The organism is Ancylothrix sp. D3o, assembly GCF_025370775.1.
In the GTDB taxonomy this organism is placed as follows: Bacteria; Cyanobacteriota; Cyanobacteriia; order Cyanobacteriales; family Oscillatoriaceae; genus Ancylothrix.
This window is the reverse complement of sequence record NZ_JAMXEX010000013.1, coordinates 1-57671: the sequence shown is the minus strand read 5'-3', so window position 1 is coordinate 57671 and position 57671 is coordinate 1. Positions and strand designations below refer to the sequence as shown.

The window sequence follows — 57671 nt, the reverse complement described above, 5'->3', positions numbered from 1 at the left end:
TTAATTCGGTTTGTTTAAAAACTTTTGTTGCATGGTTACAAGACTGGCTGAGAGAAGAGAAAACAGCTATTAAGCCTTTAGTTTTGCCGAGTCTTAAAAGTTTAATAACGCTTTGGGAAGTGCTTAATGGGACAGCAATTAATGTAGGAGAAATGCGTTTAATTTTAATTCCCAGCGATGATTTAGATATTTTTGAATTAAGAGTGCCTCAAGAATGGGTAGATAACCCAAACTGGGTAGGAGACTATTATTTGGCAGTGGGAGTTAATTTAGATAGCGATGAGCAAGATTGCTGGTTGAAGATTGCCGGTTTTGCTACCCACAGAAAGTTAAAAAATGATGGGGTTTATAATCCTCTGGATCGCAGTTATAGCTTGCCAGTGGCGGCTTTAAACCAAAGTTTAATGGTGATGGAATTACTAACAGGTTTGGATGTGCGGGAAGAACTAGAAGAATTGGAAATTGTTAGCGAAAATGAGGCGGAATTTTTGCTGAAGAAGTTAGGGAATAATGCAATTTATTCGCCGCGCTTAGTACCAGAGGTAGCGGTGGAAAAATGGGTGGCTTTGATTAGTAATGAAGCTTGGAGAGAAAAGCTTTATCAAAAGCGAATGGGGATGGAAAATGTGATAAAGCCGGTGGTGAATTTGGGCCGGTGGTTGGAGGGAGTTTTGGAGGCCGGTTGGCAGAGTTTAGAGGAGACATATTGGGCTGCCAAAGAATCAATTACCGCCCAAAAAGTATATGCAACCGATTGGCGAAATGAAGTGTTACCGACAGTCCGGTTAGTAATGACAGTCACTCCTAAAGAAGAAGGAAAAACTGACATTTGTTTGCAACTACAACCGGCACCGGGGGAACTTTGCTTGCAACCAAATGTGAAACTCATTGTGCAAAATGAACAACAAGAAACTATGCAAGAAGAAGAAGCCGGTAGAGAAACATTATTTATCGAAATAAATTTAACAACGGATCAACCAGGCGATCAATTCTGTGTTATTATAACTGCGGGAGATCAAAGCATCACCGAAACTTTTGAAGTTTAATTACGTTGGGGCTTGGGGGATACAACAATGGCGAAAGTGTGCATTTTATCTATAGACTATGCCGATTTTGATAAAGAATTCGCTGTTTCGCTGCGAATCAAAGGAGTAAGCCGCCTTAAAACAAACTCTGATGATGATGATGATGATGGCACAACAATAGCTGCAAACGGCAAACTTCGCGCTGCACCAGAACTACGAGAAAACTATAATAAATGGCAAGAAAGATACCGCAGTTTAGAAGGACGCCACCGAGGCATTATAGTAGGCGGAACACGGACTAAAACCATTAGCCAAATTCAAGAAGAATGCAAAGAATCATTTGATGAGTTGGTTATGAGTTTCCGAGAGTGGTTAAATTGTGACCAATTTCGGGAACTTCAGTATGAATTGAGAACTAACTTACAGCCCGATGAAGAAGTGAGGGTCATGGTTTTAACTGATAACGATTTGCTGCGAAAAATGCCTTGGGATACCTGGGATCTTTTGTCGCGCTATAAAAAAGCAGGAGTGACAATTGGGCCACGCCGCTACCAACGTCCTGCCAAAACTGTCACCACAGAAAAACTCAAAATTTTAGCAATTTTGGGCAACCGTAAAAATATTGATATAAACCACGATCTGGAAATTTTAAACCAATTACCGGGTGCTGAAGTGAAATTTTGCCCGGAACCCAAACGCAAAGAATTTGAAAAACTGTGGCATGAAAAATGGGATATTTTATTTTTTGCCGGTCACAGTTGGAGCAAAAAAGCCGGAGAAACTGGCTACCTTTATATCAACCAAGAAGAACGCATAGAAATTAGCGAAATAGAAGAATCCTTAAAAGAAGCAGCAGAAAAAGGTTTAAAACTAGCAATATTTAACTCTTGTGATGGTTTGGGATTAGCAAAAAAACTCGAACAAATGAACATCCCCCAGGTGATAGTTTGGCGAGAACCCGTTCCAGATATGGTAGCCCAGAAATTTTTAAAAAAGTTTTTACAAGAATTTTCACAAGGAAATTCCTTAGACCGCGCCATGACAAAAGCTAAAGCAAAATTGCGAGAAGCGTCCAACTTAGAAAAAAACTATCCTGGGGCAAGTTGGTTGCCATTTATTTCGGCAAATCCCCTAGCAGAACCCTTGCAGTGGCCGGTGATTTCTTCTCCTCCCGAAACTCCCCCCGAAACAAACAGCGAATCTAGCTTAATTCCGCCCCCACCAAAACAAAATAAAACCTTATTTTTCACGATGGGAGGAATAGTGATAGGTGCTATTTTGCTGTTTTTTGCCTACCAAACTTTGCTCAACAAACCCACCCCACAAACCAAACCAAAACCCCAAAAAGTAGGGTGGGTTATGCCAACAATAACCCCAAACTATCCTCAGCGTTGAGCAACTTCAGGCATTCTTCCTAACAGGCCGGTCATTAAACGTAGGGCTAAAACTTTCACCGGCCCCACCTTTCTCAACACCCACAAACCCAACTGACGAAGCAAAACCAACGGCATAAACTTATTAGAAAACATCCGATCCAACAAATCAGTAAACCCTAAAATCACCAAATTTTCAAACTTTCGCCAACCCTCATATTTTTTTAACACCTTCAACGCCCCAATATCCTCACCCTTTTGATGCGCTTTTCTCAAAACCTCAGCCAACGCCGCCGCATCTCTAATACCCATATTTAAACCCTGACCCCCCACAGGATGACAACAATGCGCCGCATCTCCAATTAACGCCAACCTCGGCAAAACATAACATTCAGACTGCATTAATTGCACATTAAAAATACGTCGTTCTCCCTCCAATTCAATATTCCCCATTTGCTCACCATAACGCTGTTTTAGCTCAGCCAAAAACCCCTCATCGCTAAGTTCCATCATCGCCTTTGCTTCCGCATGAGGTGCAGTCCAAACAATATTACAACGATTATTTGGTAAAGGCAAAATTGCAAAGGGCCCACTCGGCCAAAACCGCTCATAAGCAACATTTTTATGCGCTTTTTCCGGTTTAATTCTCGTCGTAATACAAGATTGCCAATACTTCCAACCGTTAGTACGAATACCCGCCGCCTCGCGGATGGGAGAACGCGCACCATCAGCAGCCACAACAAGACGAGTTTTAATGCGTTTAGATTGGGAATTTTCTAACAGTTCAATTTCCGCAAAATCGCCATAATAAGAAACACCGGCCACCTGTGCCGGACAAAACCAACTAACATTAGAACAAGTGTTTATAAACTCCTGCAAAACCGGCAAAATCGCCGAATGTTCACCGGCATAGCCAACTTCTTCTCGCTTTAAATCACCAGGATAAAAAAGCGCCCCAACTTTGCCGGTATCCGATAAATTAATTTCCGAAAAGCCGGCAATTTTCTCCCTAATTTTCTCCCAAATTCCTATGCCTTTAAAAATCTCTCCCGACAGTAAAGTAATAGCATAAACCTGTTGTTTTGAGGCTGCTGCTTCTTGAGATTGCGCTTCAATCAAAGCAACTTTTAGGCCAGAATTGTTCAAGCAGGCGGCCAGAGTGGCACCGGCAATCCCCCCACCCACAATAGCGATATCATAATCAAAGGCCGGTGTTTGGTTTTGCGCGTTCATTACCATATTTAAGCAGTTTTGTCAAGTTAAGGGTTATTTACATTTCTTAATTAATATTGTGCCGCAAGTTGGGATGTGGGGGTAGGGGGATGAAATGGCCGGTGACATCAAAATTCTGCCTAAAACCGCTTTTCTTAGTCGGGGAAGGCGGGTTTCGTGTGTGTAGGTGGGAGTTCACTCGTTTTTCTGGTTCTTATTGCCATGCTTATTCAGCCATTTTTTTTGCTAAGATAAAACAGTGATTGAGGTGAGATATGAAAGTAAAAAATATTGACCTCCCAATGGATAAAATAGCAGATTTTTGTCAACGGTGGAAAGTCATAGAATTTTCCTTATTTGGGTCAGTTTTGCGGGATGATTTTCGGCCTGATAGCGATATAGACATCTTGGTGAAATGGGCCCCTGATGCCGGTACTACTTTCAGCGATTTAGATGAAATGGAAGAAGAATTAAAATCCCTATTTGGGCGTGATGTAGACTTAGTGAGCAAGAGAGCAATTGAAAACAGCTTAAATTATTTACGACGCAAAGCAATTTTAAATTCTGCGGAGCTCATTTATGTTAGAGCGTGATTTACATTCACTTGTGGATATTTTAATGTCTGCAAAACAAGCTTTAATGTATGTGTCCGGAAAAACGAAAACAGAGTTTTTTGAAAACCGATTAGTGCAAGATGCAGTAATTCGCAGAATAGAAATTGTCGGGGAAGCTGGACGACGAATTTCTGAACAAACGCGGCTGTCACTTAGTCAAATTCCCTGGACTCAAATCATTGGAATGCGTAACTTTATCGTCCACGAATATGATAAAGTTGATTTAGAAGTAGTGTGGCAAGTCGTGCAAAATAATTTACCCGCCTTAATTGCGGAAATTGAAAAAGTGGTGCCGGCGGAAGATGAAGAATAATCCATATTTTTTCACCGGCACACCCACACAGCCTCAATCATTACCTAAACGAAAAAACTAACCCACCGGCGCAAACACCAAATCATCAGCCATATCAAAATTAGCCGTCACATTCTGCACATCATCCAAATCATCCAAAGCATCCATCAAACGCAACAACAAACGCGACTGATCCGCCTCATTAACCTCAACATAATTATTAGAAATCCAGCGAAACTCAGCCCCCTTAACCTTAAAACCGGCAGCCTTCAAAACCTGACTACATCCTTCCAAATTCGTCACATCCGTAAACACCTCAGCATCAAGAGGATCATCCTCCTCATTGCCCTCAATTAACTCATAAGAATCAGCCCCAGCCTCCAAACAAACCTCCAATAACTTATCCTCATCCACCGGCCCACAAACCGTCACCACACCCTTTTGAGTAAACATCCAACTCACACAACCAGTCTCCCCCAAATTCCCACCATTCTTACTAAAAGCCACCCGTAAATCAGCCGCAGTGCGATTACGATTATCCGTCAAAGCCTCAACAATAACCGCCACACCCCCAGCACCATAACCCTCATAACGAATCGCCTCCAAACTATTACCATCCGCACCAAACTTACCCGCACCCTTAGCAATAGCCCGCTCAATATTCTCATTAGGAATTCCCGCAGCCTTCGCCTTTTCAATAGCCGTTCGCAACTGAAAATTACCCGCCGGATCTGGAATACCCGAACGCGCCGCAACAATAATTTCCCGCGAAATCTTCGTAAAAACCTTACCCTTCACCGCATCAACTCTCGCCTTTTGACGCTTAATATTTGCCCACTTACTATGACCGGCCATAAAACATCCAAAAAACAACTAAACGAAACAACATTTCGCTCCAAACCAGAGCAACTACTTAAATTAGCACGTCTCCCCCCAAACCTTCAACACAAACCTGTCCCCTTACCCCCATCCCAAAAATCTCCCCTCCCCAGCGCATCTGTGCTCCCTCTTCCGAAACATCAACCGAAATATACCTAAAGATAGTTACCTCCCACCTTGCCAAAATATATCCTAATAAATAGGAAATAAACCAGACTCTATTCGCCCGTAATCATAAAAATAAACACACCCAAGGAGCCAAAAAAACGTGAAACTTGGCGCATATTATACTGGCAACGAAACCTGTGAATTTACAGTTTGGGCGCCCTTATTAAAAGAAGTAGCCCTCAAAATAATCACCCCCGAAGAACGTCTAATCCCCATGAAAAAAGAAGACGAAATCGAGGGATTTTGGAAAGCAACAGTCCAAGGAATAAAACCAGGCACACAATATTATTATCAACTAGAAGCAAACAAAAACCTCCCTGATCCCGCCTCCTATTATCAACCCGAAGGCGTACATGGCCCCTCCCAAATCATCGATCCCAACAGCTATGAATGGAAAGAGCAAAACTGGGCCGGTGTCCCCATTCAAGAAATGATCATCTATGAGCTGCACATAGGAACATTCACAAAAGAAGGAACCTTTGAAGCAGCAATCCCGCATCTAAAAAACCTAAAAGAGCTTGGAATAAACGCCATAGAAATCATGCCAGTAGCCCAATTTCCTGGGAACAGAAATTGGGGCTACGACGGCGTATTTCCCTACGCAGTTCAAAACACTTATGGCGGGCCAGACGGCCTCAAAAAATTCGTAGATGCCTGCCATCAACACGGCATATCAGTTATTTTAGACGTCGTATATAACCACCTTGGGCCCGAAGGAAACTATCTGCCAGAATACGGCCCCTACTTTACAAACAAATACCGGCCAATTTGGGGAGAAGCCCTCAACTTTGACGACCATTATAGCGATGGAGTCCGCGAATATTTCCTAGAAAACGCCTTATATTGGCTCAGAGACTTTCACATCGACGGACTGCGACTAGATGCCATCCAAGCCATCTTTGAAGTAGGCGCTAGACCATTCCTTCAAGAACTCTCAGATCACGTTGCCATCTTAGGAGAAGAACTAGGAAGAAAACTGTACTTAATAGCAGAAAGCGACCTAAACGACGTCAAAATTTTGCGCCCCAAAGAACTCGGAGGTTTCGGCTTAGATGCCCAATGGTGCGATGACTTTCACCACGCATTACACGCCCTATTAACCGGCGAAAACGACCGCTACTATCAAGACTATGGCAAATGCGAACACCTCGAAAAATCCTTTCGAGAAAGCTTCGTATTCACCGGCCAATATGCCCCCCACCGGCACAGAAAACACGGCAACGCCTCCAAAGATCAACCGGCCCAACAATTCGTCGTATTTGCCCAAACCCACGACCAAATAGGCAACCGAATAAACGGCGATAGACTATCAACAACAATCAACTTTGAAGCCTTAAAACTCGCAGCCGGTGCCGTCTTCATTTCCCCCTTTCTTCCCTTTATATTCATGGGAGAAGAATACGGAGAACCCGCCCCCTTCTACTACTTCATCAGTCACAGCGACGCCCAACTAATCGAAATGGTACGCCAAGACAAAAAAGAAGAATTCAAACACTTTGAAGGGCGAGGAGAATACCAAGACCCCCAAGGTGAAGAAACCTTCAACAAGTGCAAACTTAACTGGCAACTAAAACAACAAGGAAAACACAAAACCCTCTGGGAATGGCATCAAAAACTCATCGAAATGCGGCGTACCATACCCGCCATCAAAAAACTCGATAAAAACAGTTTAGATGTTTGGAGTCTCGAAGAAGAAAAAATCATCTTCCTGCGCCGGTGGGCAGACAATAACCAAATCTTTGCCATAATGAACTTCAACCAAAACGAAAGCCATTTTACCGCCCAAATTCCCACCGGCAAATGGCAAAAAATCCTCGATTCCAGCGAGGAAAAATGGCTAGGTAGCGGTAGTCGTTTACCCGAAACAATAGAAAGCGGAAAACAACTCACCATCAAACCTCAAAGTTTTGCAGTGTACCAACTCAGCTAATCTTAGAAAGAATTATTTAACCGCAGATAAACGCAGATAAACGCGGATAAATAGGATAGGTTAAGAACTTATCCAAAACCCCTTTATCTATGCCAAAACCGATAAGCCATCTGCGTTAATCTGCGTACGCACGAAGTGCCGGCTACGCCTAACATCTGCGGTTCAAAAATCCATCACACCTAAAAAAACCATGAGAATTCCAACATCAACCTATCGCATTCAATTCCACAAAGGCTTCAACTTTAACGAAGCCAAAAAAATCATTTCCTACCTTGAAGAACTCGGAATCACAGACCTTTACGCCTCCCCAATATTCAAAGCAACAGCCGGTAGCACACACGGCTATGATGTTGTAGATCCCAATCAAATAAACCCCGAACTCGGAACCCAAGAAGACTTTGAAGAACTCGTCAGCCAACTGCAAAGTAAAAACATGGGATGGTTACAAGACATCGTGCCAAACCACATGGCTTATAACCCCGACAACCTCCTTTTAATGGACATCCTCGAACACGGTTCCGACTCCGATTATTTTGACTACTTTGATATTACCTGGAACGCACCCTATGGCGAAATCAAAGAAGGATTACTCGCCCCATTATTAGGAAACTTTTATAGCGCAGCCCTCGAAAACGGCGAACTCCAACTGCAATACGACGAAACCGGCCTCAGTGTCAATTACTTCGGTCAACGCTTCCCCATTCGCAGCGAATCTTACACCAAACTTCTCACCCAAAACCTCGGCAAACTCGGCAAAAGTATTGGCAGAAAACACCCAGACTTTGTGAAACTTTTAGGCATTCTGTACATGATTAAAAACATCCCCACAGAATCCAAAGGCCGAGAACGATATGATCAAGTAACCTTCGTGAAATCCTTACTCTGGGATCTCTATCAAAATCAACCAGAAATTCAAAACTTCATCGATGAAAATATTAAACTCTTCAACGGAGAACCAGGAAACCCCGAAAGCTTTAACCTCCTTGATGACTTACTAAGCGATCAATTCTACCGGCTATCATTTTGGAAAGTCGGCGCAGAAGAAATCAACTATCGCCGGTTTTTCACCGTTAACGAACTCATATCAGTACGAGTAGAAAACCCCAAAGTATTCTACAGAAGTCACGCCTTAATTTCCCAACTTGTTGCACACGGAAAATTCACCGGCCTACGAATAGACCACATCGACGGACTATATAACCCCCTACAATATTTGCAACGCCTCCGCGAAAAAAACGGCGACGTCTACACCACCGTTGAAAAAATCCTCGAACCCAACGAAAACCTCCCCTCAGAATGGCCGGTGCAAGGCACAAGCGGCTACGACTATCTCAACATCGTCAACGGCATCTTTTGCCAACAACAAAACGAAGAAAAATTAAGCGAAATTTACAGCCGTTTCACCCGACAATACACCCCCTACGAACAACTTTACCTCGACAAAAAAGGACTAATCCTCGACAAAAACCTGGCCGGTGACGCCGACAACCTTGCAAAAATTCTCAAAGGCATAGCAGAACAATCCCGCTACGGGCGAGACTTCACAGTTTACGGCTTAAAACGCGCCTTAGTCGAAGTTTTAAAAATCTTCCCCGTTTACCGAACCTACATCGACGAAAACGGCATCAAAGACGAAGATCGCAGCTACATCATCGAAACAATCGAAAAAGCCAAAGAACTAATTCCCCAACTCATCAACGAACTAAACTTCATCGAAAAACTACTTCTTCTCGAATACGAAGAAAACCTAACCCAAGAACAAAAAGACCAACGACTATACTTTGCAATGAGGATACAACAACTCACCGGCCCCCTCATGGCAAAAGGCATCGAAGACACCCTTTTATACGTCTATAACCGCTTACTTTCCCTCAACGAAGTAGGTGGTGCCCCCAACCACTTTGGGCTCAGCCTCGAAGAATATCACAACTTTAACATCGACCGCTGCAAAAACTGGCCCCACGCCCAAAACGCCACCGCCACCCACGACACAAAACGAGGCGAAGACGTCCGTGCCCGCATCAACATCCTCTCAGAAATTCCCGAAGAATGGGAAGAACAAATCAAAACCTGGAGTCAAATAAACCGCCAAAACAAAACCAAACTCAAACGACGAATTGTCCCCGAAACCAACGACGAATACTTCTTTTATCAAACCCTTGTCGGTACATTTCCCTTCGACGGCAAAGTAGACGAAGACTACATAGAACGCATGAAAAACTACGTCATCAAAGCCGTCAAAGAAGCGAAAGTACACACCGCCTGGTTACGACCAGACAGCGAATACGAAGATGGCTACATGAAATTTGTAGACACCGCCTTAACCTCCGAAGAATTCATCCAACAATTCCTACCCTTCCAAAAGAAAATCGCCGAATATGGCATTTATAACTCCCTCGCCCAAACCTTATTAAAAGCCACCTCCCCCGGAGTTCCAGACTTTTATCAAGGAACCGAACTATGGGATCTCTCCCACGTTGATCCCGACAACCGTCGGCCCGTCAACTTCCAACAACGCATCGAATATCTAGCAGAAATCAAACAAAAAACCCAAAGCAATAACCTGCAACTGCTAGAAGAACTCCTAGCAGAAAAAGGCAACGCCAAAATCAAAATGTATCTCGTTCACAAACTCCTAGAAACCCGCAAACAAAACCCCGAACTTTTCCTCAACGGAGACTACAAACCCCTCGAAATCACCGGCACCCACAAAGACCACATTATCGCCTACGCCCGACTGCATGAAAACAAAACAGCAATCATCATCGCCCCCCGCTTTTTAACCTCCCTCATCCAACCCACAGAAAACCCCCTCGGAGACATTTGGAAAGACACCCAAATTCAACTTCCCGATGGAATGCCGGCCAGCTTCCAAAACACCCTCACCGGCCAACAAATTCAAGCCAACGGAAACCTCTTAATTAGCCAAACCTTACAACACTTCCCCGTCGCCTTACTACTGAATTAAAACCGTAGGTTGGGTTGAGTGAGCGAAACCCAACGCGGGAATGTTGGGTTTCGCTCACTCAACCCAACCTACGGCTTGTGCCCCCACGCCCCCCCAAAAACCCCTCCGCCCAGAGGGGTAAATTTTTTTTCTCAAAAATAAGAGAGTTTGATAGTATCTTGTTAAGGTTTATAACAAATCGTTAAACTTGTTTAAATTTAAAAAGTAGCCATTGACACCGGCCTGCTCGGTAACAACCGCTACAAGAACTCACCCCCTCACTGGTAAAGTGAACGGCAGAACAAACTCCACCCGTTCCCAGACCAAACCGTATAGCATATTAGGTAAAATATGTCAATGACCATCGCTCCGGATCAAATCAACCGCATCGTATGGAACCAACACCACGACCCCTTCGAGGTACTTGGCCCCCATCTTCTTGAGCAGAATGGCAAAAGCAGCCGGTGGGCCGTGAGAGCCTACCTACCCAACGCCCAAGCCGCCTGGGTCTTACTGCCCCAAGAGCGAAAAGAATACCCGATGCAGTCCGTACAAGATCCCCACTTCTTTGAGTGCATCATCGAAACCCCCGAACTCGCCAACTACCAACTACGCATCAAAGAAGGAGAACACGAGCGCGTCATATACGACCCCTACGCCTTCCGCGATGCCAAACTCACAGAATTTGACTACCACCTCTTCACCGAAGGCAACCACCACCGCATCTACGAAAAACTCGGAGCCCACCTCACCGAAGTCAACGGCGTAAAAGGAGTTTACTTCGCCGTATGGGCACCCAACGCCCGCAACGTCTCACTCCTCGGCGACTTCAACCACTGGGACGGACGCAAACACCAAATGGCAAAACGCTACAACGCCATCTGGGAACTCTTCATCCCCGACATTGGAGCCGGTGAACACTACAAATACGAAATCAAAAACTGGGACGGCCACATCTACGAAAAAAGCGACCCCTACGGCTTCCAGCAAGAAGTCCGGCCCAAAACCGCCAGCATCGTCACCCAACTCGACACCTACACCTGGAACGACGACAACTGGATGGAAACCAGGCGGCACACAGACCCCCTCAAACAACCCATCGCCGTCTACGAATGCCATCTAGGCTCCTGGCTGCACGCAAGCTCCGCCGAACCCTCAAAACTAGGCCCAGACGGCAAAGAAGAACCCGTCGTCATCACCTCCGAACTCCGCCCCGGCGCCCGCTTTCTCACCTACCGAGAACTCGCAGCCAAACTCATCCCCTACGTCAAAGAACTCGGCTTTACCCACATCGAAATGCTGCCGGTAGCCGAACACCCCTTCGACGGTTCCTGGGGCTACCAAGTCACCGGCTTCTACGCTCCCACCTCCCGCTTCGGCACCCCCGAAGACTTCATGTACTTCGTCGATCAATGCCACCTCAACGGCATCGGCGTCATCGTAGACTGGGTACCCGGCCACTTCCCCAAAGACGGACACGGCCTCGCCTTCTTTGACGGCACCCACCTCTACGAACACGCAGACCCCCGCATTGGCGAACACAAAGGCTGGGGAACCCTCGTCTTCAACTACGGACGCAACGAAGTCCGCAACTTCCTCGTAGCCAACGCCCTATTCTGGTTCGACAAATACCACATCGACGGCTTCCGCGTTGATGCCGTCGCCGCCATCATTTACCGCAATTATTGCCGGCCCGACGGCGAATGGATCGCCAACGACTACGGCGGCTGCGAATACATCGAAGGCGCCGACTTCCTCCGCCAAGTTAACCACCTCCTCTTTAGCTACTTCCCCGGCATCCTCTGCATCGCCGAAGAATCAACTTCCTGGCCAATGGTTTCCTGGCCCACCTACGTCGGTGGTCTTGGTTTCAACCTCAAATGGAACATGGGCTGGATGCACGATATGCTCGACTACTTCCACCTCGACCCCTGGTTCCGCCAGTTCCACCAAACCAACATCACCTTTAGTATGTGGTACAACCACAGCGAAAACTTCATGCTGGCCCTCTCCCACGATGAAGTCGTACACGGCAAAAGCCCCCTCATTGGCAAAATGCCTGGTGATGAATGGCAAAAATTCGCCAACGTCCGCGCTTTGCTGAGCTATATGTACGCTCACCCAGGCAAGAAAACCCTCTTTATGAGTATGGAGTTTGGCCAATGGAGCGAGTGGAATGTTTGGTCAGACCTTGAATGGCACCTCTTGCAACACCCGGCTCACCAGTCGCTCAAACTGTTTATGAGCGAACTCAACGGCCTCTATCGCTCAGAACCGGCCCTCTATACCCAAGACTTTGACCAACCTGGTTTTGAGTGGATCGATTGTAGCGATAACCGGCACAGTGTTGTCTCTTTCATCCGCCGCGCTAAAGGCTCTGATGAATACATCGTTACTGTCTGCAATTTCACTCCCCAACCCCACAGCCACTATCGCGTCGGTGTGCCGGATCACGGTTTTTATATCGAACTATTTAACACCGATTCTGGTAAATATGGCGGTAGCAATATGGGCAACTATGGCGGTAAGTGGTCTGATGAATGGTGGAGTCACAACCGGCCCTATTCGCTTGATGTCTGTCTCCCTCCCCTTGGTGTCTTGATGTTTAAGCTTGACCGCCAAAAAACTGCTGGTGCACTCAAAAGTGCCCTACCTCAAGAGTAGAGATTTTTCTTGACTCCCCGGACGCAGAGTTAGGCTATTAGAGTCACAGAGGGGTCTTTCCTCTCTGTATGCCTCTGTGTCCTCCCCTTCAAAACAATACCCCCCATCACAGGTAAGATTAAGGATCGTCTACACCTGCAATGGGGTCATGTTCATGTCCAATAGCACCACAGCCTCTCTGCGCGAACAGCAGCATCCGATGATCCGCGATTTAGCCAACCGCATTGAGGCTGTTTGGCAGCGTTATCTCGACCTTTCCCCTTATCCCCTCCCAGAAGATTTGGGTTATGTTGAGGGCCGGCTGGAAGGCGAAAAATTAACCATTGAAAATCGCTGTTATCAAACTCCTCAATTTCGTAAACTTCATTTGGAACTCGCACGGGTTGGTACAACTTTAGATATTCTCCACTGTGTTATGTTTCCCCGTTCTAATTATGCTTTGCCGATGTTTGGTACCGATTTGGTAGGCGGACGCGGCCAAATTAGTGCGGCAATTGTTGATTTATCTCCTGTTAGTTTCGATGGTTCTTTACCCACCGGCTATGTTAATTCTTTAAACTCTCTTCCTGCTGTTGATTTTTCTCAAGTTCGTGAGTTACCAGCTTGGGGGGATATTTTTTCTTCTTTTTGTCTGTTTATTCGCCCCGCTAATTCTGATGAAGAAAGTCATTTTGTTAACCGGGTTGAATCTTTTTTAGGAGTTCATTGTCAGCAAGCTATTTCTCTTTCTCCTGTGTCTGGCGAACAACATCAAGAGGTTATTGCCGGTCAACTTAACTATTGCACAAAACAACAAAAAAATGATAAAACTCGCCGCGTTCTCGAAAAAGCTTTTGGGGTTGAGTGGGCAAATTATTACATGACCAACGTTTTATTTGATATTCCAGAATAACAATTAAACGCAGGGGATACACCGGCACTATTTGTCATACCTGACAACAAATAGCCTTAAATATCCTCTTTAAATTCTACCCTCCCATCGCCTCACCCCTTTTCTCAAAACCGGCGAAAGTGTCCCTTCCTATCTTTTTTACCAAAAAACCTTAAATATCAGGTTTATTTGCTAACTTTTTTCAAGGTTTCTGATATAATAAATGGCAGAAAAGTTTATCGATCCCCCGCACAGTAAAAATTGATATTTCACCGTTGACTCGCCATCCCCAAAGAATTCTCAACAAAAATCGAAAATCTAAAATACTATGGCTCAAGAATCCCCCATCAAAGATAAACCTTTGATAAAGCCTACCGGCTTGTGGCTAATTGGTGCTGTTACTATAGCTTCAATTATTGCCGCGATTGTGGGTTTTTCTCAACTTTCTGCTACTAAAGCATCTAAAACGGAACAAACACCGGCCACCGTTCCAACAGCACCCCTAGCAGTAACAGCGTTAGGCCGGCTAGAACCATTAGGCGAAGTAATTAAACTTTCTGCGCCTTCTTCGCTGGAAGGCACAAGAATTAAAGAGTTATTGGTGCAACAAGGCGCTACTGTTAAAATTGGTGATATTATTGCAATTCTCGATAGCCGCACCCAGCGAGCCGCTTCTGTTGAACAAGCAGAAAAACAAGTGAAAGTTGCACAGGCAAAATTGTCACAAGTTCAAGCCGGTGCAAAATTAGGTGAAATAGATGCTCAAAAAGCTACTATCGCTCGTTTAGAAGCGCAATTAATTGGCGAAATAGAAAGTCAAAATGCAACAATTGCCCGGTTAAAAGCTCAATTGCAAGGCGAAAAAGATACTCTCCAAGCAACAATTGCTCGTCTGGAAGCCGAAGTTAAAGGCAATACCCAATCTCAAGCAGCCAGAATTAGCCGGTTAGAAGCACAGCTAAAAGGAGAAATAGCAGCGCAAGAAGCAACTATTAACCGCATTCAATCGCAAGTTAATAATGCTGAATCTGAATATAATCGCAACTTGCAACTTTACCGCGATGGGGTGATTTCAATTTCGCTTTTGGATAGTAAGCGTTTAACTTTAGAAACAACTCAACAACAACTGAAAGAAGAACAAGCGAACCTTAATAAAATTATTGCTATCAGTAAAGAGCAATTAATTGAAGAAAAAGCAACACTGCAAAAGCTGGAAAGCACCGGCAATGAACAAATTAACGAAACAACGGCTACTCGTCGCCAAACCGTAGAAACTTTGGAACAGCAAATCAAAGAAGCGGAAGCAAATTTGAGTAAAACAGAATCAACTTTGCAAAGGCAAATAGATGAAGCTAAAGCAACGTTAGCTCGCATTGCCGAAATCAGGCCGGTGGATATAGAAAGCGCTCAAGCCGAGGTTAATAGTGCGGCGGCGACTGTTGAAAAAGCCCAAGCAGATTTAGACCAATCTTATATTAAATCTCCCATTAACGGACAAGTTTTAAAAATTCACAGTCGGCCCGGAGAAGTTATCGGCAATGATGGCATTGCGGAAATTGGAAACACAAATCAAATGTTTGTTGTTGCAGAGATTTATGAAAGCGATATCAGTAAAGTGAAACTCGGTCAACGAGCCACTATTTCCAGCGGAGCAATCAAACAAGAATTGCAAGGAACTGTTGAGGAAGTTGGCTTAAAAATTGGCAAAAAAGATGTCTTAGATACTGACCCCGCTGCTGATGTTGATGCTAGGGTAGTAGAAGTTAAAATTCGCTTAGACGCCGAATCAAGTCAAAAAGTGGCCGGTTTAACTAATATGCAAGTCGAAGTCAAAATTACAATTTAAAATGACATAATTTATGAAAATACCCTTAGCTTGGTTACAACTTTCCCGCGAAAAAATGCGCTTGCTGGTAGCACTTGCCGGCATTGGGTTTGCTGATTTATTGATGTTTATGCAGCTTGGATTTCGGGATGCTTTGTTTGACAGTTCGATTCGTTTGCATAAACAAATTGATGGCGATGTATTTTTAATTAGTCCGCAATCAACCGCTTTAATCGCCATGAAAAGTTTTCCAGAAAGGCGATTATTTCAAGCTTTAAGCTTTCCCCAAGTTCAATCAATAAGCCCCCTTTATTTAGATTTAACGTTGTGGAAAAACCCCACTAACCGGGCAACTCGAAGCATTTTAGTGATTGGGTTTGATCCGCTTGCGCCGATATTTGATTTACCCGGAGTCACCCAAAATATAGATAAAATTAAACTGGCTGATGTGGTGTTATTTGATGAAGCTTCACGCAAAGAATTTGGGCCGGTTCCTGAAATGTTTAAAGCCGGCCAAAACATTCAAACAGAAGTCGGAAGCCGCCGCATAACGGTCAAAGGATTATTTAATTTAGGAGCATCTTTTGGCGCTGACGGCAATCTTGTTACCAGCGAATTGAATTTTTTGCGGATTTTTACCAGAAGAAAAAAAGGCTTAATTGATGTCGGCGTAGTCAAACTTAAACCAGGATACAACGAAGAACAAGTAAAAGAAATTGTCCAAGAAATGCGGGCAAAATTGCCTCAAGATATTAAAGTCTTTTCCAAAGAAGAATTTATTAACTTTGAAAAATCTTATTGGCAAAACAGTACAGCCATTGGTTTTGTATTTACCCTTGGTACAGCAATGGGTTTTATTGTTGGGATTGTCATTGTGTATCAAGTATTGTACACCGATGTCGCCGATCACCTGGCAGAATATGCCACACTTAAAGCAATGGGATATCGAGATATCTATTTTTTTGGAGTTGTTTTACAAGAAGCAATTATCTTAGCAATTTTAGGGTATATGCCGGGGGTAGTTTTATCAATGGGCTTGTATAATTTAACCAGAAACGCCACCAGCTTACCGATGGTAATGACCTTTGCTCGCGCAACAACTGTAATGACATTAAGCATTATCATGTGTGTAATTTCCGGTGCCATAGCTTTAAGAAAACTAAGCGCCGCAGATCCCGCAGATATTTTTTAAATTCTTATTTTTTAAACTCTTATCTTTTTTAAAAAAACTTAGCGCTACGCCGGGAGAAACCATGAACAATGAACAGTTAGACCGTTGGAATGAGCCGGTGATTAACATCCAAAACCTAAACCATTATTTCGGCACCGGCCAACTACGAAAACAAGTTTTATACAACATCAACCTAGAAGTTTACCCCGGAGAAATCGTCATAATGACCGGCCCCTCTGGATCAGGAAAAACCACCTTACTCACCTTGCTAGGAGGCTTAAGATCCGCGCAAGAAGGAAGCATAAAAATAATGGGAATAGAACTGTGTGGAGCCGGTAAAAATAAATTAGTAGAAGTCAGAAGAAACACCGGCTACATTTTCCAAGCACATAACCTACTAAAATGTTTAACAGCAAAACAAAACGTCCAAATGTCCCTAGACTTGCACCCAGAAATTTTACCCCAAGAAGTCAATATTAGAGCCACACAAATGTTAGAAGCCGTCGGCTTAGGAGAACGCATCAACTATTATCCTGAAAATTTATCAGGCGGACAAAAACAAAGAGTAGCCATTGCACGAGCCTTAGTCAGTCACCCCAAATTAGTTTTAGCAGATGAACCAACCGCCGCACTCGATAGTAAATCAGGGCGAGACGTCGTAGAAATCATGCAAAAACTAGCAAAAGAACAAGGATGCACCATCTTACTTGTCACTCACGATAACCGCATTTTAGACGTAGCCGACCGCATCGTACACATGGAAGACGGATGTTTAACAAAAGATGATGCAATTATAGCCACTGCATCCCATTAAACCACTGCATTTGTACTTCCATAAACACCTCTTTAACGCTTGCCGGTTTTAGTAGAACGACCGCTTGTTTTATCGTTAGTTTTGCCCGGTTTTCCAGCCGTTTTTTCAGTTTTTCCACCCGTTAAAGAAGTGCGTCGGCCAGCAGTCAGAGAAGTTTGGGGTTTAGTTTCAGCCATTTGTTCTTGAGTAGAAGCCGGCCCACCGCGACGCTTCGTTGCAAAAGTCACATTAACACCTTCATTTGATTGCTCTAAAACCAAAAGCGGCGTAGGTTTAGCTTTTTGATCCCAATGAATATAAGCCACCCGGCCTTGAATTGTCGGTTGCCAAGTATCATTATCCTCAGTAGTGCTCAAATAAGTTTCAATGCAATCAATAATTTGACCGATAGTAACAGAAGTTGGTTGAGTGGGAATTTTAGTTAACCTAATTTGAATGCGAAACAGTACCCTTTTTTTCAGTTCCGCACCCTCGCCGGTTTCGTATTCCACATCAAAAATCTCATCAACTTGACGCGCCACCCCGCGAGTTTCTTGAGTAGGTCGCAAAGCCAAAGAAATTTTATCTTTCACTTTAACGCGAATTTGATTAACTATCGAAAAGTGGAAAGTTTCCTCAGCCATCCGCATTCTCAGATAATCAAGGTTAAACTCGCGTGAGTGTACCAAATCTGGGTTTTTTTCCATTTTGGTAATAGTGCCAACCGCCAGCTTATATTTCTTTTGAAGTTCGCGGTTTTTGAAATCTTCCATGCGGAGTTTTTTCGCCATTTGGCTGATTTTAACTTGGCTAAAAACTGCTAAACCAATCACAGCTAAAAGTAAAACGCCAGACGCTCCCATCCAAAGCACAGATCCATCTTGAGTGCTTTGTGGTTTGGCAGGAGGTTTTGGAGGGGCTTTTGCTAATAGGGGGTCAACGAGAATAATGGGGGCAGACATAGGCAATCACCGCTAAAATTGATGGTTTTTTTCTAAATTTGAAGCCAAAAGAAAAACTCTCAGGCGAGGGGGTTGTGGGTGGGGTTTAATTTCCTATTTTAATGTAACCATCGCGCTCGATAGTTGCGGGCATCAATGTAAACAAGATAGGGGTAGTTGCCATACCGGCCCAACCCACCCGACCACCAGGGCTCTAAAAACCAGTAAATTTGGTTGCCGGTGAGTCCATCGCAATAAAATTGAATGGCATCTCCGAGCCGGTGTCGATTATAGTTTTCCCCACCGGCAGCTATTTTTTCATCCGAGCAATACCAATTTATAATCTGAAAATTCCGACCAATACGATCTCTTGCAAATTGTGCTTGTTTGGCAATACGCATAATCGCCTCAACAGTGCCTTGATCAACCGGCATTTGAGTCCCTCCCCCTGTAGCATCTGCCCAAGTAAAGGAGCCATCGGCAATGATCGGCGCGTGCATTTGCAACGTTTCCGGTGTCCAGCGTTCAGACCGTTTCGGCAAAATCACCACAGGTACCGGCGGCGCTTCTCCTACGCCACGCCGCGCCACGTTCATTTGTTTGAGGTCTTCATATAACGATGAAATTGCTTGCTCTTTACCCGGAAGTTGTCGCCACATTTTTACTAAGCTGATCAAGGCTTCTCGTTGGTGATCTTCCTCGTTGTAAGCAATGCCAATTCGCCGCACAAAATCAAGTAATTCTCGGTCAAGCTGTGCCGCTGCGGCAACTAAAACTGTGCGTTCTGATTTTCCGCTTTCCAGAATTTCTGCATTAATTCCTAAACTTAATAAAGCAGCTTTGCGCGAGTCAAGTTTTCGCCAAATTCTTACGGCTTCGGTGATGGCGTTGCGGTGGTGGGTTTGTCCTGAATAAAACTGCCGAATTCGCCCCACAAATGCAATTAAAGCCGGGTCTAATGTTGTCAAATCTGCTTCGGCAGAGGTGTTTGTTTTAAGTGAGACAATCGCTGAGTTACGCGAATTTAATTGCCGCCACAGTTGTACGGCTCGCAATAAGGCTTCGCGCTGGTGGGGATAGGCGATGAAGTTATTTCTGAGTTTACTGGCAAAATGCAGCAAAGGCCGGTCGAGGTGTGATTCATCTCCGGTTGCCTCTTCTATTTTTTGGTTAGGCAAGTTAAATGCTGCTATTACTTCTGGAAGCTTTGTAACGGCTTCTGCACGAGTATCTAGCCTACTCCAAATCCGCACAGCTTCTATTAAAGCGTTTCGCTGGTTGGGGATGCCGGTGTAATACATGGAAATGCTATCTACCCATGTTAGCAATGCCGCATCAAGATAGGCGAGCGAGTCCGGGTAATTTTCGATTTCGCAGTCTTTTTTATGGTCTTCCAAATAAGCTTGAATTAAGCTTTTTTCGTCGCAGCTTTCCAGGCGAGCAGCATGGATGTCTGTAGGTTCGGGTGCGTAACCACCGGCTACAGCTTTGAGAAATTTATCACTATAATGTCCTTTTTCTGCCAGCCATAAATCTGAGGCTGTCCATCCATTTTGCAAAAGATTTTCGCTGAGGCTGCGGAGGGTATTGGCTGCATATTGGATTTGTTCGCTTAGGGTGTTAAGCTGCTCTAGGCGGATTCGGTTGGCCGGTGAGATGCCCAGGCCGGTTTGTCCGTCTTTGAGGGCCGGTTGGTTGTGTGCTTTGTAGAGTGCAGCCAAGATGGGTTTGTGAATGCCAGTACGGACGGCTTCACTGAGAAAATAATAGTTTTGCTGGTCGGGTGATTGGGCCATAACAACTCACAATATAGAAATCCATGCCTTTTGCCACTTTGCTTTCCCTCCACTGCTTTTGATAGTCCCGCAGATTCAAGGTAGGAAATTCTTTTGTCCACTGCGTCAGGCCATGTTGTGCCGTTCGCTAGTTGAATTCCGAGTCTCGCAAAACTGCAAAACCTATCACTCATCCGATGATAGCTGTCAAAAAGCCGGTGATTGTAAATATACATCCGTTAGGGAAAATCTGACTGAGATTGCCTAAAGATTTCAATATCCATGTCGATAAAAGTTTGTTCGCCCCCAAGCCTGACAACTTCCCCAACTCAAAAGCTTGTGGGCCGGCCCCTTTCCCCATCTCCAATAATTTCTGGCAACTCTGTTCTCAAAAACCTAAGCAAATCCTCGGCTCAAAATCAATATTAAATGCCGGTTTTGATGGAGTTTATAAGGTAGTACACCTAACTTTTTGATTTCGGAATTTTGATGTCAAAATATTTATTTTCCTGTTAGGGGCCGGTGTTTTAAAAACCCTAAATCATTCTGTCAATTTAGCTTATCAAAACTTAATCTTTTGAAAAATAGGCAGGCAGCCGGCCCAACTTCTGGGATTTGATCAATTAAGATTTGCTGAGGGCTAGGAATTTTTGGCAAAAAAAGGTGATAAAATCCTCAATCAGAGCTAGGGGTGTCCGCACATAGCGGGCTGAGAACAAACCCTTAAAACCTGAGTCCGGGTAATACCGGCGGAGGGAAGCTGTTTATCGAGGTAAAAAAAATATGCGTTCAGAATGGGTTGCCAAACGGCGCGGGCAAAGCAATGTTTCACAAATGCACTATGCCCGAACCGGCATCATCACCGAAGAAATGCACTATGTTGCAAAGCGGGAAAACTTGCCGGTGGAGTTAGTACGAGACGAAGTTGCACGGGGACGAATGATTATTCCCGCCAACATCAACCACACCAACTTAGAACCGATGTGCATTGGCATTGCCTCCAACTGCAAGGTTAATGCAAATATCGGCGCCTCCCCAAATTCTTCTGATATTGAGGAAGAATTGGCAAAACTTCGCCTCTCTGTTAAATATGGCGCAGATACCGTCATGGACTTGTCCACCGGCGGCGGCAACCTAGATGAAATTCGCACCGCCATTATCAACGCTTCACCGGTTCCGATTGGTACTGTACCAATTTATCAAGCCCTAGAAAGCGTACATGGGCGCATGGAAAACTTGACTCCCGATGACTTTTTGCACGTCATTGAAAAACACGCCCAGCAAGGTGTGGATTACATGACTATCCACGCCGGCATCTTAATAGAATACCTGCCCTTGGTGAAAAATCGTCTCACCGGCATTGTGTCTCGCGGCGGCGGCATTATTGCAAGATGGATGTTGCATCACCACAAGCAAAACCCGCTTTACACCCACTTTAACGACATCATCGAAATTTTTAAAAAATATGATGTCTCGTTTAGTTTAGGCGACTCTTTGCGGCCTGGTTGCACTCACGACGCCTCCGATGAAGCCCAACTTGCCGAACTGAAAACCCTCGGTAAATTAACTCGCAAAGCTTGGGAACATAACGTGCAAGTTATGGTAGAAGGGCCGGGTCATGTACCGATGGATCAAATTGAGTTTAATGTCAAAAAACAAATGGAAGAATGCTCAGAAGCACCTTTCTATGTTTTGGGGCCATTGGTAACAGATATTGCTCCCGGTTATGACCATATTACCTCTGCTATTGGTGCAGCAATGGCCGGCTGGTATGGTACCGCCATGCTTTGCTATGTAACACCAAAAGAACACCTGGGTTTACCAAATGCTGAAGATGTCCGCAATGGCTTAATTGCCTATAAAATTGCGGCCCACGCTGCTGATATTGCTCGCCACCGGCAAGGGGCAAGAGATCGCGATGATGAATTGTCTCGCGCTCGTTATAATTTTGACTGGAATCGTCAGTTTGAATTATCTCTTGATCCAGATCGCGCCCGCGAATATCACGACGAAACACTGCCGGCGGATATCTATAAAACGGCAGAATTCTGTTCGATGTGTGGCCCGAAATTCTGCCCAATGCAAACAAAAGTTGATGCGGATGCTTTGGAAGAATTAGAGAAGTTTTTGGCAAAAGAGCCGGTGTTAGGTTAAATTTGGAGGGTGGGCAAAGCCCACCTTTCTAAACCGGCCTCCTGCATATAATATTTAGAAAATAAAAATAAAATTATTTGGAAAAATCCCCTTGTCTTCAAAAACCTTGTGCTAAGGTTGAGAAAATTTGTTGAGGAGTTAAAGACAATGGGAAAATACGATAAAATCATCACAAGTAAAGAACAATACGCAGGCGAACTCAACCCAATTGAAGCCCTGATTGCTCTGGGGACTATCCAAATATTTGCAGACGGTAAACCTTCAGAAGAAGAAATCGAAATGCTCTCTGCTTATATGGAAGGTGCAGAACTTACAGATACGAAAGCAGTGGAGGCTTGCTCAGAAAAAATTTACTCTATTCTTCAAGAAAGCGGAAGTCTTGGTGGTTTGTTTAATACTGCAATTGAAGCACTGCCAGAAGATTTTGCAGAAGATGCCGTTACCCTCGCGGTACTGATGGCGGAAGCAGATGGGGAACTCGCAAAGGAAGAAGTTCAATATGTGGGCGCTTTAGGTAAGCGTTTGGGATATTCCCAGGCGGAACTTAAAGAGATTATTGAGGCAGTTTTAGAGGAAATTTATTCCGAGGAAGAAGAGGAAGAAGAGGAAGTATAAACGGCCTCTTTTTTGTTTTTATATGGGTGGCAAATTTAACCGCATGAGGATGAGGATTTTAATTCGCTGCCCTTTTTTAAATATGACAACTACCCTCGAATCAGCGCGTTTTTAGGATGGCTGAGGGATCGGAAAAACGAGTTCATAATTAATCTTAAGAAATAGAAAATATCACCGTACCAGCTATCACAGCATCCTCTGGTTTATGTCTGGGGATAGATGAAATAAAAACCAAATTTGCTAAAAATAAATATACAGAAGCCGGTTGAAAAAACATTTTTAAGTTGAGCATACCGGCCACAATAAATAAAGAATAAAACCAAATTTATGCCAATAGGAATTATTGTTCACGGCGGAGCAAAAACCATCTCAGAAGAGAAGGTAGACGCCAACAATGTCGGCTGCACGGCAGCCGTCGAGGCTGGTTGGGCCGTGCTGAAAAACGGCGGTACAGCCGCAGAAGCAGTTGAGGCTGCGATCCAGGTTTTGGAAACAGATCAGACGTTTAATGCCGGTTTTGGCTCAGTTCTCAACACCAACGGCGAAGTAGAACTAGACGCGGCGATTATGGACGGCTCTAATTTACGCTGGGGAGCGGTCGCCGCTGTTCAAGGTGTACGCCATCCGATTTCAGCAGCGAAAAAATTGATGGATAAAAGACCAACGCTGCTGGTGTCAAGAAATGCAGAAAAGTTTGCCGTAGAAAATGGCCTTGAGATGTGCAACAAAGACGATTTAGTTGCCGACGAGCTACGGGAAGAATGGGAGGAAGAAGTAGAGGTTAAAGACCGGCCTAATACTGTTGGCTGTGTAGCTTTAGATAGCAACGGCAATTTAGCGGCGGGTACCTCTACCGGCGGTACCATGAATCAGCCAGCCGGTCGTGTTGGAGATACTGCATTGGTCGGTTCTGGTTTGTTTGCAGATAATCAGCTTGGCGCTTGCTCAACGACGGGGGATGGTGAGTCAATTATCCCAGTTGTTTTGGCTAAAACTGCCATTGATTTCCTCAACGATGATAGAGATCCAGACGAAGCAGCAGAAATGGCTATTAATGTTCTAAAATCCAGAGTGAAAGGAGAGGCCGGCTGCATTCTTTTAGACCAGCAAGGACGAGTAGGCTGGGCTCATAATTCATCTGACATGGCAGTAGCTTATAAAACCTCAGACATGGAAGAAATAGCGGCCTTTACCAAGAAAAAATAACCTAACCCTGTAATTAAAATTAACGGCGATTTTTCTATGAATTCCACCTCGAACTTTAATTACTTTGAAGGAGCTTCTTTATCCGAACTCTTCGCTAAAGACATCAGCGATGGCCGGTATGGATTCATCCTCAATTACCCCGCGACTGCCAAATGGGCGGCTTATCCCAACAGAAAAAAATACTTTATTCAAGACGGAAGTAGCGAAGCCACCAAAACTTCCTTCGACAAAATTTGTCAAAAGGAACCTTGGAAAAATTTGGCAGTTTTGGGTGATAAGGTTCCGGGGATTGTGATTATAGATCCGCCCAAGTCGTTAATTAATTACTGGCAGGAATATTTGGGTTTTAGTGATGCCAGTATGGCTATGTTAGACTGCTCAACTTATCTGGAGGATCTCAGCCAAAGTGAGCAGTTTGACAAACTCATTACTTTATTTCCCTTTGATAACCTCGCACCAGAAAAGCACGCAGTTAATCCGGATAGCCACTACCATTTGCTCAGCAAAGCAAGCCTAGCGGAAATGGGGGTGCAATGCCCGAAATACTCAACCTACAATTTGCACGAAGTCAGCCTAGAAAGCATTAATTTACCTGAGCAATTCCCTTATTTAATTAAAACATCGCACGGGCTATCAGGAGAAGGCACTTATATTATTAAAAACCCCAGCGATTTAAACTACTGTTTGGAAGAAGTCAGGAAATATCTTGAGATAAAATTGCTGGATACGATCATTATTTCCGAGTTCGTGGCGGATGTTGAAAAGAATTACTGCGTGCAGTTTTATGTCAGCAAGGAGGGAGAGATAAAGTTGATTGGCACCACAGGTCAACTTGTTACAGAAGATGGCAATTATTTAGGGGGAGTGATTGACTATTCCCAAGATTTGACGCCTTTTTTTGAGATGATTGCTGCTATGGGTGAGTCTGCTAGAAAGCAGGGTTATTTCGGGGTTATTGGTTTCGATGTGCTGGAAGATAAAGATGGGCAATTTTATGTCATTGATGCCAATTTTCGCGTTAATGGTTCCACGCCTCTTTGCTTGCAGCGCCATCGGTTATTAAAAGAGGGAAAACAGGTGGCTAAGTATTCAAGTGATTATCGGATATCTGGGACGCTGGAATCGATTCTCACTACTTTGAAACCTGAACTAGAAAGCAAAGATTTTATCATTTTGTCTGCCCTAGAAAAAGCAAAGTACGGAAATATTTACACCGAAATTTACGGGATTGTTGCAGGAGAAACGATGGAGCAAATGCAGGCGACGGAAGAGAATTTACACAAGAAGGGATTGGATTGGTAATTTTTAACAAAACCGGCTGTTGTTATTTGATAACAAAGCTGTTAAGAGGTTAAGGTTTGAGCAACCACAGCCTCGAAAACCGGCAGCCGATTTACACAGGGTGTTTTTTTGCGAGGTAAATAATATTGCTAATCGGGAGAGGATTTTAAGAATGCAATAAATTCAAGGTTGGTTTTCTTTTGGGGCTTATTCTTATGTGCCGGTGGGGGCAACAATGGCGCCTAGAGAGGCTTTGGCAAAGCCGGTGAGTAACCGGTTATTTTTTGCTGGAGAGGCAACTTCTAGCGATTATCCGGCAACGGTTCATGGTGCTTTTTTGCCGAGGTGGCGGGAAGCAAAAAATATTAAAGCTTTGTTGGGGTAATTGAGAAAGCCGGTTTTTTAAATAAACCGGCCTAAAAAAATTACGCTAAAGTTTTGAGGTGATTTTGAAGGTCGGTTATGGTGAAAACAGCCTCGAATTTTAAACCAACGGATTGATAAAATTCAGCACCGCCTTGTTGCCGGTCGATGAGGGAAATAACTTGATCGGCAGTGTAACCGGCATCGCGCAAACGTTCAACGGCTTTCATGGCAGATGCGCCGGTGGTGACGACATCTTCGAGGACTACAACTTTTGCACCGGCAGGCAAAACCGGCCCTTCAATATAAGCTTGGGTACCGTGTCCTTTGGCTTCTTTGCGGATAATTAAAGCGGGGATAGGCCGGTTTTCATAGGCCGAAACCACACTTACCGCCGTTACCACAGGATCGGCGCCCAAGGTTAAACCGGCCACAGCTTCGGTATCTTGGGGAAGCATGGATAAAATTAAGCGTCCGGTGGCTAAAGCACCTTGGGGATGGAGTGTTACCAGTTTGCCGTTGATGTAGTAGGAACTGCGCTGGCCAGAAGAAAGCAGGAAATCGCCTTCGCGGTAAGCGAGTTTGCAAAATAAATCCAAGAGTTGCCGGCGCAGCGTTGTTAGGTCGGCACTAGCCACGCAAAGATCGTTCATTAATTGGGTACACAATATTAAGACTTTTGTTATTGTGCCACGATAGGCTGAGCTAAGATAGAGGGAAAATTTGAGGAGTTTTTTATGGGCCGGCCTTTTAAATGCTTAATCGGGGTTTTGAGTTTATGTGTTGTAGTGAATGCTGCTGGAATGAGCAAGCCGGCAGTAGCTCAAGACGCGGCTCAATCGGGGAGACTAGCCGAAGAATTCAACCAAGCTTTTTATGACAATGCTAAACCTTTTTGGCAAAATCGTTCACCTTGGGGGCAAATTAAATTTATTTTGGGCCCTGGGGTAATTTTCCGCAATTCGTTTACAGAAAATGAAATTATGCGGGATGGTAGAGCGATTCATAATCTTTATGTTGATGCTATGAATCAGCAAGTGTCGAGCGATCCGGTGATTCGGACTCCTGATTTACCGAATCCTTATAATACTTCAATTTTCTCACAACCGGGTTTTTCTGGCGGTGGCAGTCCGTTGGGAACACAGTTAAATTTTGGGATTCCAATGGTGCCTTAAGATTTGTTGAAATAAAGCCGGCGCTTTATTGAGGAGTGCCGGGGTTTTTTATAAATTTGACAATGTAATGAGGGCAAAAAGAGAAAAACCTGTTGAGGTCAAATGCTTGCAATGTGGCGTACTTTTTTTAAAAAAAATTAGCGAAATTCAAAAAAGCCCTAATCATTTTTGTTCGCGGAGTTGTGCCACTTCTTTTCACAATCGGATGTCGGCCAAGAGAGAAATATCGGGAAAATGCCAGCAATGCGGTGTTTCTATCCATCGCAAATATGTTTACTGTGCTGAATGTCGCCAAGCCAGAGAATTTGGAAATAGAACACTCTCCGACGTAATTTGCAAGACTAACAAAGCCAGTAAATATTGTCGAGTCAGAGAACACGCCCGGAAATTATATCAAAACATCGGAACTTGTGAAGTATGCGGTTACAATAAGCACGTTGAAATTTGCCACATTCAAGCACTCAAAGACTTTGATGTGAGCGCTCTGGTGGGGGAGGTTAATCACAGAAGCAATATAGCAGTGCTTTGTCCAAACTGCCATTGGGAGTTAGATAACGGTTTATTGAATTTGTAAAATCGGCAGTGCAGGAGTTGAACCTGCCTATAACGAATTATGAGCTCGCCGCCTAAACCGCTCGGCCAACTGCCGCTGTTTAACTATAACAGTTATTTTTGCTATGAGATAAGCATAGCAGAACTCACCGGCCTTTGACAAGTGCTGTCGAGCGAAAAAATATCCCGACTTGGCCGTTTGCCTTTAGAATTTATAATGAAAGTTAATTTTTGTACAACTGCTGTTTTTGTTTGGTGATCCCATTAAAACCATGAAGTTGAATCCAACTGTGGCGCTTACTTTTGTTCTGCTGATTTTGATGTTTGGTGCCGGTATGGTGAGCGGCAATTGGGGCTATGCTTTGGGGCGTGAAGCGCTTAAAGGCATTACCCAACCTGATGTTCGCCCCACCAATAATATTGGCAGCCGCAAAGGCACTCCAAGCGGTCGAGAAGAAATGGTGATTCTCAAAGAAGCGGATATTCTCAAAAAAGTTGACGCCATCACCAGCGGCAAAGGAGCCAAACCCGAAAAAAATGAGCAAAAGTCAGAGGGAAAAGAAACACCCAAATCAAAAGAGGGCAACGAATCTGCTCAAGAAAACGAAGGCAATTTTCCTTTAACGGCTCAACAAGGTGGCATTACGCTGTCGGTGGCGGAGGTGAAATCTTCTGATGATTCAGTGACGCTGAATCTCAGCCTTAAAAATGAAAGCAGTTCATCGGTTCGCTTTTTGTATTCGTTGCTGGAAGTGAAAGATGAGCAAGGTCAAGTTTTAAATGCAACTACTGAAGGATTACCCGGAGAATTGCCGGCTAATGGGGAAGCGTTTTCTGGCACTGTAAAGATACCAAGCTCTTTAGTACAAAAAGCTAAAAAACTTTCTCTTAAACTCACCGATTATCCAGCCCAACAGTTACAACTCGAAGTTGCTGCCATTCCCATTGGCGACGGCTAAGTTCTTGCAAAAGATGGCAAAATATTGAGGCCAGCATTGCTTGGAGTTTGCTAAAACAAACATCAGGCGATCAAGAAAAACGGTATAAAATCAGTGCGTCGTATAAAGGGTTTTTGTCTTCATTGGATGCTTGCCTCTGCTTTTTTAATAGTAGGGGCAAATGCTTGTTTTGGCAGTTCGGCAACGCCTGGGGATTTTACCGGCACGGATATTTTGCTACGTTTGGTTTCGGTGTTGGTTTTAATTGCCATCAATGCGTTTTTTGTAACGGCGGAATTTTCGATAGTTTCGGTTAGGCGTTCTCGGATTAACCAATTGGCAGATGCCGGCGATCCCTTAGCAAAAACGGTTCAAGATTTACAGCGCAACATTGACCGGCTTCTTTCAACGACCCAATTAGGCATCACTCTTTCAAGTTTGGCCCTGGGTTGGGTGGGCGAAAATACAATGGCGATTGTTGTCACCCGTGTGATTGTTCAACTCCCATTTTCGCGTTCGGCGACAGAAACCTTAGCGCATTCGTTGGCAATTCCCCTGGCTTTTTTATTGGTTGCTTATTTACAAATTGTCTTGGGAGAACTTTGCCCAAAATCGGTAGCTTTGTTATATTCTGAACAACTTGCTAAATTTTTAGGGACGCCGAGTTTAGCTATTGCTCGGTTTTTTAATCCGTTTATTTGGATTCTCAATCAATCAACGCGCTTGTTGTTAAGTTCTGTGGGAATTCGCCCCACCGGCACTGGTTGGTATCATCAAATAACCTCGGAAGAATTACAGCTTATGATTGCCGGTGAGGGGATGTCCATAGGTTTAAAAGCCGAAGAAAGAGAGCTTTTAAATAACATTTTTGAATTTGGTAATATTGCGGCATCGGAAGTGATGATTCCGCGCATTAGTGTTACGGCGCTTCCTTTGGATGGTACGTTTAGAGATTTACTTACGGAAGTTGTCACCACCGGCCATTCTCGTTATCCGGTGATGGGAGATTCTTTAGATGATATTCGCGGGGTGATTGATTTTAAAGAACTGGCTGAACCTTTGGGCTCCGGTGTTTTAACGCTCGATACGCAAATTTTGCGCTGGATTAAACCGGCACGTTTTGTACCAGAATCAACACCTCTGCGCGAATTATTGCAACTCATGCAGCGCTCTCACGCTTATGTTGTGATTGTGGTGGATGAATATGGGGGGACTGTTGGGTTAGTGACAATTAATGATATTCTTGCCAAAATTATTGGCGAACGAATTGAAGTAGATCCGACTCTAAAATCGAGCATCCAAATATTAGATGAACGCACATTTTTGGTACAAGCGCAACTGGAATTAGAAAGAGTTAATGAGCAATTAAAGCTCAATTTACCCCTCAGCAATTACTATCAAACTTTGGGAGGTTTCCTGATTGACCAAATGGAAAAAATTCCCAATGTTGGCGAAATTTATGTTTATAACAATCTCGAATTTACGGTAATTTCCGCTAGAGGGGCCCGGTTAAACCAAATACAAATTCAACGCTTAGGGGAGAAGTAAAAAGGGGTTGGGGATAGTAGCGGCGTGAGGGGGCTGGTACCAAAGAGTGGCACTGCCCCTACACATGAAAATATGCTGTTTTCCTGGTGTCTGACTATTGCCACTTTTAAATTCATCTCCGTGTCCAACGTGGGCAAAAACCGTTGCCGGTGTTAATAGCATCAAACTCAATAGCCAAAAATAAATCGGCTGACAAAAACCGGGTGGTTGAGAACGATAAAAATTAGCCATTGTTGACACTATCCTTTAGTAACAAAGAAGAAGCGGCGGCGGTTCGTGAGGAGGATAACGACTTTAGAAACCCATATCTAACAATAAGTTGTTAAATTATTGTTTATACCAGGTTTGTCGCCATTGTTTCATCTGATCAATTTCTGCCTTTTGTGATGAAATAATCTCGTCAGCCAATTGGCGCATTTCGGGACGTTTCGACTTATTTAAAACATCTTGCGCCATTATAAGAGCACCTTCATGGTGAGGAATCATGGCATTAATAAAACGCAAATCAAACTCAGAATCTGCTGCGCCTAAATTCATCTGCATCATCATCTTATTGTGAATATCATCAGACATCGGCATAGTATGGCCGGTATGATTGTCGTGCATCATGGCTTGGCTGTTGGCTTGGGGATACCATTGTTTGCGCCATTGCTGCATTTGTTGAATTTCTTTTTCTTGGGCTGTGATGATATCAGCAGCAAGTTTTTTCATTTCCGGGCGCGTGGAATTTTTTTGTAGTTGATTTGCCATTTCTACGGCGCCTTGATGGTGGGGAATCATCGCATCAATAAAGCGCAAATCATAGTTATCATCTGCTGGGCCTAAATTCATCATTTCCATGTTATGAGCATTATTCTGCTCGGCTTTTTGGGCAACCACAGGAGCAGAAGCAGGAGAATTTTTGGCGGAGTTTTGTTGAGATGAAACTGTGGAATTTTTTTGAGAATCTTGGGAACAGGAGCTTAGAGATAGGCCGGTTAGTGAAGCCAAAGCAAGCAAACTAAAGGTTAAGAAGCTGGTTTTTAAAGGATTGTGTCGCATAAGTTTTAGCTGCTCCATGAGATGAATAGGGTTATTTTGGGAGTCCAGAAACCTGTTTTTTATTAGTATTAAAGGCTCCAGTATGGGATTTTGATACAAAAAGCCGGTTTCTAAGCTGAGGAGTGCTTAACTCCTGTTTTTTTAGGTTAAACTCTCCTGTGGGGTGGAGAGTCAAGAGGGTGTGGGTTATTTTTTTTGCCGGCACACCTCCGAGGAGAATTTCAGCAGAGAAAACTGCAAAACTCTACAGTAGTTAAGGATTGCACAAACAAATGAAATTAGGATGAAATTTTTGGGGCGCTAAATTTCCTACCGCTATCTGATTGAATTTTATTTAAGCCGGTAACTGAACGATGAAAGTGCTGCCTTTCCCTAGTTTACTTTGCACCGTCAGACTGCCGTGATGACCGTGATCTCTTGGTTGAGGTAAAATTTGTTGCAGCGACTAAAACCGGCATCTACATGAAACAAGTAGGTGCCGGTTAAACCTAGAGTTTGACGTTTTGCCCCATCACCTATTCCCTTTATCCAAACAAGCTTTCAATTTTTTTGCCAAAGTTGCTACTTGCGGTTGTAACACCAAATTATGGTGCCCTTCCACATCGTAAACTTCCACTCCCTCAGTCGCTAAATCACCCCAACCTAGCTCTGGTTCATTCATAAAAAGAATTGCTTGATCGCTGGCCCGAAACAAGGCAATTCGCCCCGGATAAACTTCGGGCACATAGATAGATTCGGCATAATTAATGGCATCTTCTATGCGGAAATTTCGCAACAATTGTGGTAAAGAATCTCCGGGCTGTTCATAAAATATGCTGGGAATTTTAGCGGTTCTTTGAAACCAAATTTGCCTTAGTTTCAACTTGATTTTATTCTCCAGATAATCCAACTTTTCGTTAACCGGCAATTCCGCAAAATGCGTCAAATGTAAGCACAATTTTTCCCACGCCAAAAGGCGACGATTCTCAATTTTAGGAGAACGGGTATCAAACATCGCCACCAAATCAACTTTATGGCCGGCTTTTACCAATTGTTGAGCCATTTCAAAAGCAATTAAACCTCCCATACAATGACCACCCAAAATATAGGGCCCTTGGGGTTGAAGTTCGAGAATTTCTTTGATATAGTGTGCCGCCATATCTTCTATTCGCCTTAAGGGAGGTTCTTTGCCATCTAAACCTCGCGCTTGCAAGCCATAAAAAGGCCGGTCTGGCGCAAAATAACTTGCTAATTCATAATAGGAAAGCACATTACCACCGACTGCATGAATACAGAAAAATGGAATTTGAGAACCTTGCGGCTGAATAGCAACCAAAGAAGACCAAGAGGTGCTGCTTCCGCTCTGACGCAAAACTTCAGCGAGTTGCTCAATTGTTGGGGCTTGAAATAAAGTTGCTAGGGGTAAATTTTTGCCAAAGGCTTTTTCAATTTCCGCAAACATTTTGACAGCCAGCAGCGAATGACCCCCCAAATCAAAAAAGTTATCTTTGATGCTGATATTGGTAAGCTCTAAAACCTTCTGCCAAATTGAGCGTAATTGCAGTTGAACGGTATCGGAAGGTGCAGTGGGTGTGTTTTCAGATTCACGGGCATTTAGAAGCGGTGCCGGCAAAGTGCGACGGTCGATTTTGCCATTAGGAGTCACCGGCATTGCATTCAACATCACAAAGCTAGAAGGTATCATATAACTGGGCAATTTTCGTTTGAGAAAATCTCGTAAGCGCGGAATAGATAATCCTTGGGAAGCGATAATATATTCCACATTTCGCTCAAGCAAATTTCGCTCTTCTTTTGTGGTGTGAAAGGTAATCCCGGCGTGTTTTCCATGACACCAAGCAACGGTGGCTTTTAATTGCAAAACTTCGGATTTTGGCAAGGGTAAACAAATTTTTAACTCTTGTTCATCCTGCCAAATTTCGCTTTCTGCAATCACCCGAATTCCCCCCGGTGAAATATTTTCCGCCGTTACTTCATAGCTAACATTACCCGGTAATTTTACTCGACAAATACTGCGATAAGGAACACGAGGCTCGGCGCGGCGGAGGTCACTTACTTGCACTCCTTCGGTTTTGGTGATGTGATTAATTGTTTGACGCAAAATGGCTGTTTGTAGCGGGGTTGTTTGAAACAAAACTCCGGCATTATTTTCGTATTTCCAAGCAATATTTCCCTCAAACCAAACTTCCGAACCCCTTTCGGAATTTGGGGCCGGTAAAAATAACCCACAGCAGACTTTTTGCCCCACTTCCCAATGAGAAGGCACATCTAATAAACCTATTCCATTTATTGACAAATCCGCACTTTTTAAAATTTCGCGCCGGCCATCACTTGCTTCTACCCAGCAGCGATTTTCCCACCCAACTCTTTCGCCAACCAAATCTGCTATTAAATAAGCAACCAAGCGTTTATCTCCGGGGCGATCTTCGCGGGCAATAACGGCTGCTTGCTGCACAGAAGAATATTGTTTTAAAATATTTTCTATTTCTGCCGGTTCAATGCGAAAACCTCGGATTTTTACTTGATTGTCAGCGCGACCGGCAAAGCCTATATTTCCATCGGATAAATAGCGCCCCCAATCGCCTGTTTTATACAGCCTATCTTCGGGATTTAAGGTAAAGAAATTGCTGATAAACCTTTCTTGAGTGAGGTTTTCATCGCCTAAATATCCCTGAGATAAATAAGGAGTGCGAATATAAATTTCGCCAATTTCTCCAATGCCTGCTAATTGTTGAGCGCGATTTAAAACCAGCAATTGTACATCTTTTATCCCCTTTCCAATCGGATAAGATACGTCAAATTTTAAATCTTTTTCTACCACAAAATATCCCATTGCTTGAGGAGTTTCTGTGGTTCCATAAAAGTTAACACAAGTGACATTTGGGGCGATTTTTTTCAGGCTTTTTACGTCATTGGTGGTTAAAATATCCCCACCAAAAAAAGCATACCGTAAGTTAGTAATTTTGCTGTGCAAAGATTGTTCTGTGTAGAATAGCTGTCCGGTGGCTGGGGTGAGGTGAGCAATTGTAATTTGCTGTTGTTTCATCCATTGCACAAGCCAACCGGATGTCGTCAATTGATCGGGATCGGGAATACACAAAGTGGCACCCAATGTCAGCGGCGTAAAAATATCTCGCAACAGCGGATCATGCGCCAATCCCGATAACATACTAAATCGATCTGTGCTTTGTAAATTAAAGGTTTTGGTGTGCCATTCAATGAAATGAGATAAAGGCCGGTGGGTTCCTAAAATAGCTTTCGGTTGGCCGGTAGATCCCGAAGTAAAAGCAATATAAGCAAGTGCATCCGGTTGAATTTCTACCCCCGGATTGTCTGGCAAATAATTTTTTAAAAGCGTGCGAAATGCGGCGGAAGTTTGAGGCAATTTCAACCGGCACTTAATAAAGTTTTCCCGCAAAAAAGTCTCTAAAGTTTCCGGCACATTTCCCGCCGATGCCAGTTGTAACCAAGCGCGAGGTTTTGCCACATCCAAACAGTTAATTAACCGTTCTGTTGGGTATTTAGCATCTAAAATAACAAAAGCCGCCCCTGCTTTCATTACTCCCAACAAAGCCACCACCAAAGCTGCACTACGATGAGCATAAATTGCCACCACATCAGAGCGCTGAATTCCATTTTTTCGCAGGTAATTTGCTAGTTTGTTGCTCGTTTCTTCCAAATGACCATAGCTGAAACTGCCATTCTTGTCAAGCAAAGCCTCCTGATTTTTTAGCCGGTTTGCTTGCTCAGAAAACTTGGTAGTAAGGGATTGATACCAAATTGAATCTATGGGCTGTTGGGGATTGGGTAAGACGGCTTTAGCTGCCGGTGTCACCAGCGAAAAATTATCGATTTTCTCTTGGGGGTTTTCAACAACTTGCTGGAGCAAAAATTGATATTGTTCCAACATCTCTTTCATTCGTTCTGCATCAAATAAATCGGCATTATAAACCAATTTAAGCAAAATTAAATCGTTATCTTTATCTGTAGTTTCAACAGCATAAAGCGTAATATCAAATTTTGAACCTGGTTCCGCCGGCACCAGACTCTCAATTTTTATCTCAGGAAGTTGTAATTCGCTGTCTTTATAATTAAGCAAATTAAACCACACTTGAAAAAGCGGATTGCGGCTTAAATCTCGCTGTGGTTGAATTTCCTCCACAAGTTTTTCAAACGGCACATCTTGATTGACATACGCTTCTAATGCTGTCTGGCGAACACGCCCCAATAAGTCTCGAAAACTTGGATTTCCTTCTAAGCCGGTTCGCAAAACCAAAGTGTTAATAAAAAATCCAATCAACCCTTCAATTTCAGCGCGATTTCTGCCGGCAATTGGCGAACCCACTATAATATCTTCTTGCCCAGAATAACGAGAAAGCAACAGTTTAAAAACTGCCAGCAACGCCATAAATAAAGTTACCCCTTCCCTCGCCGCAAAAGCCTTAACCGCCTTCGATAAAGACGGGGGTAAATACAAAGATTCCCGTCCTCCCCGGTAAGTTTGAATAACCGGCCTGGGTTGGTCAGTTGGCAATTCCAAAAAGGGCAAATTTCCGGCTAATTTTTGCTTCCAGTAACTCAGTTGTGTTTGCAGGATCGAAAGTTGATTTTCCCCCGTTTTTTCTAACCCTTGCCGCTGCCACAGCGCAAAATCTGCATATTGCACCGCTAACTCATTTAAAGGCGAAGCACTACTCGTCACATAAGCTTTATACAATGCCGCCAATTCTTGCATAAATACCGCACAAGACCAGCCATCAAAAATAATATGATGTACCGTTAAAAAAAACTTCCATTCTTGCTCTTTTAATCTCACTAAAGTCGCTCTTAACAAAGGCGCTTCCGCAATATTAAAACTATGTTGGGCCTCTTGAAAAGCAATGTTTTGACTTTCAAGTTCTCTTTCCCTTTCCTGATAATTTCGCAGATCAATAATATGCAAAGGCAGAGTTAAATTTTCATGGATAAAAGGAATTGGTTGCCCTTCAAAAGTAGCAAAACTCGTGCGTAAAACCTCATGCCGGCGGATAATTTGATTGATACTCCATTCAAGGGCGCTGATGTTGAGATCACCAATTAAATGTAAAGCAGTCGGGATATTATAAGCAAAACTTCCAGGTTCCAGTCTATCAAGAAACCACATTCGCATTTGTGCGAAAGAAAGCATCACCGGATCTGTGGATTTTCTGCGAAAAATGCTAACAACCGGGCCGTTTGTAATACCGTTTTGTTGCAAAAGCATTTGCAAAACTTGACGGCGTTGCCCAGAAAGTTGAAAAGTTCTTTTGGGATGTTTTAAAGTTTCCATTATTTTTTTTGAACCTACAGTTATAAATCAACCAAATTTCAAGAAAATCTACGCACAGAATCTTATTTTTTTACCATCAAGCGTTTTAACCTCTCCCCCTCTTTGCCGCTACAAAAGGGGGAATAGGTTCTTCAAAAAACGCAAAACTACCACTTTACACACTCATCCCCAAAATCGAAAAATTGAGCATCAAATCTACTTCGCTGTCAGAAAGTTCTGCAACCATCAAAAGTAAGGGCGCGATACTCTCAATTTTTGTTCGCTGACTTGGATTTTGCAAAAGAGTAAAGGCAAGTTCAGCAACCGTAGGATTGTGAAAAAGTTGCTGAATACTTATTTCCACCCCCAAACAATCCCGCAACCGCGAAATAAATTGAATAGCCAGTAAAGAATGAATCCCCAGTTCAAAAAAGTTCTCCTCAATGCTGAGTTGAGAAATGCCTAAAAGTTCCGCAAAAATACCAGCAATTACTTCTTCTGTCGGAGTCCTCGGCGCAACAAAATTTTCATTTTCTGCGGTGATTTTGATCTCCGGTATCGGCAGATTTCGCCGATCAATTTTCCCGTTTGGCAACATCGGCAGTTTTTCTAACAAAACAAACGCACCCGGCACCATATAACTAGGCAATTTTTCGTTGAGATAAACCCGCATTTGTTGAGCAGTAACTTTGGACTCCGGCCTCCCTACAATATAACCGATAAGTCTTTTTTCTCCTGGTTTATCTTCGCACACAGTCACGATACTTTGCTGAATATGGGGATGTTTATTCAAAATCGTTTCTATTTCCCCCAACTCGATGCGAAAACCCCTAATTTTTACTTGATGATCCTTGCGTCCAATATATTCTAAATTCTTATCCGGCAAATAACGAGCAAGATCACCAGTTTTGTAAAGATAGCCGCCAGAAAAGTTGTTATTTTGTAACCAATTAGTCTCAAAATTATTACCCTCAGACAAAATTTCTGGGCTAGTCAAAAACACATTGGGAATAAAGCATTCTGCTGTAATTTCTGGCCGGTTTAAGTATCCCCGCGCCACACCGGCACCCCCAATATAAATTTCTCCCACTTCCCCCATCGGCACCGGACGCATTTTTTCATCCAACAAGTAAATTAAAACATTATCAATTGGCCGGCCTATCGGCAATTTTTCAGGAATTTCTGACCCCGGTTCATAATAAGTTGCCGTCACCGTTGTTTCCGTTGGCCCATAAGCATTAATCCAGCGGATATTTTCACTTCCCGCTAATTTTCTCCATACCGCATAACTCGTCACCGCAGCCTTTTCACCCCCCACAATCACCAGTCTTAATTGCACCGGCAAAACTTGCTGTAGCCCATATAAACCATCCGTCCATTCATGCCAAAACGCCGTCGGCAAATTTAAAACACTAATCGCTTTTTCTTCAATAAACTCACAAAAACTTTGCGTTGAAGAAAGGCATTCTTCCGAACGTAAAACTAACGTCGCCCCAGTAAACCAAGTCGGAAACATTTCCTCTGTCGCAATATCAAAACTAATCGAAGAAAATTGCAACACCCGATCTGCCGGCATCAATTTAAACAACTTCGCCATTGCCAACCCATGATTCACCACACCTTGATGATCAATTAACACCCCCTTCGGTTTGCCGGTAGATCCAGAAGTATAAATCACATAAGCCAAATTTTGCGGCGAAGTTTGGCAAACCGGTTTTTCTTTTCTCTGCCCTTCCATCATCTCCCAATCTTCATCTAAGCAGAGAATTTTCGCCTCACAAATCGGCAAAATTTTCAGCAACTTTCCGCTGCTTAACACAATCGGCGCCTTTGCATCTTCCAGCATCCAAGCCAGCCTTTCTGCCGGATAACTCGGATCAAGCGGCAAATAAGCACCCCCCGCTTTCAAAATCCCTAAAAATCCAATTGTCATTTCCAAACAACGCTCAATACAAACCCCCACAATTACATCTGGCCCAACTCCCAGCAAACGTAAATAATTTGCCAGTTGATTTGCTTTCTCATCCAGTTGCCGGTAAGTTAATTTTTCATCTTTAAACACCACCGCCACCGCATCCGGCGTTAGTTTGGCTTGTCTTTCTATCACTTCGTGAATGCAGCAATTAAAAACACCTTTAACCCTATTGTTCCACTTTCCTATCTGTGGATAAGCGCCGATATCTTCAGTCGCCGGTTTGCCAAACCCAACCACAGTTTCACTTGCAGCTAATCCCAACTTTCCTGTTAAATTTAATCGGTTATTTTTCATAGTTTTGTGTAGATGTTACGCCTGAATCATGTTGTTTATAACCAAGACTAATTTCGCTCCCAGGCATTTTCTCCAATTCCTGCTGTTAGGTATTTTATTCACCCCTCTAAATTGCCAAAGCCCAAAGCCTTAGCTCTCGCTCCCATCTCAGCAGAAATTAGAAATACCCCGGTCGCATAATATTTTTTATCCTGACATATTTTTTTATAAAACTTTCCTACTTTACCGAATCTTTATAAAAGATAGTTATAGTAATAACGCCTAAAATAGCCTACTCCCCAAGGCATAAACCCTAGAGTTTTTCCACACTTTATTTACTTAAACCCTAAACCTAATTTGAGCTTCTCAAACCCAGCCCTTTTTTAGTGAATTCTTTATGCCTTCAAACAGCCGGCAAGCAACCCAACCACACCGGCACCAGGCTTACTCATTGCACATCCGCACTCATTAAACCACCGCTTTTCACAGCAAGCATTTTCACCCGCCATAAAACTTGTTTCACCTCTTTGCATTCTTTCCTCCCGCTCCCCATACCTTGCCTTTTATCCTTTTTAAAAGGCAAAGCTCTGCTATTGCATCCATCTGAAGAGTGAGATATATTCAGCTTACTTCTTATGGTAGAGTTGGCAAACTTTGCCCTCAGCCCACATAGCTTAAAACGCAAATAAATTTTCAAATTTTTTTAAAAATTAACAAAGTTTACCCCCAAAAAAAAACCTATCCCCACAGTAGAGACGTTCCGCCAGAATCTCTCTCCTACCTCCCAAGGCAGATAAATCCATCCCCCTGAAAATCTAAAATCTTACCTAAGAAAGATGACCGCTGAAAATATAACTTGGCAACCGGCCCCCTTATTAACCCCCACCCCCGCAGAAAATCAAATCCATTTATGGAAAGCATTTCTCAATCAACCGGCAGCACAAATTCAACAACTCAGCCAAACATTATCAGCAGACGAGATCGCCAGAGCAAATCGATTTCACTTTGAAAAAGATCGCAACAACTTCATTGTCAGTCGCGGTACCCTAAGAATAATTTTGAGCCGGTATCTAAACCTCCCGCCCCAAAACCTAAAATTCACCTATAGCAAGCAAGGCAAACCAGCATTACACACAGAAACCCAAATTTGCTTTAACCTATCTCACTCTCACCAACTCGCCCTCTATGCCATCACCCTAAACAAAGAAATTGGCATAGACGTTGAATTTGTGCGTCCCATCACCGAAGCAGAAAATATCGTCAAAAACTACTTCTCAGACAAAGAATCAGCCCTCTTTAACACCATTTCTATTGCCCATCAAACCGAAGCCTTTTTCAACGCTTGGACACGCAAAGAAGCCTACCTAAAAGCCACCGGCCAAGGACTCATACAACCCCTCAACGAAATAGAAGTCAGCATCACCCCAGGAGAACCCGCAAAACTCCTCAGCATCAGCGGCGATACCCAAAAAGCAGGCCGGTGGACATTAACCCACCTCATCCCCCACCCCAGCTATATAGCCTGTGTTGCCATCTCTGCACACAACCTAGACTATAAATACTGGCAACCAAACTAACAAGCATTAACCCAATTAATACACACTAAAAACCCGGCCTCTTAAAGAAACCGGGCTTTTAATTTTTCAAAGGCTAAAGTTGTAAGAAAAACCCTATAAAAAACCGCACACCACCCAGCCAACACTTAACGCAAAGCCAAATCAGAACGCAAAGTTAAAGCCAAATCCGTATTAGGATTAATCACAACCACATCAACTTTTTTGCGACCCAAAAGCAACCCACCAATAGCACCCAAACCTGCGCCCCCTAACACCTCCTCAGTAGCAATAGCACGGTCACCAGTAATCGCTGAAATAGCAGTAGCAGCCGCCGCACCAATAGCAGCACCTTGTAAAATACTCCCCACACTCGCACCTTTTTCGATAGTTTCCGTGCGAGTCACAATTTTAGAGCGAGCATTCACCGGAAAACGTTGGCCATTTTGCAACACCAACTCTTTAGCAATAAACTGAGAACCACCGCCAACCGGTCGCAGTTCCCCAACAATTTGAGTACCTTGTCTAATCAAAATCGTGCCAGAACTTGAGCTAATATCCCGCGCCACAATCAGCGTCAGAGGAGCCGTTTCATCCTTCGTTACAACCACTTTATCTTTTTCATAATTAACAGGAAGAATTGTACCCGAAGGAACAGCAACCCGATTATTAGTATTGTTTCGAGGCGCATTCCACTGCCGGCCATTCCCACCAGTTTGAGCCAAAACCGGCCCCGAACTTACAACCGGCATCCCCGCCCCCAAACTCACCGTCAACGCCAACAATAAAGCAGTTTTAGATTGCCATTGTGTTGTTTTTAACATTCCTTAATTCCTCCAGAGGCTAATTGCATCACCACTGTTGTGTTTTGCTGTCACCTCTATCGACCCCCACACCCTTAAAGAGTTCCTGAACTCCTTAAAACATCAAACTTCAACCGGCACTTATCCCTCTTTTTCATTTAAACGTTTAACCAACTTCTCAAATCGCGCCGATGCCAAAGTCATATCATCAGTAGACTCAAACGGTTCTTGCGAAGAAACTTGACTGTTCAGCACGTCTTTATCATCACTCAACCAATTAACAGCCCCCCGCAGTCGAGTTGAAAGAAACTTTGTAATTGCCCGGTAAAAACGCAGAGCAAAAAGCACATCTTTTTGGAGTTTTTCGCTTAATTCTTTGCGAGGAACCGCTAAAACAAGAGCATCCTCAACCGCTTTAACCGTCGCAGCCGGTGGACGATCATCCACAAAAGACATTTCCCCCAAAACTTCCCCGCCGCCAATCGTTGAGATTTCCCGCCCGCCAAGCGCCGCTATCGAAACCGTCAGAGAACCCTCAACAACAATGTAAAGAGCATCAGTGGGCTCTCCTTCCTTAATTAGAATCGTACCCGCTTTCACTTGCTGCCGGCTGCCGTTTGTCAGCATCCAATCAAGATCCCTTTCGCTTAATTCATTAAGCAGATATAAAACTTTTCGCATGGCAGACGGTTTTTCCTTTCTCAAGTGCGTATGGGTTGAGCCTAAGTTTAAATCGTCTGGGTACATATATTTTGCCTTGCCCCCCCCAAAAAAAACAAAATTTTTTTATTTCCTGTTTTGTCCAGCCCTTAGTAGTGCCTACAATAGTGGATAAGTCATCGCTGGGCTTATGTTGTTTAAATTTTGTAAAATTTTCCCGCACGCCTCACACAACTCCCACACCGATTTTACACAAAGCAGCAACGACCCCCCTATCCGGGTATCGCACTCAAGTTCGTGCATTTTGAATTAAATTGCCTTTGGAGATATCTAATGAAGACTGTGTTAGTTGTGGAAGACGATCCTATAAATTGGCTGGTTTTTCAAAAAGTTCTCACCAAGCGTGGCGGTTTCGCCGCTACGCATACCGAAGATGTCGAAGAAGTCTTAAAAATCGCTGAATCTGGCGCAGCCGATATTATCTTAATGGATGTTTCTTTGAGTAACAGTTACTATCAAGGCCAGCCTATGGATGGTATTAAAATCACCCAACTGCTCAAACAAAATCCCCACACTGCCAGTGTGCCAGTGATTCTTGTCACCGCCAATGCCATCAAAGGAGATCGAGAAACATTCCTCGAACAAAGCGGCGCCGATGGTTATATCCCCAAGCCAATTATAGACCATCAAGATTTTGTCAATCAGATCCGCTTAAAATTAAATCAAGATTCCTAAGAGCCAAGTGGCAATGGGGGATTATTACATCCCCATTCATCTTTTTTTTAAATAAGTTTTCCTTCCTTTTGAAGCCAACAATTTATTAGCCTAAACCCAACTCTCGCTTTAACAAATTAATCGAATCTAAGCCAATATAATTGGGGCAGCAATGCAGATGCGGCGGACGAATCAAATCCTCTCTAGCCGCAGCAATTGCCGTTTTCACCGCAATCTCCGACACCTGATCGCAAATAATAGTTCGGGCGCTCCGCACTATTGCATTTAACTTATAAGCATCGCTTTTTTGGGCAGTCATTATCAACAAATCATCGCCTCGTAAGCTATGAATAATCACCTCGGCAGCCCGCAAAATCCCCTGACTCAAACTGACAATGCCAAAGCAAGTATCCTTGGGCAAATTTTTCACTAAATCAATTTCTTTGCCATAATCATAAATATCCACCGCCATCACCCGCACCGCCTTCGGTGCCGCAATTTCTTCGGCTTGGCCAATAAAATATCGACTCGTTACCACCGTACCCGAATGCGCCTGATCTAATGCTACCTCTAGCTTTTCTATTGGCACCAACTGCACCGGAATACGCAAAGCCTGCTCTAATTCCTGGGCCATTAATTCTCCGACCCCAATATCCTGCGAAGGCGCTGTCACCAATACCCGCGCACTACAACGCAAACGCCAGTCAATTTCTGCCAAAAATAACTCTCTAGCTTGATTAAGCGAGCATCCTTGGTTAAGCAATTCGTCTAAACCTTTTTGGACAACTTTGTAAGCATTGGGATATTGTTCGAGAATCGGCGATTTTAAGCGAGCGCTACTTTCTTGCCCCAGGGAACGAACATAAATACCCGACCCCGCCTGGGCGTCCACTAATCCGATGTCTTCGAGTTGTCGGTACACTTTACTGATAGTGTTGCGGTGCAGGCCGGTTTGCATGGCCAACGCTCTCGTACTGGGAAGCCGGTGTCCTGGTGGAAACTGCCGGGATGCAATGGCAAACCGAATCTGGTTAAATAACTGCGAGGATGCCGGAATATCACTATCTGGCTGAATATGAAACTGAACCATCACTCTCACCTTACAAAACGTTTATAAAACACACCCATCCGCAAAAAAAGCCACACACAATGCCGCCTGATGCGCGATTATATCGAAGGGTCACGGCTTGGTTATTGGTTGGAATGCTTTTCCAATATAGCCTTGCCGGTAGACAGTGGATATGACAACTTTAATTTGACTGAATTTGACCGCCTAAAAACCTATGACCGACTTAAACTTTCAAACCGAATGGGTAAGCGTTGCAAACAACGATTTACACATAGCAGCTTACCTCGCTTATCCACAAGGTGAAGGCCCCTTTCCGGCAGTTGTAGTATTGCAAGAAATTTTTGGTGTCAATACTCATATTCAAGAAGTCAGCGAACGTTTTGCCAAACAGGGTTATGTGGCAATTGCACCCGCCCTTTATCAGCGTTTGGCCCCTGATTATCAAACCGGCTACACGCCTGAAGATATCAAACAAGGCCGCTATTACAAAGAACTCACCCACGCCGATGAACTTTTGAGCGATATTTCCGCCTCCATCTCTTATCTGAAAACTCGCCGTTTTGTCAAAACTCATGGCTTTGGTTGTATTGGTTTTTGCTTTGGTGGTCATGTTGCTTACCTTGCTGCTACTTTACCGGAAATTAAGGCCACAGCTTCATTTTATGGGGCCGGTATTACTACCTGGACACCCGGAGGCGGTCAACCTACCATCAATCGCACTGCTGAGATTACCGGCACCGTTTATGCTTTTTTTGGCGACCAAGATGCCAGCATCCCCCAAACACAAGTTAACCAAATTGAGGCCGAACTTCAGAAACATCACATCCCCCATCGCGTCTTCCGATACGCTAATGCCGATCACGGATTTTTCTGCGATCACCGGCCTAGTTACAATAGCACCGCCGCCGCCGACGCTTGGCTGCAAGTTGTGGAGTTTTTTGGTCAAGTCTTAAACTGAGTTAAAAATTTCTCCTCAATTGTTTTTTCCCTCCCTACTTTGCTCAATTTTATTGTAGTTTATTTTGCACGATTTAACCTCTATCCCTTTCGTGCTTTAACCTGTGCCGACTCAAGGAGATTACCATGACTATAACATTTGTTTTGCCCCCCATTGAAGCCCCAATTCCTGAAGATTTTTTTGATGCAGATTTCTATCGAATTGCTAATCCAGATTTGGCCGGTTTCAGTGAGGAAGAGGCTTTTAATCATTTTGACGAATACGGTTTAGCCGAAGGTCGCCGGTTTTCGCCTGTAATAGATTTGAATTTTTACCGCGCCAACAATTCCGACTTACAAGAAGCTAGTAACCGCGATTTACTCACCCATCTAAATGGATTTGGCCTCCGAGAAGGCCGCAGTCCTTCGCCTTTTTTTGATTTTAATTATTACCGCAGTAAAAATCCTGATTTAGTGGAGGCCGGTTTTACCAATGAACAGCTTTTTAGCCACTATCTCAACAATGGCATTTTTGAAGGACGCAATGCTTCCCCGTTTTTTGATTTAGATTACTATCGGCTGAATAATCCAGATGTGGCTACGGCAGGTTTAAACAACAAACAAATTCTCGAACAATACATTGTTTATGGCACCCTAGAAGGCCGTCGCGCTTCCTTGATTTTTGACCCGTCTTACTATCTAGGAACTAACCGCGATTTAGTGGGTTTAGGCTATAACTTCCAAGAAGCTTTTCAACACTATGTCACCATTGGTCAATTCCAGGGAAGACAACCTTCTCTTTTTTACGATCAAGAAGCCATTGATGCCTTAATTTACCCTCCTACTATAACCACAACCTCCGAAACAGTTGATGGCGAAACTGTAGAAACAACTACAATTGAACAAGCCAAATGGGATGTTCCTAAAGGCGGAACTCTTACCTACAGTTTTGTGACAACTGCCAGTTCTTTTTTATACGCCGGCACCGAATCAGCCGTAGGCGAAGTCAGCGATCCTATTAAGCAAAATGTCCGTCAAATCATGCAAAGATATCAGGAAGTTTTGCCGTTTAATATTGTCGAAGTGCCAGATAGACCCCCCAGCGTCGGTCAAATTCGGATTATGTTTTCGGAGGGAAGCGGCAATGCTAATTTCTATGCTTATGCCTACATTCCGGGCGAAGAAATTGGTGGGGATATTCATTTAAGCCGCAATTATGAAAGCAATTCTGATCAAGCTTTTTCTAGCGGCCCTGGTACCTTTGGTTATGAAAGTTTAGTGCATGAAATTGGTCATGCTTTGGGCTTAAAACACCCCAATAATTACACCGGCTTGCCTTCTGAGCAACTCCCCAACGAAGCTACTGATGTGGGGCCGTTTTTATCTTTTCCCAAAGATAACAACAGCAATACAGTAATGAGTTACAATTTTGGCGGTGCCGGTGCGAGTTCCCCCATGCCTTATGATGTTCGCGCTTTGCAAATACTCTACGGCTCCACCGGCACGGTAAATAACGGCGACACGGTTCACCAATTTAATAGCAATACGTTTTTGGGAATTAAACAAACTCTTTGGGATAGTGGCGGTATTGATGCCCTAGATTTTGCCAGATTGCCGACCACAGAAAGCTATTATTTTGATATGAATGAAGGCGGACGGCTGACAACAACCAGTGCTTTAAATGGTGCAACTTATATCGCTTATGGCGATCCCAGTGGCGCAACTTATCCGGCGGATCTTTTTGCCACAATTATTGGTTATGGCGTCACCATTGAAAATCTTTACGCTTCCCCCACCAATGACATTGTTTTAGGCAATAATCAGTCAAATATTATTTTAGGCTTAGGCGGGGCTGACCGCTTAACCGGCGCGAGAAGGGCTGATTTATTGACGGGTGGCCCTGGTGTGGATACGTTTATTTATTCTCCCGGTGATGGGGGTTTAAATGTGTGGGATGCCGATGTAATTACTGATTTCACTTTGGGTGAAGATACTATTGGTTTGAGTAGCGGTTTGACTATTCAAAGAATTCGCTTCTTAGCCGATGGCGCAGATACTTTAATCCAAATTATTGATTCTGGCGAATTTTTGACAAGGTTGCAGGGTATTCAACCGGCCACCCTCACGGCTAATGATTTTACTTTAGCTTAAAATAATTGGGGACTCTTACCCAGTCCCCAATTGCTAATCTTTAATCGCCAATCGTCAAAAATGCTGCACACTCAACATGAGAAGTCTGCGGGAAAAAATCAGCCGGTTGCACTCTTGTTAAGCTATAGCCTCCCTCGCTGCACAAATATTTCAAATCCCGTGCTAGAGTTGCCGGTTTGCAACTAATATATACAATTCGCGGTGGTTGAATTTTGACCAAAGTTTCTAACACTGCTGGATCGCAACCTTTACGCGGCGGATCGAGCAGAATAATATCTGGTGAAACATCCATCTCTGGTAATAACTTTTCCACTGGCCCTGCATAAAATGTGGTATTTGTCAAACCATTAAATTTAGCATTTTCTTTAGCGTGGAGAATGGCAGCCGGTTGAACTTCTAAACCAATACAAGAACGCACTCGTCGTGCTAAAGGTAAAGTAAACGTGCCAATACCACAATAGGCATCAACTAACAACTCAGTACCTTGTAAGTGCAATTCATTAACAATCACATTTAATAGCGCTTCTGCCGTTTCGGTATTAATTTGAAAAAACGTATCCGGGCCAAGGTGAAATTGCAAACCGGCAAACTCTTCAACACAATAACCTCGACCGGCACAAACTCTCGTTTCTTCACCAAAAATAACATTTGTTTTATGCGGGTTAATATTCAGACAAACACCCACCAATTGCGGATATCGCTTCATCCAAACTTGGGCTTGAGCATCTAGTCCAGGTAAAGCCGCTGATTTTGTAATTAAAGTTAACAAAACTTCGCCGGTGCGGCGGCCAATTCGCAGAGATAAATGCCGTAATTGTCCTTTTGATAGATTTTCATCATAAATCGTCCAGCCGAGTTGTTGAATATCCTGTTTAATTTCTGCCAGAAGCGGATCTAAGCGATTATCTTGTACAGGACAGCGGTTGAGATTAACAAGCCGGTGACTATTTTTTTGGTAATAACCCGCTTGCAGGTGGCCGGTGGGCGACACACCAAAAGGATAACTAACTTTATTGCGATACCCCAAAGCTTTGGAAGCCAAAACCTCAGAAACCGGCGGCGTTTCAATACCCCCAATTCGCTGCAAAGCTTGCACCACTTGGTTACGTTTAGCGGCAAGCTGGTAAAAATAATCAATATGCTGCCACTGACAACCGCCGCATTTATCAGCGACAATACACCCCGGACGGGTACGCTGTTCGGAACTTTCCAGCAGTTCATGGAGTTTAGCATCAGCAAATTGAGGTTTAACGCGCACCAAACGAGCCAGAACTCGGTCGCCTGGGGCTGTATCAGGAACAAAAACAACTCGTCCCTCAAAACGCCCCACACCAGTGCCGGTGTCTGTTAAATCCGTGATAGCAATCTCTACCAGTTCGCCTTGTTGCCATGTGTTGTTTATCATGTGTTGTTTGTCAATAGTCAATAATCATCGGTCAAAAGTCATTGGTTCTCAGTAAATAGTCAGAGATCGGCACAGGAGTTGAACCCTTTATAGGCAATGATCAAGGGCCGACACAGGGGTTTAGCCGTACTTTGTCAATGGTCATTAGTCAATTGTCCCACGAGCAAACGACTAGGAATAAATAACTAGGGCGAAATAATCAATAACCCATAACCAATGACCAATAACTCATAGCCAATGAATCTTGAGCAATGACAATTGACTAGCCCCTTTATTTCTGATCCAGAGAATCGATAAACTACTGTAGAACCTTCACGCGATTTTAGTAAAAACCATGAGTGTAGTAAGCCAAGTAATTCTCCAAGCGGATGACCAACTGCGTTATCCCAGCAGCGGAGAACTCAAATCGATGACAGATTTCTTTAAAACAGGCGAGCAGCGCGTACGCATTGCCAGCACTCTGTCAGAAAGCGAAAAGAAAATTGTGGAAGAAGCAAGTAAACGACTCTGGCAGAAACGCCCTGATTTTATTGCCCCCGGCGGAAACGCTTACGGCCAACGTCAGCGGGCGCTCTGCTTGAGGGATTATGGCTGGTATCTCCGCCTAATTACTTATGGAATCTTGGCCGGTGACAAAGAGCCCATTGAAAAAATTGGCTTAATTGGTGTCAAAGAGATGTACAACTCTCTAGGCGTGCCGGTTCCTGGTATGGCGGAGTCCATTCGCTGCCTCAAGGATGCTTCTTTGGCCCTCCTGAGCAAGGAAGATGCAGCCGAAGCAGCCCCCTACTTTGATTTTATTATCCAATCCATGAGCTAAGAGTACCTTGGCTGGGAAGTGCGGATGGGGGGTTGGGGATTGAGGACTGGTGAGTGGGGGAAGAACCAAAGCAGGGAATAGGAAAAATTCCTCTCCCAATCTCCAATTACCAATCCCCAATCCCCGATCCCCAATTTAATCTCTAAATAACAATCTAATTTGTTGAGGCGTAAAGGGATTTTTACCTTGGCGCAGCATATTAATCCAGCCTTGACGTTCAATTTTGCGGTCTTGATCTTCGGTAGAGTTGACAAAAGCTTGAAAGTCTTCGATGGCACCGGCAATATTGCCAGTCAGCGCCCTTGCTAAACCACGACTGTCGCGGAATTCTTCGGCTTCTGGTTCAAGTTCAACAGCTTTATCGCAAGCAGAAAGCACATCGGATGCTTGACCCCACAAACTGCCATACCAGCATAGTGAGTTCCAGTCAAGGGCAGGGATTTGTTGATTGGGGCTAAGAAGTTCGGCTTCGGCAAAAATTGCAATGGCGCGTTTCACTTCTCCTTGAGTGACAAGAATTTCGGCTTCTGCCAGTAGTGCGGATATATTTTGACGGCGTGCTTGAAGAGAGAAATTAAAAGAAGGTTGGGTGAGGGGTTCTCTGGAGGTTTTAGCATTAACTAAACCAGGAAAACATAAACCGGCACCGGCCATCAAACTCACCACTAGAAAGGCAATCTTGCTCATGGAAATTTTAGCTTTTGTCTTTTAAAATTTTGATTTCAAAAAAAAATTATCCCAACAAACAAACCCTGCTAGGCCGCTGCACTTCTAACTAACATAACCGTACAATTGCAACTTCGGGCAATTTCTTCGGGAATATTGCCTTTGATTGTCTGTTGAAGCATTCCTTCTCGACTCGCACCCAAAACTACCACATCACATTGATTTTTTTGAGCTAAATCGATCAAAGCATCGGCTACCGAACTTGAACAAATCGGCATTTGAATCACCGGCACATTCAGGCGGCGGCCTAAAAATTTTGATGCTTGTTCCAATACTGTAATATCTGGTTGTCCGATAGAAGGCTGCTGCACTTGACATAATCGAATTTCTGGTTTGCGACTCACCGCCACCAAGGCCGGTAACAATTGTACCGCCCGCTGAGCATTGGGCCCCCCCGCCATTGGTACTAACCAGCGGTTGAGGGTTGGCGATTGAGCATTGCAGTTTGGCGATTCAAGATTGTCTTTTTCTGTAACTTTTTTACCCCATTTCACTAAAACTACATCACAGGAAGCCTGACGTATTAAGGTATCTACTGCGGCGCCAAAGATTCGTCCTGGGGTTTTGGTGCTGCCTTTCCAGCCCATTAAAATTAAATCGATGTGTCGCTCTTTTATGGTTTCTAAAATTGCCTGGGGCATATCATGGGCAACCCTTATCTGCGTATGCACCGGCACTTTCCAACGCCGGCCGGCACGTTCTGCCATTTGCAATAAACGGCGACTTTTTGCCGTTCGCACCGGCATTTCAGCAGGCGAACCCCTGCGCGACACCAACATCACCTGCACACATTCCAACTCATAATTTTTTTGAAACGCTACCGCACAGGCTAACTCTAGCAATGCAGGGGCTGTTTGTGGATTTGCCAGCGGTACCAAAAGCCGGCCTTGTCCTGTGGATGGTGCCCGTGTTTGATATACAACATACGACTTTTCAGGATGGGGGCCCATTTGTGCTTCTTCATTTGTGAGCCGGTCAGACTCGGCTCGGATAATATCGCTACGGGTGATAATTCCTACTAAACGTCGTCCTTCCGTCACTGGCAGCCGGCTTAAATTATAACGATTCAATCTATACAATACCTCACTTAATGTATCTTCTGGAAACACCGTCAGCGGTTGAGTTGTCATCACCTCACTTATTAAAGTCTCACCAGACAGAGAGCGCTCACTCACATTAGCTAAATCTCTTTGGGTGATGATTCCTACCAACTTTCCCTCATTTAATACCGGAAAACCGCGATGGTGGGAACGAGAAAAAGCCACAATTGCCTCATCCAGGGTCATTTGAGCAGAAAGGGTTTCTACACGGCGCTGCATGACATCGGCTGCCTTGACGGTATTTAAAATATCATTATCCGGTTTTTCTTTTTTTAATTGAATGCCACTACCTTCTAAAATTTGGTCATAAAGAGAGCCTTTTTCTGCCTTTTCTGCCACCAAATAAGCCACCACCGAAGAAATCATTAAAGGCAAAACTAATTTAAAATCCGTTGTAATTTCAAAAACAATTACAACTGCCGTAATAGGAGCACGACAAACCGCACAAAAAAACGCTCCCATGCCGGCTAAAGCATAGGTACTAGCCAAACCGGCACCCAGCAAATTTACCTCCATAATTCCCACCAAATGCCCCAAGGCAGACCCCAACACCAAAGACGGCGCAAATAAGCCCCCAGGCGCACCGGAACCGGCGGCGATAATCGTCAGGAAAAAATGAGCAATAAAAGCAATTAAACTTGTTTGCCAATTGCCATCACCAGTAACTAAAGACTCCCTCAATCCTGTATTATTGCGAAAAGAGACCGGTAATACAGCTACAGCTAAACCGCATATTAAACCTGCCAAGGCAATCCGCAGAGGTAATCCCATTTTTAGATAGCGGCGGTTTAATTTCAAGGCGATAACAATTCCGCTGGTAAATAGGGAACCAAGCAAGCCGGCAAAGATTCCTAACAATATATAAAAAGGTATTTCTTCTGCTGAAAAACTGATGTTGCTTTCGGCCAAATTTAAGTTAAGACTTTGACCGCCTAATAATTGGGAAACAACGGCCCCAATAAAGGAGGCAATAATCGCCGGGCCAAGCGTTAAACCGGAGATGTCTTGTAATAATTCTTCGACAACAAATAAAACACCGGCAATGGGTGCATTAAAGCCAGCAGCCAGCCCAGCAGCAGCGCCACAAGCAATTAATTGGCGGCGGTACTCTGGGGAGGTGGGCACCCAATGGCTGATCCAAGCAGCTAGGGAAGCGCCGATCTGGACGGTTGGCCCTTGCCGGCCCAGGGTAAGACCACTACCAACAGCGATGATCGTACCAATTAGTTTTACAACGGCGACACGACCATTTAAAGCCAGGGGAATGCCTGAAAGTGAGGCTTTGACGTGGGGGATACCGCTACCGGCAGTTTCTGGGGCAAAACGTTCGATCAGAAAGCCAGTCAGTAAGCCGCCTAAAATGCCGATGCTGGGGAGTATCAACCACCCTGGTAAGATCAACGAGGTGTAGACTCGCCAACCCCCTAGCCATCCGACGCCGGTTTTGAGTACAACACCGGCCAGTCCGCAGACTAAACCTATTAAACACGCTTCAAAAATAGCAAGGCGTTTTGGTCGCAAGAGTTGAGATGCTATGGCCCTGACTGAGTTTTTCGGCTTCAATAGTGAGTTTTGAATGAGTGAAAAGTAACTCATAACTCAGGTTTACTTATGGGTTTTTTGGGCGTTTTGTTTATCACTTAGATTTAGTTTAGTAGGCTTTTCCCTAGATTGGTTCTCTGCTATTGACAATTAACATGACGACCCGTACCCAAAGATTTCTGACCAATGGCCCATCACTGATGACCATTGACAAATAACTTTTTTAAGTTTTGCCGGTGACAGATAATCCCTCAACAATGACAGAAGGTGTGTAGCAAGATCCGTTCCATTCGCCATCGCCTCCCAGTTGAACGATTTGTTTTAAGGCCGTATAAACATTACCGGCCACCATTGTGTCTTTAACTCGACCGATAATTTTTCCTTTTTTGACACGATAACCCAAATCGACATTAACAGAGAATTCTCCAGAAATACCGGCCCCACCTCCTAACATTTGATCGACAATAATTCCCTCATCCATTTGAGCAATTAAATCTGCTAAACTTCCAGTTCCCGGTTCAATAACTATGTTAAATAAGCCGGGGGTGGGATAGCTGCCTAAACCAGGGCGAAAACCGTTGCCGGTGGTACCACTTCCCAACAATTTGCCGGTGCTGCGGTCGGCGTAAAATAACTGTAAGACACCGTTTTTAATAAATACTAAATTGCGAGTTTGGGTGCCTTCATCGTCAAAGGGACAACTATAGGGGCCGCTATCTGGCTGTTGAGAAAGCGTAATTTTTTCAGAAATCATCGCCTCACCTAACCTGTCACTCCAAGGAGAAGCTTTTTCAATTACCATTTTGCCATTTAAAGCTGCCGTAACCGTTCCCCAAAGCATATCGGCGGCTTTGGCAGTAAATAACACTGGCACTTTGCCGGTGGGGGAGTTAACATTATTTTTTGCCCAATTTAAGCGCTCAATAATGTTTTGAGCAATAGTAGCCGGTTCAAGATTTCCGCGTTCGGTTTGTCCATCACCCACACTCAAAAAATCTTCTCCGCGTACCCATTCTGCTGACAGAAAACATGACAAAGTTGTGTCAGAATGTGAGCAATCTAAGCCTAAAGAATTTACCAATCTTGTGCTTTCTATTTCACAATCCCATTCAGCAGTACAAAGCACTTCTGGGTATTTTTCTCGCACAAGAGAAATCGCTTCTTTTCCCCAATTAACTAACGTTTGCACCGCTACCCCTTCGCCAATATCGGGATAGCGACATTCATAGGCATGATTGAGTTCTATGGTTTCCGGTTCGTTGAGATGTGAAAGAGAAATTGCTCGATTAACTAAATCTTGAGCAGCCACCGGCCCATAGGCCACAGCTAATCCTGGGCGTCCATTATGCCACAATCGGAGGGCAGTTCCTTCGGCTTCTGCACTTTCGAGTTGTTTGAGCCGGTTGGCTTCAAAAAATACTGGACGCGATAAAGATTTTGACTGAAAAACTTCGGCTGCTTCAGCCCCAGATTTAGCGGCTAATTCTAATAGCTCTTCTGGTAAAACCTCTTGCTGGATCATTTGTAAGAATGTACGAGTGTCATTTGTAGGAGTGTCAATGTTTATTTATCAATCGTCAAACAGTCAATGCTCATTTGTCAATCGTCATTGCTAAACACTGATTAGGCAATTTATTTTTAACAAATGAGACAGAAATAAGGACAAATCGCCCTTGACTATTTACGATAAATTCAGTTCTTGTAAAAGCCAAAAACCTGCAAAAGATTCAGAATTAGGATCGGTCTGAACTGCTATAAAGTGTACATTTTGTGCTTGTTTTTTGGCTTGTTCAAAGTTTTTTGCTTCCTGTTGGGTTTGTTTATTGAAACGGTTCGCTAAAATCCAGCTATCGGTGGCGCCGGTTTCGAGTAATAAGCGATCAGGCGGGTTGCCATCCGCTTTTAAAGAAGCTAATTCTAAACCAGACATCCAACCGGCCAGAGCAACGGCTCTAGGCGAGAAAATTATTAACCCAGGAATTGGAGTTTCGGCGGTAATTTCGGGGACAAGACTATTTTCGCCCAAAATGGGAAAGGCATCACCAAAGCCAATTTCCCATTCGCTCATTTCCGCAAAGGCACTGGCTTCGAGGTTGACAAAGGCCCATTTTTGACCAATTAAGGCATCTGGTAAGGGAGAGGGAGCCAGCATTTCGACCCGCACAGAGGGAGAGGGGGGTGCTTGTTGATAGCCTGGTTGTTGGGGATAGAAGTTTGTGTGACGCTCGTTGATCCAGTGGTTGAGGGCGATGGTACGCCGGCTTGGTTTAGGGGCTATGCCTAAATCATTGCAGGCTTTGGAGATCATGTTTGTCATTTGCCGGCGAAAAAAGCGAATCTCTCTGGGGGGTGCCGGTGCTTTAGATATGGCTTCTGTGATCGCTTCCTTGAGCCAAGCAGAGTTAACGTTGGTGCCGGGGCAAAATTTGCTAAAGCGAAATAAGGGTTCATCGCTATTGCTTGTAGGGCTTTCGCATAAAAGAACCTCCCACAGCTTTTTGCCGGCTTCATCAAGGACGGGCCGTGAATAGTAGTCGAGTTCCCATGTTTTGCCCATTGGTTTTGTTTAAAATGCGCTAAATTTTTGTCAATTTAAAATTTTATCTCATGTAGGGCTACGCCCACCGACTCCTCAGATAACAATAAAGCCGCCGTGCTTGGTGGTGCGGGTAGCCGGCCCAAAAAGCAGTGCTTGTGTCTGGTGGTTTGCCAATAATTTGTTAATGGCCATTTGTTCTTGAAATTTGCTTTGTTGATGTAGCAACAAAAAAAGAGTTTATAAAATAAAAACCCGACTTTGTTTGAGTCGGGTTTCTTAATAGTTTAATGAGGATTGATCCAACCTTGAAATTTTTAAATCAAAGTGAAACTTTGCTGGTTCAGTAACGAAGAATCCACCGCGTTAAGAGTAGCTAAAAGTTCATCACCCACACGAATTAAAGAGGCGTTATTGCCGGCAGTTATAGTTAGCTGTTGGAAGCTTAAACCGCCAGTTAAGACTAGAGAATCTTCGCCAATTTTGAAATCGGTAATGATATCAGCACCGGCCCCTAATTCCAGAACAAATCGGTCATTTCCTGCACCGCCGGTAAGGATGTCGTTACCAAAATCACCGTCTAGCAAATCGTTGCCGGTGCCGCCAATCAAGGTATCATCGCCTTGACCACCGTGCAGGGTATCATCACCATCACCGGCATCAAGGATATCATTACCTTGATTGCCAAACAACATATCGTTACTGGCACCGGCGCCGAGAGAGTCATTGCCCATATCGCCACACAGCATATCAACACCTTGATTACCCACTAGGGTGTCGTTATCTTTGCCGCCATGTAGGGTGTTATCTCCCACACCGCCATCAAGAAAATCATTACCTTGGTTGCCGAATAAGATATCGTTGCCGGTGTCACCCAACAGCGAATCATCACCGATATCACCGCAGAGGATATCATTGCCATCAGCACCAAGAAGGGTGTCATTTTCTTTGCCACCGCGTAGAGTGTCATTGCCTAAACCACCGTCTAGGAGATCCTTGCCTTGGTTGCCATAGAGAGCATCATCACCATCATTGCCGGTGAGGGAATCATCACCCATATCACCGCAGAGAGTATCGTTGCCAAGTTCACCGATCAAGGTGTCTTGATCTTTGCCGCCGTAGATGAAATCGTTGCCACCTTGACCGTTGATCAGGTCGTTGCCGGTGTTGCCAAACAGCAAGTCGTTGCCATCGCCACCGAGTATTGTGTCATTGCCGGCGAGTGCAACAACAGTATCATCGCCGGTGCCGTAGGTGAGATTGTCATCGCCTGGGGTGGGGATGGGGGTGCCGGTGGTTGTGTCTTCTACACGAGGGAAAGGTAAGGTGGGGTTGCCGGTGCCGGTGTCGGGGTTGCCGGTGCCGGTGTCGGTGTCGGGGTTAGAAGACTCAATCGGCTTCACTTCTGGACGAACGGTGGGATCGTTCACCTGCACCGTCGCCATCCGTGACAGAATTGCCTCTTTGCTGTTTTCAGCGAGGAACTGTTCCACTGAGACAATACCCGCTGCCAGTTCAGGTAGTCCCACCGCAATTTGACCGACTGACACCGCTTGCAACTTAGTAATTTCCAAGGCGATATCTTTAATTGGGCGACCGCTAACGACCAGATCCTTTACCATTTGGTTGCCCAAAGCCATTACTTGAGCAGCAGCGGCAGCGGCAGCAGCCAGTTGAGTTGGGTTGATTTTGGGGTCAGATTGTGCTGCTTTGGTAATTGCCTCAGTAAGAATTGCTTGGATGGTTCCTGCGTTACCTAAATCTACAGCAGTGCCGCTTTTGGTTTGATTGGCGAGCGCACTAATGCCACTAAATGCCAGTTGTGCAACTTCCGTTTCGGAAACCCCATCGATGAATTTTGCCATCTGGACGATGGTGTTTTGCACCATAATCATTGAGCCAAACACCGATACGCCTTGAGCGTCTCCTTTGGCAATCGCCTCTAACGGATCATAGCTACCCAAGTCAACATCAGAAGGCAATCCTAACGCTGCTTTCAGCGATGTTTCCGCCGTTGCTAGGTCAGTTCCTTGTTGCACCAACTCTGCGATAATCGTTGTTAACGGTGTCACTACCGTTGATTTTGGAGTAGAAGCAAGCGGTGTGACGAGGGGAAGATTGGTTGCCACATCCAAACCACCGTTCAAAACAATCTTGCCTTCACTTGAATCAATCTGACCGTTTTTATTGGTGTCGAATTTTTCCAAGTCTATCTTCAGATTGAAACTGCCGTCAGGATTGGTAGTGCTGAAGGGTTCGTTTACATCAATAACCCTATTGAAGTTGGCATCTAAAAATACCTTGGCACCCGAAATATAGCCATCAATGGCACGGCTGTTGAGGGTGGTGAGGTTGGCGCTATCCCCATCCGTAGTGCTACCCTCTCCAGAATTAGGTGCCGGTGTTGGTTCCGGTATTGGTAGTGGTGCCGGTGTTGGTGTGGGTTGTGGTGCCGGTGTTGGTTCCGGTGTGGGTATTGGTAGTGGTGCCGGTGTTGGTGTGGGTATTGGTAGTGGTGCCGGTGTTGGTTCCGGTATTGGTAGTGGTGTTGGTTCCGGTGTGGGTAGTGGTGCCGGTGTTGGTGTGGGTATTGGTAGTGGTGCCGGTGTTGGTGTGGGTATTGGTAGTGGTGCCGGTGTTGGTTCCGGTATTGGTAGTGGTGTTGGTTCCGGTGTGGGTAGTGGTGCCGGTGTTGGTGTGGGTATTGGTAGTGGTGCCGGTGTTGGTGTGGGTATTGGTAGTGGTGCCGGTGTTGGTTCCGGTATTGGTAG

45 protein-coding genes, 1 tRNA gene and 1 riboswitch (1 of these 47 running past the window's edge) are annotated in these 57671 nt (G+C 44.3%); of the genes, 26 read left to right on the top strand and 20 right to left on the bottom strand.

From position 1 onward, the window contains the following. A protein-coding gene (locus NG798_RS19525; RefSeq protein ID WP_261225378.1) for a DUF1822 family protein crosses the window boundary here: on the top strand, positions 1-1046 show its 3' portion. It extends 127 nt beyond the left edge of the window; 1046 of the gene's 1173 nt are visible here — the last part of the coding sequence; the start codon falls outside the window, past its left edge; its stop codon occupies positions 1044-1046. A 27-nt stretch (positions 1047-1073) separates the two neighbouring features. Further along, entirely contained in the window at positions 1074-2420 is a 1347-nt protein-coding gene (locus tag NG798_RS19520; RefSeq protein ID WP_261225377.1) for a CHAT domain-containing protein, read from the top strand. On the opposite strand, the gene NG798_RS19515 is transcribed toward NG798_RS19520, so the two are convergent. Further along, positions 2411-3631, bottom strand: a complete 1221-nt coding sequence (locus NG798_RS19515; RefSeq protein ID WP_261225376.1) for an FAD-dependent hydroxylase — start codon at positions 3629-3631, stop codon at positions 2411-2413. The genes NG798_RS19520 and NG798_RS19515 overlap by 10 nt on opposite strands. A 254-nt stretch (positions 3632-3885) precedes the next feature. Here NG798_RS19515 and NG798_RS19510 point away from each other — a divergent pair, with 254 nt between their 5' ends. Beyond that, positions 3886-4203, top strand: coding sequence for a nucleotidyltransferase family protein (locus NG798_RS19510; protein WP_261225375.1), 318 nt, complete (start codon positions 3886-3888; stop codon positions 4201-4203). After that, positions 4190-4537, top strand: a complete 348-nt coding sequence (locus NG798_RS19505; RefSeq protein WP_261225374.1) for a DUF86 domain-containing protein — start codon at positions 4190-4192, stop codon at positions 4535-4537. Before NG798_RS19510 ends, NG798_RS19505 begins: the two co-directional genes overlap by 14 nt. Before the next feature lie 57 nt (positions 4538-4594). Here NG798_RS19505 and NG798_RS19500 read toward each other — a convergent pair whose 3' ends face one another. Next, positions 4595-5371 carry a YebC/PmpR family DNA-binding transcriptional regulator gene (locus NG798_RS19500; RefSeq protein WP_261225373.1) on the bottom strand — a complete coding sequence of 259 codons (777 nt, stop codon included), beginning with the start codon at positions 5369-5371 and terminating at the stop codon, positions 4595-4597. Positions 5372-5663: 292 nt separating this feature from the next. Here NG798_RS19500 and treZ point away from each other — a divergent pair, with 292 nt between their 5' ends. From treZ to NG798_RS19465, 7 genes are all read left to right on the top strand, one after another. Further along, complete coding sequence (treZ, locus tag NG798_RS19495) at positions 5664-7493, top strand: malto-oligosyltrehalose trehalohydrolase (RefSeq protein WP_261225372.1); 1830 nt, start codon at positions 5664-5666, stop codon at positions 7491-7493. Between the two features lie 190 nt (positions 7494-7683). After that, the gene (treY, locus tag NG798_RS19490) at positions 7684-10461 is read left to right on the top strand and encodes a malto-oligosyltrehalose synthase (protein ID WP_261225371.1); all 2778 of its coding nucleotides are present in this window, start codon (positions 7684-7686) and stop codon (positions 10459-10461) included. A gap of 336 nt (positions 10462-10797) precedes the next feature. Beyond that, positions 10798-13104: a 1,4-alpha-glucan branching enzyme gene (glgB, locus tag NG798_RS19485; protein ID WP_375338984.1), complete on the top strand. Its 2307-nt coding sequence runs from the start codon at positions 10798-10800 to the stop codon at positions 13102-13104. A 154-nt stretch (positions 13105-13258) separates the two neighbouring features. Then, a complete protein-coding gene (locus NG798_RS19480) occupies positions 13259-13996 on the top strand; it encodes a phycocyanobilin:ferredoxin oxidoreductase (protein ID WP_261225369.1) in 738 nt (245 codons plus the stop codon). A 307-nt stretch (positions 13997-14303) separates the two neighbouring features. Next, a complete protein-coding gene (locus NG798_RS19475; protein WP_261225368.1) occupies positions 14304-15821 on the top strand; it encodes an HlyD family efflux transporter periplasmic adaptor subunit in 1518 nt (505 codons plus the stop codon). A 13-nt stretch (positions 15822-15834) separates the two neighbouring features. After that, positions 15835-16992 carry an ABC transporter permease DevC gene (devC, locus tag NG798_RS19470; protein WP_261225367.1) on the top strand — a complete coding sequence of 386 codons (1158 nt, stop codon included), beginning with the start codon at positions 15835-15837 and terminating at the stop codon, positions 16990-16992. Between the two features lie 61 nt (positions 16993-17053). Further along, the gene (locus tag NG798_RS19465) at positions 17054-17785 is read left to right on the top strand and encodes a DevA family ABC transporter ATP-binding protein (RefSeq protein WP_261225366.1); all 732 of its coding nucleotides are present in this window, start codon (positions 17054-17056) and stop codon (positions 17783-17785) included. A gap of 32 nt (positions 17786-17817) precedes the next feature. Here the strand turns inward: NG798_RS19465 and NG798_RS19460 are convergent, their stop codons facing one another. After that, entirely contained in the window at positions 17818-18726 is a 909-nt protein-coding gene (locus NG798_RS19460) for a hypothetical protein (protein WP_261225365.1), read from the bottom strand. A 98-nt stretch (positions 18727-18824) separates the two neighbouring features. Further along, entirely contained in the window at positions 18825-20501 is a 1677-nt protein-coding gene (locus tag NG798_RS19455) for a peptidase M15A (protein ID WP_261225364.1), read from the bottom strand. A gap of 656 nt (positions 20502-21157) precedes the next feature. Beyond that, positions 21158-21255: riboswitch (TPP riboswitch) on the top strand. A gap of 8 nt (positions 21256-21263) precedes the next feature. Here NG798_RS19455 and thiC point away from each other — a divergent pair. The 5 genes from thiC (at position 21264) to NG798_RS19430 (ending at position 26121) form a co-directional block, all read left to right on the top strand. Next, positions 21264-22634 carry a phosphomethylpyrimidine synthase gene (thiC, locus tag NG798_RS19450; protein WP_261225363.1) on the top strand — a complete coding sequence of 457 codons (1371 nt, stop codon included), beginning with the start codon at positions 21264-21266 and terminating at the stop codon, positions 22632-22634. 147 nt (positions 22635-22781) lie between these two features. Next, a complete protein-coding gene (locus NG798_RS19445) occupies positions 22782-23249 on the top strand; it encodes a tellurite resistance TerB family protein (RefSeq protein ID WP_261225362.1) in 468 nt (155 codons plus the stop codon). A gap of 327 nt (positions 23250-23576) precedes the next feature. Next, positions 23577-24455: an isoaspartyl peptidase/L-asparaginase family protein gene (locus NG798_RS19440; protein WP_261225361.1), complete on the top strand. Its 879-nt coding sequence runs from the start codon at positions 23577-23579 to the stop codon at positions 24453-24455. 36 nt (positions 24456-24491) lie between these two features. After that, positions 24492-25757 (top strand): ATP-grasp domain-containing protein, encoded by a 1266-nt coding sequence (locus NG798_RS19435; RefSeq protein WP_261225360.1) that lies wholly within the window; start codon positions 24492-24494, stop codon positions 25755-25757. Positions 25758-25917: 160 nt separating this feature from the next. Beyond that, the gene (locus NG798_RS19430; protein WP_261225486.1) at positions 25918-26121 is read left to right on the top strand and encodes an FAD-dependent oxidoreductase; all 204 of its coding nucleotides are present in this window, start codon (positions 25918-25920) and stop codon (positions 26119-26121) included. Between the two features lie 40 nt (positions 26122-26161). Here the strand turns inward: NG798_RS19430 and pyrE are convergent, their stop codons facing one another. Beyond that, the gene (pyrE, locus tag NG798_RS19425; protein WP_261225359.1) at positions 26162-26752 is read right to left on the bottom strand and encodes an orotate phosphoribosyltransferase; all 591 of its coding nucleotides are present in this window, start codon (positions 26750-26752) and stop codon (positions 26162-26164) included. An 84-nt stretch (positions 26753-26836) separates the two neighbouring features. Here pyrE and NG798_RS19420 point away from each other — a divergent pair, with 84 nt between their 5' ends. Both NG798_RS19420 and NG798_RS19415 read left to right on the top strand, forming a co-directional pair. After that, a complete protein-coding gene (locus NG798_RS19420; protein ID WP_261225358.1) occupies positions 26837-27274 on the top strand; it encodes a hypothetical protein in 438 nt (145 codons plus the stop codon). 205 nt (positions 27275-27479) lie between these two features. After that, on the top strand, positions 27480-27848 hold the full coding sequence (locus NG798_RS19415; RefSeq protein ID WP_261225357.1) for an HNH endonuclease signature motif containing protein: 369 nt from the start codon (positions 27480-27482) through the stop codon (positions 27846-27848). A 2-nt stretch (positions 27849-27850) separates the two neighbouring features. On the opposite strand, the gene NG798_RS19410 is transcribed toward NG798_RS19415, so the two are convergent. Beyond that, positions 27851-27923, bottom strand: a tRNA-Ile gene (locus NG798_RS19410). Between the two features lie 175 nt (positions 27924-28098). On the opposite strand from NG798_RS19410, the gene NG798_RS19405 reads away from it, so the two are divergent. Together NG798_RS19405 and NG798_RS19400 are read left to right on the top strand one after the other, a co-directional pair. Then, positions 28099-28785, top strand: coding sequence for a hypothetical protein (locus tag NG798_RS19405; protein ID WP_261225356.1), 687 nt, complete (start codon positions 28099-28101; stop codon positions 28783-28785). A gap of 126 nt (positions 28786-28911) precedes the next feature. Next, on the top strand, positions 28912-30312 hold the full coding sequence (locus tag NG798_RS19400; RefSeq protein WP_261225355.1) for a hemolysin family protein: 1401 nt from the start codon (positions 28912-28914) through the stop codon (positions 30310-30312). On the opposite strand, the gene NG798_RS19395 is transcribed toward NG798_RS19400, so the two are convergent. The 5 genes from NG798_RS19395 to NG798_RS19375 all read right to left on the bottom strand — a co-directional run bounded on the left by NG798_RS19395 (position 30298) and on the right by NG798_RS19375 (position 39418). Then, positions 30298-30543: a hypothetical protein gene (locus NG798_RS19395; protein ID WP_261225354.1), complete on the bottom strand. Its 246-nt coding sequence runs from the start codon at positions 30541-30543 to the stop codon at positions 30298-30300. The genes NG798_RS19400 and NG798_RS19395 overlap by 15 nt on opposite strands. Positions 30544-30639: 96 nt before the next feature. Beyond that, positions 30640-31353, bottom strand: a complete 714-nt coding sequence (locus tag NG798_RS19390) for a DUF305 domain-containing protein (RefSeq protein WP_261225353.1) — start codon at positions 31351-31353, stop codon at positions 30640-30642. 511 nt (positions 31354-31864) lie between these two features. Beyond that, the gene (locus NG798_RS19385; protein ID WP_261225352.1) at positions 31865-36658 is read right to left on the bottom strand and encodes a non-ribosomal peptide synthetase; all 4794 of its coding nucleotides are present in this window, start codon (positions 36656-36658) and stop codon (positions 31865-31867) included. 154 nt (positions 36659-36812) lie between these two features. After that, on the bottom strand, positions 36813-38906 hold the full coding sequence (locus NG798_RS19380; RefSeq protein ID WP_261225351.1) for a non-ribosomal peptide synthetase: 2094 nt from the start codon (positions 38904-38906) through the stop codon (positions 36813-36815). Between the two features lie 374 nt (positions 38907-39280). Continuing rightward, positions 39281-39418, bottom strand: a complete 138-nt coding sequence (locus NG798_RS19375; RefSeq protein ID WP_261225350.1) for a hypothetical protein — start codon at positions 39416-39418, stop codon at positions 39281-39283. Between the two features lie 303 nt (positions 39419-39721). Between NG798_RS19375 and NG798_RS19370 the strand changes: the two genes are divergently transcribed. Further along, positions 39722-40462 carry a 4'-phosphopantetheinyl transferase superfamily protein gene (locus tag NG798_RS19370; protein ID WP_261225349.1) on the top strand — a complete coding sequence of 247 codons (741 nt, stop codon included), beginning with the start codon at positions 39722-39724 and terminating at the stop codon, positions 40460-40462. A 125-nt stretch (positions 40463-40587) separates the two neighbouring features. Here the strand turns inward: NG798_RS19370 and NG798_RS19365 are convergent, their stop codons facing one another. Beyond that, complete coding sequence (locus NG798_RS19365) at positions 40588-41262, bottom strand: hypothetical protein (protein ID WP_261225348.1); 675 nt, start codon at positions 41260-41262, stop codon at positions 40588-40590. A 120-nt stretch (positions 41263-41382) separates the two neighbouring features. Next, positions 41383-41988, bottom strand: a complete 606-nt coding sequence (locus NG798_RS19360) for a cyclic nucleotide-binding domain-containing protein (RefSeq protein ID WP_375338983.1) — start codon at positions 41986-41988, stop codon at positions 41383-41385. Positions 41989-42234: 246 nt separating this feature from the next. On the opposite strand from NG798_RS19360, the gene NG798_RS19355 reads away from it, so the two are divergent. After that, positions 42235-42636: a response regulator gene (locus tag NG798_RS19355; protein ID WP_261225347.1), complete on the top strand. Its 402-nt coding sequence runs from the start codon at positions 42235-42237 to the stop codon at positions 42634-42636. Between the two features lie 85 nt (positions 42637-42721). On the opposite strand, the gene NG798_RS19350 is transcribed toward NG798_RS19355, so the two are convergent. Further along, positions 42722-43705, bottom strand: a complete 984-nt coding sequence (locus NG798_RS19350; RefSeq protein ID WP_261225346.1) for a GntR family transcriptional regulator — start codon at positions 43703-43705, stop codon at positions 42722-42724. A 193-nt stretch (positions 43706-43898) separates the two neighbouring features. Here NG798_RS19350 and NG798_RS19345 point away from each other — a divergent pair, with 193 nt between their 5' ends. After that, a complete protein-coding gene (locus NG798_RS19345; protein WP_261225345.1) occupies positions 43899-44642 on the top strand; it encodes a dienelactone hydrolase family protein in 744 nt (247 codons plus the stop codon). Positions 44643-44767: 125 nt separating this feature from the next. Next, on the top strand, positions 44768-46771 hold the full coding sequence (locus NG798_RS19340) for a M10 family metallopeptidase (protein WP_261225344.1): 2004 nt from the start codon (positions 44768-44770) through the stop codon (positions 46769-46771). Between the two features lie 40 nt (positions 46772-46811). Here the strand turns inward: NG798_RS19340 and rlmD are convergent, their stop codons facing one another. Next, positions 46812-48176, bottom strand: a complete 1365-nt coding sequence (gene rlmD / locus NG798_RS19335; RefSeq protein WP_261225343.1) for a 23S rRNA (uracil(1939)-C(5))-methyltransferase RlmD — start codon at positions 48174-48176, stop codon at positions 46812-46814. A gap of 334 nt (positions 48177-48510) precedes the next feature. Between rlmD and NG798_RS19330 the strand changes: the two genes are divergently transcribed. Continuing rightward, positions 48511-48996, top strand: a complete 486-nt coding sequence (locus tag NG798_RS19330) for an allophycocyanin subunit alpha-B (protein ID WP_261225342.1) — start codon at positions 48511-48513, stop codon at positions 48994-48996. A gap of 135 nt (positions 48997-49131) precedes the next feature. Here NG798_RS19330 and NG798_RS19325 read toward each other — a convergent pair whose 3' ends face one another. The 5 genes from NG798_RS19325 to NG798_RS19305 form a co-directional block, all read right to left on the bottom strand. Further along, positions 49132-49683 carry a tetratricopeptide repeat protein gene (locus tag NG798_RS19325; RefSeq protein ID WP_261225341.1) on the bottom strand — a complete coding sequence of 184 codons (552 nt, stop codon included), beginning with the start codon at positions 49681-49683 and terminating at the stop codon, positions 49132-49134. 68 nt (positions 49684-49751) lie between these two features. Next, a complete protein-coding gene (locus NG798_RS19320; RefSeq protein ID WP_261225340.1) occupies positions 49752-52418 on the bottom strand; it encodes a chloride channel protein in 2667 nt (888 codons plus the stop codon). A gap of 169 nt (positions 52419-52587) precedes the next feature. After that, positions 52588-53886 carry a TldD/PmbA family protein gene (locus NG798_RS19315; protein ID WP_261225339.1) on the bottom strand — a complete coding sequence of 433 codons (1299 nt, stop codon included), beginning with the start codon at positions 53884-53886 and terminating at the stop codon, positions 52588-52590. Between the two features lie 159 nt (positions 53887-54045). Next, positions 54046-54921 carry a Tab2/Atab2 family RNA-binding protein gene (locus NG798_RS19310; RefSeq protein ID WP_261225338.1) on the bottom strand — a complete coding sequence of 292 codons (876 nt, stop codon included), beginning with the start codon at positions 54919-54921 and terminating at the stop codon, positions 54046-54048. 296 nt (positions 54922-55217) lie between these two features. Then, complete coding sequence (locus NG798_RS19305) at positions 55218-57107, bottom strand: calcium-binding protein (protein ID WP_261225337.1); 1890 nt, start codon at positions 57105-57107, stop codon at positions 55218-55220. Between the two features lie 118 nt (positions 57108-57225). Here NG798_RS19305 and NG798_RS19300 point away from each other — a divergent pair. Further along, the coding region (locus NG798_RS19300) for a hypothetical protein (protein ID WP_261225336.1) at positions 57226-57671 on the top strand (446 nt) is incomplete at its 3' end.

Bases quoted from the DNA above. Each gene is read 5' to 3' on its own strand.
- NG798_RS19520 (WP_261225377.1), top strand. From the start codon at position 1,074: ATGGCGAAAGTGTGCATTTTATCTATAGACTATGCCGATTTTGATAAA.
- NG798_RS19515 (WP_261225376.1), bottom strand. From the start codon at position 3,631: ATGAACGCGCAAAACCAAACACCGGCCTTTGATTATGATATCGCTATT.
- NG798_RS19510 (WP_261225375.1), top strand. From the start codon at position 3,886: ATGAAAGTAAAAAATATTGACCTCCCAATGGATAAAATAGCAGATTTT.
- NG798_RS19505 (WP_261225374.1), top strand. From the start codon at position 4,190: ATGTTAGAGCGTGATTTACATTCACTTGTGGATATTTTAATGTCTGCA.
- NG798_RS19500 (WP_261225373.1), bottom strand. From the start codon at position 5,371: ATGGCCGGTCATAGTAAGTGGGCAAATATTAAGCGTCAAAAGGCGAGA.
- treY (WP_261225371.1), top strand. From the start codon at position 7,684: ATGAGAATTCCAACATCAACCTATCGCATTCAATTCCACAAAGGCTTC.
- glgB (WP_375338984.1), top strand. From the start codon at position 10,798: ATGACCATCGCTCCGGATCAAATCAACCGCATCGTATGGAACCAACAC.
- NG798_RS19480 (WP_261225369.1), top strand. From the start codon at position 13,259: ATGTCCAATAGCACCACAGCCTCTCTGCGCGAACAGCAGCATCCGATG.
- NG798_RS19475 (WP_261225368.1), top strand. From the start codon at position 14,304: ATGGCTCAAGAATCCCCCATCAAAGATAAACCTTTGATAAAGCCTACC.
- devC (WP_261225367.1), top strand. From the start codon at position 15,835: ATGAAAATACCCTTAGCTTGGTTACAACTTTCCCGCGAAAAAATGCGC.
- NG798_RS19465 (WP_261225366.1), top strand. From the start codon at position 17,054: ATGAACAATGAACAGTTAGACCGTTGGAATGAGCCGGTGATTAACATC.
- NG798_RS19460 (WP_261225365.1), bottom strand. From the start codon at position 18,726: ATGTCTGCCCCCATTATTCTCGTTGACCCCCTATTAGCAAAAGCCCCT.
- NG798_RS19455 (WP_261225364.1), bottom strand. From the start codon at position 20,501: ATGGCCCAATCACCCGACCAGCAAAACTATTATTTTCTCAGTGAAGCC.
- thiC (WP_261225363.1), top strand. From the start codon at position 21,264: ATGCGTTCAGAATGGGTTGCCAAACGGCGCGGGCAAAGCAATGTTTCA.
- NG798_RS19445 (WP_261225362.1), top strand. From the start codon at position 22,782: ATGGGAAAATACGATAAAATCATCACAAGTAAAGAACAATACGCAGGC.
- NG798_RS19440 (WP_261225361.1), top strand. From the start codon at position 23,577: ATGCCAATAGGAATTATTGTTCACGGCGGAGCAAAAACCATCTCAGAA.
- NG798_RS19435 (WP_261225360.1), top strand. From the start codon at position 24,492: ATGAATTCCACCTCGAACTTTAATTACTTTGAAGGAGCTTCTTTATCC.
- pyrE (WP_261225359.1), bottom strand. From the start codon at position 26,752: ATGAACGATCTTTGCGTGGCTAGTGCCGACCTAACAACGCTGCGCCGG.
- NG798_RS19420 (WP_261225358.1), top strand. From the start codon at position 26,837: ATGGGCCGGCCTTTTAAATGCTTAATCGGGGTTTTGAGTTTATGTGTT.
- NG798_RS19415 (WP_261225357.1), top strand. From the start codon at position 27,480: ATGTCGGCCAAGAGAGAAATATCGGGAAAATGCCAGCAATGCGGTGTT.
- NG798_RS19405 (WP_261225356.1), top strand. From the start codon at position 28,099: ATGAAGTTGAATCCAACTGTGGCGCTTACTTTTGTTCTGCTGATTTTG.
- NG798_RS19400 (WP_261225355.1), top strand. From the start codon at position 28,912: ATGCTTGCCTCTGCTTTTTTAATAGTAGGGGCAAATGCTTGTTTTGGC.
- NG798_RS19395 (WP_261225354.1), bottom strand. From the start codon at position 30,543: ATGGCTAATTTTTATCGTTCTCAACCACCCGGTTTTTGTCAGCCGATT.
- NG798_RS19390 (WP_261225353.1), bottom strand. From the start codon at position 31,353: ATGCGACACAATCCTTTAAAAACCAGCTTCTTAACCTTTAGTTTGCTT.
- NG798_RS19385 (WP_261225352.1), bottom strand. From the start codon at position 36,658: ATGGAAACTTTAAAACATCCCAAAAGAACTTTTCAACTTTCTGGGCAA.
- NG798_RS19380 (WP_261225351.1), bottom strand. From the start codon at position 38,906: ATGAAAAATAACCGATTAAATTTAACAGGAAAGTTGGGATTAGCTGCA.
- NG798_RS19375 (WP_261225350.1), bottom strand. From the start codon at position 39,418: ATGCAAAGAGGTGAAACAAGTTTTATGGCGGGTGAAAATGCTTGCTGT.
- NG798_RS19370 (WP_261225349.1), top strand. From the start codon at position 39,722: ATGACCGCTGAAAATATAACTTGGCAACCGGCCCCCTTATTAACCCCC.
- NG798_RS19365 (WP_261225348.1), bottom strand. From the start codon at position 41,262: ATGTTAAAAACAACACAATGGCAATCTAAAACTGCTTTATTGTTGGCG.
- NG798_RS19360 (WP_375338983.1), bottom strand. From the start codon at position 41,988: ATGTACCCAGACGATTTAAACTTAGGCTCAACCCATACGCACTTGAGA.
- NG798_RS19355 (WP_261225347.1), top strand. From the start codon at position 42,235: ATGAAGACTGTGTTAGTTGTGGAAGACGATCCTATAAATTGGCTGGTT.
- NG798_RS19350 (WP_261225346.1), bottom strand. From the start codon at position 43,705: ATGGTTCAGTTTCATATTCAGCCAGATAGTGATATTCCGGCATCCTCG.
- NG798_RS19345 (WP_261225345.1), top strand. From the start codon at position 43,899: ATGACCGACTTAAACTTTCAAACCGAATGGGTAAGCGTTGCAAACAAC.
- NG798_RS19340 (WP_261225344.1), top strand. From the start codon at position 44,768: ATGACTATAACATTTGTTTTGCCCCCCATTGAAGCCCCAATTCCTGAA.
- rlmD (WP_261225343.1), bottom strand. From the start codon at position 48,176: ATGATAAACAACACATGGCAACAAGGCGAACTGGTAGAGATTGCTATC.
- NG798_RS19330 (WP_261225342.1), top strand. From the start codon at position 48,511: ATGAGTGTAGTAAGCCAAGTAATTCTCCAAGCGGATGACCAACTGCGT.
- NG798_RS19325 (WP_261225341.1), bottom strand. From the start codon at position 49,683: ATGAGCAAGATTGCCTTTCTAGTGGTGAGTTTGATGGCCGGTGCCGGT.
- NG798_RS19320 (WP_261225340.1), bottom strand. From the start codon at position 52,418: ATGAGTTACTTTTCACTCATTCAAAACTCACTATTGAAGCCGAAAAAC.
- NG798_RS19315 (WP_261225339.1), bottom strand. From the start codon at position 53,886: ATGATCCAGCAAGAGGTTTTACCAGAAGAGCTATTAGAATTAGCCGCT.
- NG798_RS19310 (WP_261225338.1), bottom strand. From the start codon at position 54,921: ATGGGCAAAACATGGGAACTCGACTACTATTCACGGCCCGTCCTTGAT.